Raw genomic sequence first — 57,671 nt, forward strand, 5'->3', positions numbered from 1 at the left:
AGGTCATCGAAACCTCGGATGTCCCATCCGGCGTGATCAATATCGTCACCGGCGACAGCGTGGCGCTGGCCAAGACGCTGGCTGAACATGATGGCGTCGATGGGCTGTGGTTTGCCGGCTCGGCCGAGGCCTCCACCATGGTGGAGAAGGCCTCGATCACCAATCTCAAGCAGACCTGGACCAGCCGCGGGCTGTACTACGATCTCGCCGACCGCCTGTTCGAGGGGGACTACTTCCTCGCCAAGGCCACCCAGGTCAAGAACGTCTGGATTCCATACGGGGCGTGAGGCAGTCGCAGTCTGGCAGCTGACAGCAGGCATCAGCAATCTCCGATCTCGCACTGGGCCCAGGCCCGCCGCCATTTTCACAGTTGAGGAAATCGTCCCGCGCCGGGTGTCGCCCCCGGCCCGAGGCGACTATGGTCGCGCCAGCCGAACCAAGAAGTAGATTCATGTCCGCACTCGACACCCGCATTGCCGCCCAGATTGCCACCGAAGTCGCCGCCCGGCCCGAGCAGGTGCGTGCCGCCGTGGAACTGCTGGATGGCGGCGCAACGGTGCCGTTCATCGCGCGCTACCGCAAGGAAGTAACCGGTGGGCTCGATGATACGCAATTGCGTCTGCTGGCTGAGCGGCTGACCTATCTGCGCGAGCTGGAAGCCCGCCGCGCCGCGATCCTCAAATCGATTGACGAACAGGGTAAGCTCACGAGCGAGCTCACCGCCTCCATCGTGGGCGCCACGACCAAAGCCGAGCTCGAAGACTTCTACCTGCCGTTCAAGCCCAAGCGCCGTACCAAGGCGGAAATCGCCCGTGAACGCGGCCTTGGCCCGCTGGCCGAAGCCATCCTGGCCAATCGCAGCGCTGTCCCCGAACGGCTCGCCGAAGGCTACATCAGCGAGGATGTTCCCGGGACCAAGGAAGCGCTGGAAGGCGCGCGCGACATCGTCGTCGAGAGCCTATCGGAAAATGCCGCCCTGCTCGGCCGGCTGCGCGCCTATATGCGCGACAAGGCCATGCTCAGCGCCAAGGTTCTCAAGGGCAAGGAAGAGGCCGGCGCCAAGTTCTCCGACTATTTCGCCCATTCCGAGCGTTGGGCCAAGGTCGCCGGCCACCGCGCCCTCGCCATGATGCGCGGCCGCACCGAGGACTTTCTCAGCCTCGATATCGAGGTCGATGCCGACGTCGCCGACCCGATCAAGCCTGCCGAGCGCTTTGTCGCCGGCGCGCTCAATGCGCAGGGCAATGGCGCGGGCGACACATGGCTGCGTGACGTTGCTGGCTGGGCCTGGCGCACCCGCCTTCGCGTCACGCTCTCCATCGACCTCATGGTCGAGTTGCGCGAACGTGCCGAAGTCGAGGCCATCGGCGTCTTCGCCCGCAATCTCAAGGACCTGCTGCTGGCAGCCCCGGCTGGCGCCCACACTACTATGGGGCTGGATCCAGGCATCCGCACCGGCGTCAAGATCGCGGTCATCAATGCTACCGGCAAGGTGCTCGATACGGAGACGATCTATCCCTTCCCGCCGCGCAATGACGTCATGGGCTCGCAGGCCGCCATCCAGGCGCTGATCAAAAAGCATGGCGTGCAGTTGATCGCCATTGGCAATGGCACGGGCAGTCGCGAAACCGAAAAGCTGGTCACCGAGCTCATCGAGCGCCTGCCCGCGCCGAAACCCACCAAGGTCATCGTCTCGGAAGCCGGGGCATCGGTCTATTCGGCGTCAGAACTGGCGGCGCTGGAATTCCCCAATCTCGACGTGTCGCTGCGCGGCGCAGTCTCCATCGCGCGCCGCTTGCAGGACCCATTGGCCGAACTGGTCAAGATCGAGCCCAAGGCCATTGGCGTCGGGCAATACCAGCATGACCTCGACCAATACCGCCTCGGCCGCTCGCTCGATGCCGTGGTGGAAGACGCCGTCAACGCCGTGGGCGTGGACCTCAATACCGCATCCGCCGCCTTGCTCGCCCGCATTTCGGGCCTTGGCCCGTCCGTCGCCGAAGCCATCGTCACCCACCGCGATGCCAACGGCCCGTTCCGCTCCCGCAAGGCACTGCTCGAAGTACCGCGCCTCGGCCAGCGCACCTTCGAGCAAAGCGCCGGGTTCCTGCGCATTACCGGTGGCACCGAGCCGCTCGACGCCTCCTCGGTGCACCCCGAGGCCTATGGCGTTGCCCGCAAGATCGTCGCTGCCTGTGGCCGCGACCTGCGCACCATCATGGGCGACAAGTCGGCCCTGTCGGGCCTCGATCCGCGCAGCTTCGTCGATGACCGCTTCGGCCTGCCGACGGTGCGCGACATCCTGGCCGAACTGGAAAAGCCCGGCCGCGACCCCCGCCCCGCCTTCAAGACTGCGACCTTTGCCGAAGGCGTGGATGATATCAAACATCTCAAGCCCGGCATGATGCTTGAAGGCACGGTGACCAACGTCGCGGCCTTCGGCGCCTTCGTCGATATCGGCGTGCATCAGGACGGGCTGGTCCACGTCTCCCAGTTGGCGGACAAGTTCGTCAAAGACCCACACGAGGTCGTCAAGGCTGGCGATGTGGTCAAGGTCCGCGTCGTCGAAGTCGACGTGCCCCGCAAGCGCATCGCCCTCACCATGCGCAGGGAAATCGACGCCACCGCCCCGCGCGAGCGGCCCCGCGACCAGCCCCTCCGCGCCAACCAGCGCCTACAACAGGAAGCCCCCCGCAGCACCGGCTCCCTGGGCGACATGCTCGGCGAGGCAATGCGCAAGAAGAAGTAGCGCGCACTCGTAGTATGGCGAGGCACCCAGTATTCTGCTGGATTTGTGGACTTGTGAGGCTCTCGGCATATCTCGCCCGATGCGCTTGGCGACGATAAACCTCTGCTTTCGGCTGTCCGAGATGGGGCATTGCAGACGCATTGGGGGCCGGGAGTGACTGCCTTTGGCGTGCGGCCGCAGCCAAGCGGACGTCCAAGCTTAGATACCGATGCCCAGGATGGGCCCAAACCCAGCATTCCCAGTAATCAAAGATGTTCGAAGTTTGTTTTTTGCCAGGTAGCTAGTTGGCAGCCCGTTCGCCGAACATTATACTTTCGGAATATTGGGAACGGGAGGCGGGCGTGGAGGATAATTCTTATCTCGAAGTTGCCGTGCAAATGCGTGGCCTGCAAGTTGCGCAGATGATCCACGTGGCGGCGCAACTTGGCGTTGCTGACCGGGTCGGTGAGGGGCGGCCGGTCGCTGACCTTGCCCGGGATGTAAGCGCCCATCCCGAGAAGCTTGTCCGAATGCTGAGGGCACTGGCAGCATTCGGTATCTTTGCTGTGGATGCAGAGCAACGCGTGACCCACACAACGCGATCGCGGCACCTCTGCAGCGACGCAGTTCCAACTCTTCATTACGCGGCTCGATTCTGGGGCATGCCCTCCGTGTGGAGCACCTGGAGCGGCATGGAAGGGACTATTCGGACCGGAGAGGCAGCGTTTGAAGCAACATTCGGCGTAACGAACTGGGCCTATCTCAGCGACCATCCCGACGAGGCTCTGACCTTCGATCAGTTCATGCAGCATAGTCCTGACGATCGGCACGCAGCGGTTGCGGAGGCTTATGATTTTGCCGGCGCCAAGGTCGTAGATGTGGGTGGCGGCAATGGCGCCCTCCTGGCTGCAATCCTCCGTCGGTACCCCGAGACAACTGGCGTGCTGGCCGATCAGGGCGCGGTGATCGCGGCGGCGACCGATGCATTGGGCGCTTTCATCTCGCGTTGCGAGCTCGTACCTACCGACTTCTTTGTCGAGGTTCCTTCTGGTGGCGACATCTATACGATGGCTCAAATCCTCCATGATTGGAGCGACGAGCGTTGCCTTCAGATACTCCGCAATTGTCGGCGCGCAATGCAATCGGGCGCCAAGCTGCTGATCATTGAGCGCATGCTCGATGACGACCCGGCAAAGAACAGCGCTCTCACGCTTCTGGGCGACATGCAGATGATGGCTTTGTTCCCGGGTGCGAAGGAGCGAACGCTTGGCGAATTTACCGCCCTGCTCGCCGCTGCTGGTTACGGTGCGCCCCGGGTTATTGTCACGCGCTCCGCATTTGTAGTGCTCGAAACCGCGCCTGTCTAAGGCCCCTCCATTGAGAAAAGCTCCAACTCGGTGCGAATGCCTGGTGTCAGTGCGAAGTGATTCTGTGCACTCAAATGTCCGCTTCCAGCGCATCGGCCCGCCTAACGACTGGAGTGAGGCGCGAAGCAGACATCGACGAGGCCAACGCTGAGTGCTGCGCCGACACGAATGACCCGGCACGCTGTTGGGGCTGCGAAGTGGTGCGTCCGGCCGGCAGCCATCACGAATTCAACAAAGCGTACCAACTCGACCAGCGGACTGGGTCGGCTCTGGCGAGACAACACGCTTGCGGACAATTTTGACCAACTTATTCCCAGCCAATGGCCTGAAATCAAATTGATCCGCTGCCGCACCTGATGAAGTCGGCCAGACTGCGCACATCTGGCGCAGCTGGTGCTTCAGTTTGCGAAGATTGTTTGCCGCGTGCGAACTGCACAAGGCCGTGTAGGCCGATCTAAGCTCACACTGGCACCAATGGGCAGAAAATCGGGACAGACCTGACCAATCAGCCATTTCAGATACAGCCGGAGGAACATCTGTTGCACTTATCCAATTTTCGCCGTTTGTTGCAGACTACCGCGTTTGCCTGCGTGGCGCTGACAGCCACCCTCGCTCATGCCGATGCGCTCAAGATCGGTGTGTCCAACGCCTACGTGGACACTTGGCGGTCGCAGTTGCTCGACACGCTGAACGCCGCCAATAAGAAATTCGTCGCGCAAGGCATTACCGATGATCTGCTGGTGCAAAGTGGCAATACCGACGTTCAGGGTCAGATCGGCCAGATTCGCGCCCTGATCAACTCCGGCGTCGACGTGCTGTTCGTGATCCCGTCGTCAGAAACCGCGTTGAACCCGGTGCTCAGCGAAGCCACCGATGCCGGGGTGAAGGTGTTTTCGATCACCCAGGCGGTGACTGCGCCGCAAGTCTATGGCGTGATGGTCAACCAGACATCCTGGGCCCTCGGCCACGCGCGCTGGCTGGCCGACACCCTGGGCGGCCAGGGCGATATCGTCATGCTGAACGGTCTGGCGGGCGCGCCGGCCAATGAAGAGCGCGTACGCGCCATGGGTAACTTCCTCAAGGATTACCCCAACCTCCAGGTGCTGAATACCGCCAATGGCGACTGGGATGTGGTCAAGGCGCAGCAGGTCATGTCCTCGGTCTTCGCGGCTCAGCCCAAGATCGACGGCATCTGGGTTTCCGGCGCGATGTCGGAAGGCGTATTGCGGGCACTCGTCGCCGCCAACCCGGTGACTTGGCCAGCTGTGACCGGCGACACCAATATGGGTTACCTGCGCCTATGGCAGAAGGTCATGCAGACCAATCCTGACTTCAAATCGGTTGGCGTGTTCGACCCACCGGGCATTGAAGCCACCACTGCGCTAAAGATCGCGATCAAGCTCAGCGAGGGCCGCGAATTCAAGGATGGTGTGCTCGAAGGGGAGAACCACAACTTCATCTTCGTGCAGGACCCCGCGCCGATGACGGCCGATACCCTCGACAAGTACATCACCGAGAACGAAGACAAGCCCGACAGCTACTTCATCGATTACGAAATGCCCGACGAGCTCGTCGAGGCGATGTTCAAGTAAGCACCCGTGATTTGACGGACATTCTTGGGGGCGCTTCTGCGCCCCCATCCCTGCCTGAGGTCACGATGCACGAAACCCCACTGCTTGCTTCATCGATTACCAGACGCTTTGGCTCGACCGTAGCGCTCCAGGACGTCTCGGTCCGGTTTGAGCCCGGTACGGTTCACGCGCTGATGGGGGCCAACGGCTCAGGTAAATCCACGCTGACCAAGGTGCTGATCGGCCTGGTCAAACCCGATCACGGCGAGGTTCGGCTCGGTCAGGCCATCCTGCCATCGCGCTCGATCATGCATCGTCAGGCCGCTATTGCGGCAGTGTTTCAGGAGACCAGCCTCGTCGCCGACATGACGGTGGAAGAAAACATCTGGCTCACCCGTGAACCGCGCAAGGCATTCGGCGTCGATCGCGCCACCCTGCGCCAGGACTCCGAGGCGCTGGTCAGCATCTTTGCCGATGTTGCCCCCTCGATCCATCCCGACGTCCTGGTGAGAGATCTCGGCCCCGATGCACGGCAGATCGTGGAACTGCTCAAAGCGCTGTCGCAAAATCCGCGCTTCATCATTCTTGACGAGGCCACGGCGAGCCTTGATGCGCGTCAGGCGGCACGGATGGCCGAACTGATCAGTAATTGGCGCGCCGAAGGGCGCTGCGTCATTCTCGTGACCCACCGGATGCACGAAGCAATGGCGCTAGCCGACCAGATTAGCGTCTTGCGCAACGGCGCGCTCGTGGCCTCGCAGCCACGTACGGAAGTGGATGAAGCCCGCGTTGTCGATCTGATGGTCGCCTCATCCCGCCGCGCCGCCACCACTGTCCGTAGCGCAGCTGCCGTCGGCGATGAGGCAGCCAACCTGTCGGCCTGGATCGACCTTGGCCGCCGCGGCAGGGGCTTTGAACTTTCGCTGCGCAAAGGCGAAATCCTGGGGCTTGCCGGTCTGCAGGGCCAGGGTCAGTCACAATTGCTGCGTGGGCTGTTCAGCGGCGATCCCGGCATCAGCGCGTACAGGATCAACGGCCGGCCAGTACGGATCGCCCACCCCACCCAGGCGCTCCGTCACGGCCTTGCACTCGTCCCCGGCGACCGGAATGCCGATGGGCTGTTCCGCATCCTGTCGATTGCCGACAATATCCTGATGGCGTCCTGGAAACGGCTGGCACGCATGGGCTGGCTTGACCTGCGCCGTGCCCGCAACCTGACCGCCACCCTGATCGCCGAGCTGAAGATAAAAGCAGGTTCGCCCGAGCAGCCGGTGCGGGTGCTCTCAGGTGGCAATGCGCAAAAAACCGTGCTGGCACGCTGGCTGGCCACCAACCCGGAATATCTGCTGCTGGATGACCCGACCAAGGGAATCGACGTCGGCGCCCGCGCCGATTTCTACGAGGCGCTGTTCAAGGCGCGTGAGGCCGGGATGGGCATCCTGGTCTATTCCAGCGAAGAGCATGAACTTGAAGCGCTCTGCGACCGCATTGTGGTGATGAGCGAGGGAGAACTGTCCGGGGTGCTGGCGGGACCCGGCATCGCCGCGGAACAGATCGCCCGCGCCGGGTTGAAGGGGGTGCATCTTGGCTGAAGTCATCGTCAAGAGGCGCAGCCCCCTGCCCGACTGGGCGATCTCGGTTTCGGTTCTCGCTATTGCCACCATCGTTTTGTGGTTTCTGCTGCCAGGCTTTTTTCGTCCGGCCAATATTGCTGCGCAAATCCGCACTGCTCTGCCGCTGATGTTTCTGGCGGTCGGACAGATGCTGGTGGTCTCTGCGCGGGGGATAGACCTGTCGCTGGGGGCGCTGTTGGCGCTAGCCTCCTCGGTCATGGTCGGGCTATTCGGCGCCGACCCGGCTCTGCAGTCCAGCCTTGTCGCCATTCCGGTCGCACTGGCCGTCGCGGTACTGGGTGGCACGATCAATGGACTGTTGGTAGCGCGCCTGCGGGTACAACCGGTGGTGGCGACCTTTGCCACCGCCTTCATTTGGGCGGGTTCTGCGCTGTGGGTCATGCCTCAGCCGGGTGGCACGGTGCCGGGCTGGCTGACGGCCTCGCTGCGCGTCGGCCCCTGGGCGCCGGTGCTGGTATTGCTGATCGCTGGGGTGTTCTGGGGACAATTCACCCGCACTTCGACCTTCCGCAAGCTGATCGCCTCAGGCGGCGATCCGATAGCGGCAACCAATAGCGGCATCGACACTGGCAAGGTGCAGTTCTGGACCTACGTTGTCGCCGGACTGCTGACAGGCGTCGCCGCAATCCTGCTGTCAGCCGACATTGCTTCGGGTGATCCCCTGGTCGGGGCGTCGTTGACCCTGCCAACCATCGTGGCCGTCGTGATCGGCGGCACGAGGCTGACCGGGGGCAATGCCACCTATGTTGGCACGATCGCCGGGGTGCTGCTGCTGATCGTCCTCCGCAACCTCGTTTTCGCAGTGGGCCTGCCCTACCAGTGGCAGCCGCTAATCGACGGCGTGCTGATCCTGGGAATGCTGGCAACCGGCGCAGGCCTCAATCTCTGGAGGAACCGATGAGCAATCAGGCACCCGTGGCCGATGGATTGACCCGGCTTGGTCAAAGGCTGACCCATCCGATTGCCATCATCGCCATTTTCACCCTGCTGATGCTGGTCGTCGGGCAGGCGATGACACCGGGCTTTGCTCAGCCCAGCCAGCTGGTTTCGCTGCTCCGGATCGCCGCCTTTTTGGGCTTCATCAGTGCCGGTCAGACCCTGGTGATCCTTGCCGGCAACGAGGGGATCGACCTGTCGGTTGGCTCCATTGTTACTGTGGCGGCCATCATCGTATTCGCGCTTAACGGCACCATCGGCCTGTCATTGGCGATTGTGCTCGCGCTTGGCGCCGGGGCCCTGGTGGGTTTTCTGAACGGGCTCGGCATTGCCGGGCTGGGGCTACAGCCATTGATGATGACATTGGGCATGGCGGGCGTGGTCAAGGGCGCCGTCCTTGTCGTGACTGGAGGCCGTCCAACCGGGACCGAAAATCAGGGCCTGACCGCCTTTGTCACCCAGCCATGGATCGCCGGAGTGCCGGGCACAGTTCTGTTGTGGCTGGCGCTTGGCATCGCCCTGCACATCTTCCTGACCCGCAGCCCCTATGGCAAATCCATTTATGCCTACGGCGCCAATGCCCGCGCGGCACGGCTCGCCGGAATGCGGACCAGGGCGATCAGCATCGCGACCTATACCGCCTCGGGCCTGCTTGCTGCAGTGGGTGGTGTCGTACTGCTAGGCTATACGGGCTCGGTTTTTATCAATCTGGGCGAGCCCTATACCTTGCCCTCCATCGCCGCGGTGGTGATCGGCGGAACGCTGCTGTCCGGCGGAGCTGGCTCGTATTGGGGCACCATGACTGGCGCGTTGATGCTGACCGTGCTGCAGAGTTTCCTGATCATGCTTGGCCTCCCAGAGTTTGCGCGTCAGATCACCTACGGCGCGCTCCTGGTTATGGTCCTGGCGATCTACTCCCGCGCCAATGAGTGAAATGGCCTACCGCTCAACCGCGCCACGGACCCTGCCTTTCACGTCAACCTCGACATCGTCGCCACACGAGATTGCCAGCGCCGCTATCGGCTAGCTGATGGCCGGGCATCGCTTCGCCATCGGCGATCCGGCCCATCACCCGCCGGCTAACCGGTGTGCGTCAGTTGGCGATAGGCATCTTCGACGATGGCGATATGGGCTCGCATCGCGTTCTCGGCGCCATTCCGGTCGCCCTGCAGGATCGCCTCGACGATCAGTCCATGCTCCTGGTGGGATCGCAGCAGGCGCTCCAGCATGCCAAATTGCGCCCGCCGAAATGGCTGCAAGCGCTGGCGCGTCGATCGCGTCAGCTCGCCCAGATAGGCGTTGTGCGCCCCGTCATAGATGGCGCTGTGAAACCCGTCATTGGCCTGGCTGTAACCGGCCGCATTTCCAGCGCGAACGTCGGCCGCCATCATGGTGTGCTGGCGGTCCAGCGCATCCCGCTCCGGCGCCGTCATCGCAATGGCGCTCAACCCCGCGCAGAGCGCTTCAAGATAGCCCATGACCTCGAACATGCCCGCCAGCGTCGCGGCATCGGGCTTGGCGACCAGGGCCTGGGTGTGTGGCTTTTGCTGCACCAGCCCGCTGGCCGCCAACAGGCGCAGCGCTTCGCGCACCGGTGTGCGTGAGACGGCGAAGGCATTGGCGAGGCTCGTTTCGTCCAGCGCCGTGCCCGGGGCGAGATCGCCACAGATGATGCTGTCGGCCAGTTTCTGCCTGATGTCTTCCGCCGATGTGCGAGGGGTACGCTGGTGCACGCTCAAAACCTGTCAGGCTTGGGTAGCCATCATGCTCACATGCGCCGCCGCGACACGCCAGCGCCCGTCCTGCTTGATCCAGGTCTGCATCTGCCGACCAACCTGGCCAGGAAAGTCGTCGCGGTAGAACAGCGTCGACGCCGTGGCAACGTCGGGTCCGTATGTGGTGATAACCAGCCGATCCAGCGTGCGGGTGAATGGCCGCTGCGCCGCCCGGAACGAGCGTATCTCGTCGATGCCATATTGGTTTTCGGCAACGCCGTAGCGCACGGTCGCGTCGCTGGTGACAAACATGGCATCGAGCACCGCCGCATCGTTGGCCAGCAACGCCCGCTCATAGCGCTCGAACGCGTCGGTGACTTCGGCGACAATCGCTGGATCGTTGATGATCATGCTGCCCGCCGCGCCAAAGCGCCCTGTAACGCCGCCAGCGGTGCCACCCAGCCGACAATGCCGCCCTGCGCCGCGATCATCTCGATCGTTGCCGCCTTGAACTGGGCGAAATAGCTTTCGGTAGCATCCTCGATCAGCAAGCACTCATAGCCGCGATCATTGGCCTCGCGCATTGAGGTCTGCACGCACACCTCCGTGGTCACGCCGGCAAACACCAGATGGGTGATCCCTATGGCCTGCAGCGTCTCGTGAACACCGGTGGCCCAGAACATGCCCTTCCCCGGCTTGTCGATGACGATCTCGCCTTCGATGGGCGCCAAGGCCGCCACGATCTGATTGCCCGGCTCGCCCGCCACCAGTAGCCGGCCCATGGCGCCGACCTCCCCGATATGCAGGCTCGGATTGCCGCGCGCGATCTTGGATGGCGGGCAATCGGAAAGGTCCGGCTTATGCGCCTCGCGGGTGTGAATCACCGGCCAGCCTTGCTGGCGGAACACCTCGATCAACCCCGCAACTGTCGGGACAATAGCTTCGAGCCGGGCCACGTCATTGCCCAGGCTGTCGCCGAAACCGCCGGGCTCGATGAAGTCGCGCTGCATGTCGATCACCACAAGAGCGGTGTGGGCCGGATCGAGTGGATAGGGGTAAGGGCGGGCAGGAATATCGATCATCAATGCCCCGCCATATGCTGGCCGATGACATTGCGGTCGGTGTCCTCGATGCGCGAGATATAGTTGATCGTGCCCCCACTCATCACCGCCACCCGGTCGGCCAATTCCAGGATCTCATCCAGGTCCTCGCTGACCAGCAGCACCGCCGCCCCTCTATTGCGCTGCTCCATGATCTGGCTGCGGATTTCCGAGACCGAGGCGAAATCCAGCCCGAAGCACGGATTGGCGACGATCAGCACATCCACATCGCCCGACAGTTCGCGCGCCAGCACGGCCCGCTGCACATTGCCGCCGGACAGCGTCTCGATCGGCGCGTCGGGCGAGGTGGTCTTGATGCGGTAGAGCGCGATCAGTTCCTCGGCCTTGCTGCGCATCGGGCCTGGCGACATCCACCAGCCGAGCTTGGCCACCGGCGGCTTGTCGAAAGCACGGAAGGCCAGGTTTTCCGCCACGCTCATGCGCGGCACGGTGGCGTTCTTGAGCGGCTCCTCGGGTAGGCCGAACACCTTGAACTTGTCGAAGCTGGCCCGCTTGGGCTCGAAGGCCTGGCCGTGAATGCGGATAGCGCCATCGCTCAATGCGCGCTGCCCGGCCAGCGCCTCGACCAGTGCGCTTTGACCATTGCCCGACACCCCGGCAATGCCGACGATCTCGCCCGCATTGACCTTGAGATTGACGGCATGGATGACGTCGGCGCCGTCGAGGTCCTGGGCGAAAAGCCCGGCCAGTTCGAGCACTTCGCGGTTCTCATTGTGCACGCGGCGCGCTGCGCGCTCGCGCACCTCGGTATCGCCGATCATCATCTGGCTCATTTCGGCGACGCTGGCAGACTGGGCATCGCCCGAGCCGGTGAACTTGCCCCGGCGCAACACGGTGAAGCCATCGCAAAACGACTTCACCTCGCGGAACTTGTGCGAGATCATCAATACGGTGATCTCCTTCTTGGCTGCCATGTCGCCCAACAGGCCCAACATTTCGTCGGCCTCTCCCGGGGTCAGGACCGAGGTGGGCTCATCCAGGATCATGAAGCGCTGATCGAGGTAGAGCAGCTTGAGAATTTCCAGCTTCTGCTTTTCACCGGCCGAGAGCGACGACACCTGCGCATCGAGCGGCACCTTGAACGGCATCTGCTCCATGAAGGCGGCGAGCGCCTTTTTCTCCTTGGCCCAATCGATGATCGAGGGGGCATCGGCGCGCGAAATCACCAGATTTTCCGCCGCCGTCAGACAGGGCACCAGGGTGAAATGCTGGTAGACCATGCCGATGCCATTGGCCCGCGCGTCTCGCGGCGACTTGATCGACACCTCCTTGCCATCGAGCAGCACGCGTCCCTTGTCGGGCGAATAGAACCCCATGATCGATTTCACCAGCGTCGACTTGCCGGCGCCATTTTCACCGAGCAGCGCGTGGAACGAGCCGGCCGGAACATCGATCGACACATCGTCGAGCGCCACTAGCGGCCCGAAAATCTTGGTCATCCCCACGGCTTGCAGCGAGGGCGCGCGACCGGTGGTGAGGATTGGTGCGGCAGCGTTCATGGCAGCGCCTCAAGAAAGGTTGCACTATCGGTCACCGCGCCGAACACGCCGCCCTGCATCTTGATCATGTCGATCGCCGCCAGATGGTTCTCCAGCTTGGTCGCTGCGCAGCAATCTTCCAGCAGCAGGCATTCATAGCCGCGATCATTGGCGTCGCGCATGGTGGTGTGCACACACACGTCGGTGGTCACCCCGGCGAACACCAGGTTGCGAATGCCCTTGAGACGCAGCACCAGTTCGAAATCGGTGGCGATGAAGGTGCCCTTGCCCGGCTTGTCGATGATCGCTTCACCCGGCTCCGGCTGCAGTTCCGGAATGATTTCCCAGCCCGGCTCGCCCCGCACCAGGATGCGCCCAGCAGGCCCCTGATCGCCGATGCCGGCACCAATGCGCTGGGACCGCCAGCGCTTGTTCGGCGGCAGATCACTGAGGTCCGGCTTATGGCCCTCACGCGTGTGGATGATGGGATAGCCCTTCGCTCGCATGCCGGCGAGCACCGCCTGGATCGGGACGATCGGAGCGCGGGTCAGGCTGATGTCATAACCCATGGTATCGACGTAACCGCCCGGCGCGCAGAAATCGACCTGCATGTCGATAACGATCAGCGCGGTATTATGCGCCCCCCAATTGCCGTCGAACGGCCAGGGATAGGGATCGGCCGCGATGGTAGTGCCGCCGGGGACCAGCGCGTCTTCGATACGTTCATCGAGGAGGGACATGGAGAGCCTCATTTGGTGATCGAAAGTTCGCCCGGCACCTCGCGCGCAGCCCCCTTGCTACGGGCCGAGGCGATCATGATGAAGAGCGTGAGGATGTAGGGGGCGGCATTGAAGAAGTAATAGCCCTGCGAAATGCCGATCGATTGCAGCGAGGGGCCGATGGCGCCCGCCGCGCCGAACAGCAGCGCGGCCCAGATGCAGCGGATCGGGTCCCAGCGCGCGAAGATCACCAGCGCCACCGCCATCAGGCCTTGGCCCGATGACAGGCCCTGGTTCCAGCTTCCGGGATAGTAGAGCGACAGGAAGGCCCCGCCGACGCCAGCAAGAAAGCCGCCCGCCGCCGTAGTCAGGAACCGCACCAGATCGACCGACACGCCCATGGCGCGGGCCGAGGCGGCACTATCGCCGGTCATGCGCACGATCAGGCCCCAGCGCGTATTGGCGAATGCCCAGCTCATCGCCACCGCGAGGATGATACCCACGAAAAATAGCGGATTGACCTGCAGCGCCTGCGCCAGCGCCGCGTTGCCGGTCCAGTCGCCGAGATGGATGGCGTCGAGCCGTGGCGCCGTCGGCTGGATGAACGGCTTGCCAAAGAAGAACGCGGTGCCAGTGCCAAAGCTCATGATGGCGATGCCGACGGCGATGTCGTTCACCTTGGGTAGCTTGCAGATGTAGCCATGCAGCGCGCCCAGCACGAGGCCGGAGCCACCTGCCGCAAGCACGCCGACCCACGGATTGCCCGAGAGGTAACTGACCGCGTAAGCGACCATGGCGCCGAGCACCAGGTTGCCCTCCAGCCCCAGATTGATGCGGCCGGATTTCTCGGTGAGGCACTCGCCCAGGCCGACGAACATGAACGGCGTCGAAACCCGGATGGCGCCGCCCAGCATGGCGATGAGAACGGTGACGAATGCGCTTTCCATCATGTTCGATCGGCTCCCGTGCCCGGCTGGAAGAATTTGAGGCGGCCATACATGGTCTCGCTAGTCAGCAGAACCACAAAGATGATGCCCTGCAGCACCAGCACGGTGGCGTCGGGCATGCCCATACGCCGTTGCACCAGCCCGCCCGCGGCCGCGATGGCACCGAACAGGATGGCGACGGGAACAACCGCCAGCGGATTATGCCGCGCGAGGAAGGCGACGAGGATGCCTGTGAAACCATAGCCTGCCACCAGCGAGGCGTTGGCCTGGCCATGGATGGCGGCGACTTCGAAGAAGCCCCCCAGCCCCGCGCAGGCGCCGGCAATGACGCAGCACGTGACGACGAGGAAGCCCACCGGGAGCCCCTGTGCCAAGGCAGCGCGCGGATTGCCGCCGGTCATCCGCGCGGCGAAGCCGAACGTGGTGCGCGACATCAAGATGTAAAGCACGATCGCCAGCAACACGCCTGCGCCGAGCCCCCAATGTACATCAGTGAACGGCATGGCGCCGACGCGATAGGCGTCGCCGATCGGCATGGTGGATGGCTTGTTGGCCGAAGCTGGATCGCGCAGCGCCCCTTCGACGAAGAAGTTCATAATCGCGATGGCGATATAGCTCAGCAGCAGCGACGAGATGGTCTCGTTCACGCCGCGATAGTGCCGCAGCCACCCGGCCAGCCCGATCCAGAACCCACCCGTCGCCATGGCTGCAATGGCCATCAGCGGCAAGGTGAGGAACGGCGGCACGCCATTGGTTACCAGCGGAATGGCAACGGCTGCGGCAGCGAAACCACCGAGCACCAAAGCGCCCTCCCCGCCAATGATGGTCAGCCCGATCCGCGCCGGCACGGCGAAAGCCAAGCCGGTCAGCACCAGCGGCGCCGAACGCTGCAAGGTGTTCTGGAACGAGAAGCTAGAGCCGAACCCACCGGTCCACACCAGCGCGAAGAAGTCGACCGGCGATTTGCCGATGATCAGCAGGAACACAGAGAACAGCAGCGCCGAAACCACCAGCGCCGCGATTGGAATGAAGAACGACTCGGCCAGCTTGAGGCTGCGCACATTGGGTGCGCGGGTGACATAGGCGGGTCCGGCGGTTTGTACCGTCATGTTCTCTCCATTCCCTCACGACATTCAGTCGTTACCCTTCTCCCCTTGCGGGAGAAGGTGCCCGAAGGGCGGATGCGGGGTATTTGAGATCGCAGACCCCTCATCCGTCTGCTCCGCAGTCCCTTCTCCCGCAAGGGGAGAAGGGACTCCGCGCAAGCTCTTAAGTCAGCGAGCCCTGCACGCCTTCGAGCAGGTAGTTCATGCCATCGAGGAAAGGGTCGTAGTTGTCGTAGCTCTTGTCGATCACGACCTTGCCGGTGTTGTCCTTGAGCGAGCCGGCATAGATCGGTGTGCCCTTGACCAGTTCGGCGATCGCCGCGTCGGCGGCCTTGATCGCTTCGGGCGTCGCGCCGGCGCCATAGGCGGTGTTGCGCAGCATGTCGTTATTGTAGCCACCGACCATGAAGTTCGGCAGCGGCTCACCCTTGGCGATATTGTCGGCGTAGCCCTTGTAGATGGTTTCCCACTTATACTCGGCGCCAGTGATGAAGCCCTTGGGCGCCAATGGTGCCTGCGAAGCATTATGGCCCAGCGTCTTGACGCCCCGGCCCTCGGCGGTCTCGATGACGACCTTGGGGCTATCGACATGGCAGGTGATGACGTCGCAACCGGCGTCCACCAGCGCATTGGTCGCCTCGGCCTCGCGCACCGGCAGGCTCCACTCGCCGGTGAAGATCACCTGCACCGTGGCATTGGGATTGGTCGAGCGGGCACCGAGCAGCACCGAGTTGATATTGGACAGCACCGAGGGGATCGGCTTGGCGGCGACGAAGCCGATCTTGCCGGTCGGCGAGGCCAGCCCGGCGGCGACGCCGTTCACGTAATGGGCCTGGTTCAAGTAAGGAAAGTAGCTGCCGGCATTCTTGGGATCGGTATCCTTCCACAGCGGCGCGGCATGACGGAATTCGACATCGGGGTACTTCTTTGCCAGCTCCACCACGAAGGGGCTATAATAGCCGAACGAGGTGGCCAGGATCAGATTGGCACCGTCGAGGTTGATCATCGACTCCATCGACTGCGTAACGGCGTCGGTCTCGGGAACGTTCTCTTCCTCGACCACGGTGACGCCCGGCACGCCCTTGAGGATTTCCATGGCCACCGAGTGAGCCTGGTTCCAGCCGAAATCGTCACGCGGACCGACATAGACGGCGCCGATGGTAACGGGCGATTGCGCCCGGGCGAAGCCCATGGGCAGAGCCGCCGCAGCCAGACCAGCAGCGCCGGCCTTCAGCAACGAACGGCGAGATAATGGTAGAAACGACATGACGAGCTCCCTGCACCGAGAACGCGCCCGCTGCGGGCGGCGTCACCAAGGGATAATGCAAGCCACATGCCAAGCCGGGCCGGGCTTTCCCCATGCCGGAATCGCCGATTTAACAAAGACTTAACGAAATGACCGTCGCAGCGTGGGATTCGAATACCGGTCGCGTTTGCCTATAAATTCTACACGTCGCCAATATCTGCTCAATTTATGCCCATTATTTTACGCATTGCATACAATGGCTCGATCGTCGCCCGCAACGCTCTCGATCGACGCCGAGGACGCAGTCCCAGCCGCCAGATTTGGCCAGCGAAACCGCCGATGCCGCTGGCGGCAGGCTCAACGGGCCACTGCCTAAAATTTATCCAAAGCCGGCGCTTACGCCCACTTTTTGCACATGACGCATAAGCGCAGGAACCCTAACCCATTGATTTTACTTTATTTTGATTTTGGCACGCCGCTTGCTCAGTGTAGGCCGAGTAAGGAGCTAGGGTTCCGGCGTTCGCTGAACGCGTCTGGTCCGAGAGCTACCACCATGCGGGAGACATCCGCATGGACGCACGGCGGGACAAAAGCCCGGGAGACCTCGATAGCCAAGGGATTGGCGCGATGGTTTCTGCCGATCCCTTTTTTGTGAGACACGCAAAGGGGAATTGAGATGCGCATTCTTTCCAAAATCGCCGCCACGCTGGCGCTTTCAGCGGCCCTTGCGGGCGGCATGACCAGCCTCGCTCAGGCGCAGGCCAAGACCAATTTCAAGGTGGCCTGGTCGATCTATGTCGGCTGGATGCCCTGGGGCTATGCCAGCGACACCGGCATCGTCAAAAAATGGGCCGACAAATACGGCATCACCATCGAGGTCACCCAGTTCAACGACTACGTCGAGTCGATGAACCAATACACTGCCGGCGCCTATGACGCTGTCACGCTGACCAATATGGATGGCCTCTCCATCCCCGCCGCCGGCGGCGTCGATACCACCGCCGTCATCATCGGCGACTTCTCCAACGGCAATGACGCGGTCATCCTCAAGGACAAGACCAGCCTCGCCGATATCAAGGGCCAGCCGGTCAACCTCGTCGAATTCTCGGTCAGCCATTACCTCCTCGCCCGCGCCCTCGAAAGCGCCGGCATGAGCGAACGCGACGTCAACGTCGTCAACACCTCGGACCCCGACATGGTCGGCGCCTTCCAGACGCCCGACGTCACTGCCATGGTCACCTGGAATCCGATGGTCTCAGAAATCCTGGCTCTGCCCAGCGCCACCAATGTGTTCGACAGCACCAAGATCCCTGGCGAAATCATCGACATGATGGTCGCCAATACCGACGTGCTCAAGGACAATCCAAACTTCGGCAAGGCCCTGGCCGGCATCTGGTATGACACCATGGCCGTCATGACCGCCGACACACCTGAAGGCGCCGCCGCCCGCACCGCCATGGGCGTGGCTTCGGGCACCGATCTCGCCGGCTTCGAAGCCCAGCTCGCGGCGACGAAGCTGTTCGACAAGCCCGCCGACGCGGTGGCGTTCACGTCGTCACCGGATCTCGCCACCACGATGGACAAAGTGCGCACCTTCCTGTTCGACAAGGGCCTGCTCGGCTCCGGCGCCCCCTCCGCCGATGTCATCGGCATCGAACTGCCCGATGGGAAAGTGCTGGGCGACGCCGCCAACGTGAAGCTGCGGTTTACCGATGAGTATATGTCGGCTGCAGCGGCGGGGACGCTATAGGCCCCCTCATCCGGCGCTACGCGCCACCTCCTCCCACGAGGGGAGAAGGGGTCGACTGCGATCTCTCGGTTCCATCCCCTTCTCCCCTTGTGGGAGAAGGTGCCCGAAGGGCGGATGAGGGGTCGCTTCCACTTTACCAACCATCCGAGCACCCATGCGCTGGATCAACACCAAACCAAGCCGCGCCACGCAGATCGCGCTGATGCTCGCGCCGTTCCTGCTGCTGATCGTAGCCTACGGCGTCACCTCGGCCGCCCGCCTCGCCGATAATCCCGCCGACAAGCTGCTCCCCGCGCTGCAAACCCTCATCGACGCCATCAACCGCATGGCATTCCAGCCCGACCCGCGCACCGGCGAATACCTGCTGTGGTCCGATACCGGCGCCAGCCTCGTCCGCCTGTTCTCGGCGCTGGGCATCTCCACCCTGATTGCCCTGTTCTTCGGCATGGTCATCGGCATGCTGCCCTATGTCCGCGCCCTGCTCGCCCCCTTCGTCGCCACCATTTCCATGGTGCCGCCGCTGGCGCTGTTGCCCATTCTTTTCATCGTGCTCGGCCTCGGCGAAACCTCGAAAATCACCCTGATCGTCATCGGCGTCGCCCCCGCCATGATCCGCGACCTCGCGCTCAAGGTGCTGGAGCTCCCCCGCGAACAGATCATCAAGGCCGAAACCCTGGGCGGTTCGTCCTGGCAGATCGCCCTGCGCGTCGTCCTCCCGCAAGTGCTGCCGCGCCTGATCACCTGTCTGCGCCTCCAGCTCGGCCCTGCCTGGCTGTTCCTCATCGCCGCCGAGGCCATCTCCTCGGATTCCGGCCTCGGCTACCGCATCTTCCTCGTCCGCCGCTATCTCTCGATGGACATCATCTTCCCCTACGTCCTGTGGATCACGCTGCTCGCCGTGATCACCAATTTCGCGCTCGATCGCCTGCGCATCGCCGTCTTCCCCTGGTCCAACCTGGAGGCACGCTGATGAGCGAAATCGTGCTCGACAAGGTCTGGAAGGAATATGGCGACCAGATCGTGCTGGAGAAAATCTCCCTCACCATCGCCTCCCGCGCGTTCGTGGCTTTGGTCGGTCCCTCCGGCTGCGGCAAGACCACGTTCCTCAAGATGCTGCTCGGAGAGGAAGCCCCGACCCAGGGGGGCATCACCCTCGACGGCGTGCCGCTGATCGCCGAGCCCGGCCCCGATCGCGGCGTGGTGTTCCAGCGCTATTCGGTGTTTCCGCACCTGACCGTGTTGGGCAATGTTCTGCTCGGCAAGGTGTTCAAGCGCTCGCCCATCGCCGCCCGCCTGTTCGGCGCCGAGCGCCGCGCCGCGATCGATGAGGCCATGACGCTGATCGCCGAAGTCGGCCTCAATGGCTCCGAAACCAAATATCCGGCCCAGCTCTCCGGCGGCATGCAGCAGCGCCTCGCTTTGGCCCAGGCGCTGATCATGAAGCCCAAGGTGCTGCTGCTCGACGAGCCTTTCGGCGCCCTCGATCCAGGCATCCGCGCCGAAATCCACGTGCTGATGAAGCGCCTCTGGCACGAGACCGAACTCACTGTGGTCATGGTCACTCACGACATGCGCGAAGCCTTCACGCTGGGCACTCGCGTCATCGCCTTCGAGCGCCCCCGCGACCGGCCGGAGGAACGCGAACGCTATGGCGCAGTCCTCAGTCGCGACATTGATATCTGGCCGCCGCGCATTGCCGGCGAGAACTCCATTTTTGCCCCCGACCGGGACGACCCGGTCATTCCTTTGGGCCTTCGCCAGGACGACCCGGCGCCACAAGGAGACATTTTACCATGAGCCGCACCCCAGACCAGATCGCCGCCGATCGCGCGCGCTACGAGGAACATCAGCGCAAGGGCCTGCAGAATGCCCCCAAGGCCCTGCCCGGTCCCAGCACCATTCCTGCCGCTGAAATCGCCAATCCGATCCACACCGAAACCATTCCCGGCGGCTGGTACTGGTCGACCATGCTCAAGGCCGGCGACACCATCCGCCTCAGCCAGTCCAATGGCCCCTCTGCCATTTCCATGATCGCCTGGAGCGAAGCCGACACCAGCGAGCGCCTCAACCTGCCGGACACGGTGAAAGTGCAGTGGACCACCGCCATCGCCAAGGGTCGCGTGCTGTTCTCCGATATGGGCCGCGTCATGTTCTCGGTCACCGAGGCCGCCTCGTCCGCCCATGATGGCCTGGTTGGTGGCTCGACCGCCGCCTCCAACGCCGCCAAATACCCCGGCGACATTCGCAATACGCGCGACAACTTCATCCTCGTCGCCGGCAAGCTCGGCCTCGACCGCCGCGATATTCCTTCCGCCCTGACCTTCTTCGCCCCCGTCCGCGTGCTGGATGACGGCACCTTCGTCTGGCGCGAAGACCTGCGCCAAGCCGGCGATTACGTCGAACTGCGCGCCGAGATGGACGTGATCATCGGCCTCTCCAACTGCCCCCATCCGTTCGATCCGAACCCGGCCTACGCACCCCAGCCCGTGGAGGTCATGCGCTATCGCGCCCCTACGCCAACCGCGGACGACCTCTGCCGCACCGCCACCGCCGAAGCCCTTCGCGGCTTTGAAAACAACGCCATGCAGCTGGTCTGAGGGGACACGACATGGATTATCTCATCCCCGCCGAAAAGCCCTGGTCCGGCATTGTCCGCAAGGGCCAGACCATCCGCATCATCGACAGCGAAGGCCAGCAGGCCGTCGATACCCTGTTCTACAAGGCCGACGACTTTTCCGAGCGCTATAGCGGCCAGGATACCCTTCGCGTGCAAGGCAATGCTTATGTGGGCATCGGCACCAAGATCATGTCAAACGAGGGCAATGTCATGCTGACGGTGACTGCAGACTCTTGCGGCCGTCATGACACCTCCGCCGGCGCCTGCTCGTGCGAAAGCAACACCGTCCGCTTCGGCCACGACACCAAATACCTGCATGCCTGCCGCGATAACTTTGTCTTGGAAGTCACCAAGCACGGCATGTCCAAGCGCGACATCGTCCCCAACATCAACTTCTTCATGAACGTGCCGATCCAGCCCTCCGGCCAAATGACCATCGTCGACGGCCTCTCCGCCCCCGGCGATCACGTCGAGCTCGTCGCCGAAATGGACGTCCTCTGCGTCATCTCCAACTGCCCCCAGGTCAACAACCCCTGCAACGGGTTTAACCCCACGCCGATCCGCGTCGTGATTTCGGGTGGGCCGAATGAATAATTCTGTTCTCGCGGCTCCATCCTCTCCCTCCCCCTCGTGGGGAGGGGTCAGGGGCGGGAGGACGTTTAGCCACCATCTAGCGGTCAAAGGCCCCCTCACCCGGCATGCTACGCAACCCGACCTCTCCCCCCAGGGAGAAGTGAAAAACGGCTTCCTCGTCGCGCAGCGACACCTCTCCCTTCGGGGGAGAGGTCGGCCCATAGGGCCGGGTGAGGGGGCCTTCCTCTGATGTTCAAAAAGGTCCTCATCGCCAATCGCGGCGAAATCGCCGTGCGTATTATCCGCACGCTCAAAACCATGGGCATCGCCTCCGTCGCCGTCTATTCCGACGCTGACCGCTTCACCAAGGCGGTGTCCCTCGCCGACGAAGCCGTCCGCCTCGGCCCGGCTCCAGCCACCGAGAGCTACCTGAACATCGACGCCGTCATCGCCGCCTGCCGCGCCACCGGCGCCGAGGCGGTCCATCCCGGCTACGGCTTCCTCAGCGAAAACATCGGCTTTGCCGAGCGCCTCGCCGCCGAAGGCATCGCCTTCATCGGCCCTACCCCCGCCAATATCAAAGCCTTCGGCCTCAAGCACACCGCCCGCGAGCTGGCCAAATCCAGCGGCGTGCCGCTTCTGCCCGGCACCGACCTGCTCGCCAGCGCCGAAGAGGCCTTGACCGCCGCTGAAACCGTCGGCTATCCGGTCATGCTCAAATCCACCGCCGGCGGCGGCGGCATCGGCATGCAGCTTTGCGCCGATTCATCCGCCCTCGCCGCCGCCTTCGCCAGCGTGCAGCGCACCGCCACTGCCAGCTTCGGCGACGCGCGCGTCTATATCGAGCGCTTCGTCTCCGACGCCCGCCATGTCGAAGTGCAGATCTTCGGCGACGGCAAAGGCCGCGTCATTGCCCTGGGCGAACGCGATTGTTCCCTCCAGCGCCGCAACCAGAAAGTTGTCGAGGAAACCCCCGCCCCCGGTCTCTCCGATGAGGTTCGCGCCCGTCTGCACAAAGCCGCCACCGATCTGGGCTCTGCCGTCCAATACGCCTCCGCCGGCACGGTCGAGTTCATCTACGATCCCGTCCGCGAGGACTTCTACTTCCTCGAGGTCAACACCCGCCTCCAGGTCGAGCACCCTGTCACCGAAACCGTGTTCAACATCGATCTCGTCGAATGGATGATCCGCCAAGCGGCTGGCGAGGACGTCATCGGTCAAGCCGGCCCGCTGACCCCGACCGGCGCCGCCATCGAGGTTCGCCTCTACGCCGAAATCCCGCACGCCAATTTCCAGCCCAGCGCCGGCCTTCTGACCGAGGTCAAGTTCCCCGATTACGCCCGCGTCGATACCTGGATCGAGACCGGCACCGAGGTTACCGCATTTTATGACCCAATGCTGGCTAAAGTCATTGTCGCGGGTAGCGATCGGCTAACCGCAATTGCCAATTTGCGTGCCGTGCTAGCGCAGACCTCGATCACTGGCATCGAAACCAATCTTGCCTATCTCCGCGCCATCGCCGCCTCCGATCTACTTGCCAGCGGCCAGGTCGCCACTACTGCCCTCCGCGACTTCGCTTTCATCCCCGATGTCGTCGAAGTCCTTGTTCCCGGTGCACAATCCAGCATCCAGGAACTCCCCGGCCGCCTCGGCCTCTGGCATGTCGGCGTCCCCCCAAGCGGCCCGATGGACGAGTACAGCTTCCGCCACGCCAACCGGCTCGTCGGCAATGCTGACGTCACCGCCGCCCTCGAGCTCACCATGGCCGGCCCGACCCTACGGTTCCACGCCGATGTGGTCGTGGCGTTGGCCGGCGCCAAAATGCCGATGAAACTCAATGGCTTGCCCGTCGCCCACGACGCGCCCATCGCCATCAACGCCGGCGACATCCTCGCTATCGGCACCATCGACGGCCCCGGCCAGCGTAGCTACCTCGCCGTCGCCGGTGGCTTCGCCGCGCCACTCGTGCTCGGCTCCCGCGCTACCTTCGGGCTCGGCCAATTCGGCGGCCACGCCACCGGCACGCTCAAAGCCGGTCAGGTCCTTCATCTCGCGCGCCAGCCGCAACAAGAAATCCAGCATGCTGGCTCCCCAGCCCCCCTCGCTCGCCATTGGGAGGTCGGCGTTCTCTATGGCCCGCATGGCGCTCCGGACTTCTTCCAGTCTGGCGATATCGAGACCCTGTTCTCGACCGATTACGAGGTTCATTTCAACAGCGCCCGCACCGGCGTTCGCCTGATCGGACCTGCCCCCAAGTGGGCACGCACCGATGGCGGCGAGGCTGGGCTGCATCCGTCCAACCTGCATGACAATGCCTATGCCGTTGGCGCCATTGATTTTACCGGCGACATGCCGATCATCCTCGGCCCCGATGGTCCAAGCCTTGGCGGCTTCGTCTGCCCCGCCGTCATCGCCCGCGACGAGCAATGGAAGATGGGTCAATTCAAGCCCGGCGACACCATCCGCTTCCATCCCCTCGCACGGGAAGGCGATCCCATCGCCGGCCCCGCCATTCGCCGCCCATCGGACCTGGGCTCCCCCATCGTCGGCCAAAGCGATGCCGGCCCCGTCCCGGTCGTCTATCGCCGCCAGGGCGACGATAATCTGCTGGTCGAATACGGCTCGATGTCGCTCGATATCGCGCTACGCCTGCGGGTTCACCTGCTGCTGGAGGCCGTAAAAAGCTTGCAATTACAAGGCGTTATCGACTTAACGCCAGGTATCCGCTCGCTGCAAATCCACTATGACGGCACTACCCTCACCCGCATGCGCCTGCTCGGCCTGCTCGCCGAAATCGAGGCCACGCTGCCGCCGGCGGAAGCCATCACTGTGCCCAGCCGCATCGTGCATCTGCCGCTGTCGTGGAACGATCCAGACGCCAAAGTGGCGATGTTGAAGTATCAGGAACTGGTGCGTCCTAACGCGCCATGGGCACCGGACAACATCGAATTCATCCGTCGCATCAATGGCATAGAGAGCATCGAGGCGGTCAAGAAGATCGTCTTTGATGCGAGCTATCTGGTGCTCGGCCTGGGCGATGTCTATCTCGGCGCCCCGGTGGCGACCCCGATGGACCCGCGCCATCGTCTCGTCACCACCAAGTACAATCCCGCTCGCACCTGGACCCCGGAAAACGCCGTCGGCATCGGCGGCGCCTATATGTGCATCTACGGCATGGAAGGCCCCGGCGGCTACCAGCTGGTGGGCCGCACCATCCAAGTGTGGAATACCTGGCGCTCGACACCCGAGTTCACACCGGGCAAACCTTGGCTGCTGAATTTCTTCGACCAGATTCGCTTTTTTCCCGTGGATCATCAGGAACTTACCGAAGCTCGCGCCGCCTTCCCGCATGGCGCTTACCCGATCAAAATCGAAGAGACGCAGTTCTCCTACGGCGATTATGCCCGTGATCTGGCGGCAAATGCGGAGTCGATCACTGCGTTCAAGACCGGCCAGCAGGCCGCTTTCGATGCCGAACGGCAGCGCTGGAAGGAACAGGGCCTCGACAGTTTCATCGCCGATGATATCGGCAATGATGTGCAGGTGAGCGAAGTCCCCGCTGGCTGCTTTGGCGTTGCCAGCAGCGTGCCGGGAAACATCTGGAAAATCCTGGTCGAAGACGGCGCGCCGGTTGCGGCCGGGGATGCCGTGGCCATCATCGAATCCATGAAAATGGAAATCACCGTCACCGCCCATGCGGCCGGAAAAGTGCGCGATATCCGTGCCTTACCCGGCCGCAATGTTAAAACCGGCGATGTCATCGTCGTGCTGGAGGAGCTTTAACATGCTGCCAATCATTCTCGACCTCGCCAGCCTCAAGGCCCTCTACGCCGCCGGCACCGTGACTCCACTTGACGTCATCGAAGCCGTCATTGAACGCCGCGCGCCGTGGCCCGATAAGGCAGTGTTCATCACCCCGACCAGTGACGACGACCTGCGCGCGGCCGCCAAGGCGCTAATGGAAAAATCGCCGCAGCCGAACAGCCTACCACTCTGGGGCATCCCCTTCGCGGTCAAGGATAATATTGACGTCGCCGGCCTGCCGACGACTGCCGCCTGCCCCGCATTCGAATATCGGCCCCAGGTCGACGCGACTGTCGTGGCTCGCCTGCGAGCAGCCGGCGCCTTGGTCATCGGCAAGACCAATCTCGATCAATTCGCCACCGGCCTCAACGGCACCCGCTCGCCCTATGGCGCGCCGCGCTCGGTGTTCGATCCGGCCTATGTTTCGGGCGGCTCCAGCTCCGGCTCGAGCGTGACCGTAGCGGCGGGCTTTGCTACCTTCGCACTCGGCACCGATACCGCCGGCTCTGGCCGCGTCCCGGCTGCATTCCAGAACCTGGTGGGCATCAAACCGACGCCGGGCCTGTTGTCCAATACCGGCGCGGTGCCGGCCTGCCGCAGCGTCGATTGCATCACCATCTTTGCCGGAACGGTCGGCGACGGCGTCGCCATACGTAAGGTCGCTGAGGGCTTCGACGCTGCCGATCCGTTCTCGCGCCGTCCGAACTGGGCGGAACTGCCGACAAGTGGCCTCCGCATTGGCGTGCTCGAAGGGGCCGAGCGCGAATTCTTCGGCAATGCTGAGGTCGAAAAACTTTATGACGCAGCGATCGAAAACGCCCGTTCGCTCGGCGCGACCATCGTGCCGTTCGATTATACTCCGTTCCGTGAAGCCGCCGCGCTGCTCTATGACGGCCCCTGGGTCGCCGAGCGTCTGGCCGCCGTCGAGGGCTTCATCGCCACCAATGCCGCCGATTTCGACCCAACGGTCCGCAGCATCATCGAGGGCGCCAAGGGCAAGACGGCCGTCGAGGCCTTCAACGGCAAATACAAACTGGAAGAGCTCCGTCGCAAGACCGAGGCGACATGGGCCAAGGCCGATGTGCTGCTGCTGCCGACCTCGCCCACGACCTATACGGTCGAGGAGATGCTGGCCGATCCGGTGCGCAAGAACAGCCATTTCGGGCGCTATACCAATTTCGTCAACCTGCTCGACTGCGCCGCCATCGCCATTCCCGCTGGGTTCGATCGCGAGGATCACCTGCCCGCCGGCGTGACACTGATCGCTCCCGCCTTCACCGACGACGCACTGGCACCCTTGGCCGATGCGATGCATCGCCTTGCCGCCCGTGGAATGGGTCGCGACAAGACGGCAACGCCGCCCGAGGCAAGCAAGGTCCCGGCCGCGGCCAGCACCTTGGTCCCCATCGTCGTCGTCGGTGCACATCTCAGCGGCATGCCTCTGAACAAGGAACTCACCGGTTCCGGCGGCCGCTTAATCAAAAGCTGCCGTACCGCGGGCGACTATCGACTCTATGCGCTGCCGGGCACGGTGCCATCCAAGCCCGGCATGATCCGTGAACCTGGCCTAAACGGGACCGGACTGGAGGTGGAGGTCTGGGAATTACCGCCCGCTGCCTTCGGCCAATTCGTTGCTCGAATTCCGGCGCCGTTGGGTGTCGGCAAGGTCACGCTCGACGACGGCAGCTCCGTCTCCGGCTTCCTCTGCGAGCCCTATGCTTTGGTTGGCGCCCAAGAAGTCACCCAATACGGTGGCTGGCGCGCTTACCTCGCTAGCCTGCAATGACATTTCGAGGCAACGCAATGCTGACCTGGCTCCAAACTGGCCTGAGGCTCATCGTTCAAGGCTTTGTCGCCCGCACTCGTGCGCTTAGCCACGGCCCCACACCGGCCGAGACCCGCCGCGGGCCAAGGTAGTTTTCGACACGCGATCTCTAGCGCGTCGTGTCGAGTGATCGCCGGTCGGGCGCGGCGAAGCTGAAGCGAGAGGCGCGAAGTGACTGGGCGGCGAGTTTCTTGAGGACGTCCCTGCCCTCGCCCGGCATTGCCTTGAATGCCTTAAGCGCGCCCTCGATATTGCGGCGGTCCAGTTCGTCCGGCACTCGCTCGGTCAGTTGCGCCTCGCGGCCGTTTTTGCACAGGGCCATCCATGGGCCGAAGGCGTTGGGGGCGCCAGTCGATATGGCGAGTTGGGTCGCCAGCGCGCGGTGTTCCCCAGCCTCCAGTTTCTTGACCTCGCCCGGTGTAAGGCTCGCCTTGGCGACGCGGTAGACATTGACGAAGCGGCGGGCGCGCCGGGGCGAGCCACCGAGGAACGGCGAAAGGGCCATGAGTGTATCGATTTCATTCTTGGTAAGCTCGAGCGCGCGGCTTGGCTGGGCCCCGCTCCGCTGCTGGTCGTCCTCGTGCCGTGGCTCACCGGTCGGTACTGAATCAGGGGCCGACGGCGTGATTGCGTCCGACCCAGCGGTGTCACCTGCTGCCCGATCGGGGGCAACAAGGTCGCCGACGAGCGACATGCCGGCTTTGGCGCTCATTGACGGCACCCAATAGGGAATCTGGAATATCTTCTCGAGGTAGTCCGCCGCCGTCGCGCGTTCCCGCCTGTCGTCCCAGGTCTGGGCCTCGGTGTTGGGGGGCCTGCCATTGGCGGTTTTGACGCCCGGTTTGACACCGGCCAGTGCTTTTTCGTACTTTTCTTCATCCACGGGCCCGACCGGGCCGAAGAAGTCGGGGTAGCGCTTTTCGAGCGAGCGGGAGAGCCACCGCGCATCCACGGCCACCATTACGACGAACAACTGGAAGCTCAGCAGCATGTTCACCGCCTGGAGGATTTCGACCACCTTGTCGGGCTCGCACCGGTCGAGATCGTCGATGTAAAGAACGATCCGGTTGAACCGGACGATCTCCAGGACCTTGGGATCGCGCGCGTTTTTCGCAGTGTTCTCAAGCTGCTCCACCTCGTCCGGGTGGAGAGCTTTGCCGCTCTCCATGATCAAGGCATCGACGCGGGCCTTGTAGTGCAGTCGGGCTTCCTCCAGATGCGGCGGCTCGTCCTCGTTTCGCATCAGCGATTCCAGCTGTTCGAAATCCTTGCGGATGGAAGAGACGAGCCCCAGATGCTTGCCGTAGCCATCGACGCCGGCGCGCGCCCGCACGAACCGGCGGATGCGGAGCGCGGACCCGGATTCCTCCGCGTAGTCCCTGAGCGCGGTGGCCACCTGTTCGCTGGTGGCCTGGACCAGCATTCTGGCCTCCTCGACCTGCGCCGCATTTCGGGCAAGTTCGCCGGACGCATCGGCAACCGCTTGCAGTTCCTTCTGCGTCGCATAGGCGATCTGCTCGTCGGCCTTCCGCTTCAGGTCCGTGAGCTTGTCTGCCAGCGTCTTGGCGCTGGACGAAAAGTACCCGGTGAACACCGAAAGCATTGCGACCAGGCCAGCAAGGGCCTCGATGCCGCTACCGATCCCGGCAAGCGCCGGCCAATCCAATGCCCCGGCGAGGGCAGAGTAGAGGCCTAGCAGCACTGCGGGCGCCACCAGCAGGGCGGCAAGGGCAAGAAGCACTGCCGGCCAGTTGCCGACCGTCGCACGCAAAGCTCCCAGCGCCACGTTCCCGGCCGATGCCGAGCGGTTGAGCTCATCAATCGCCGCGGCCAGCTTGTCCTTCTCGCTGAGCAGATTGGACACACCGGTTGCGGTCCCTATGGCACCGAGCTGCCGTTTGAGGTCGGGATCACTCATCACCCCTTTCCTCACCGTGTCGAAGGCGACGCGCCAGGCGAGCTCGGGAGTGCGAGCGGTTACGACTTGCGCCCGGGCTAGCTCTTCCTCCGCCTTGGCCAGCTGGCCTTCGGCCTTCTTCTGCTCCTTGCGGCGCATCGCCAGTTCCGCCGCGGCTTCGAGCGTAAGCTGGCGCGATGTGGCGAGGCGCTGCAGAATCTGGTCCGCGGCCCCGACGCCATTCTTGCGTGTCATCCAGCGGTCCAGTTCGTCGAAGATATGGCCGACAAGACTCGCCCAGAGATTGGTCTCGGCATAGTGCCAGGCGTTGAACTGGATTTGTACGATGGCGTGCTCGAAGCCATCGTTGCGGGCGTCCGATGCAACGAAGCCTGCAATCTGGTCCTGCACCATGCGCATGAAGAAGGTCTTGCCCGCCCCCCAGGCGCCGAAGATTCCAAATGCGAGCGGCAAATTGGTGCTCGAACCGGCGGCGACATTGGCGAGGGCTAGAGCGTCGTTGGTGATGCCGAGCTTGTCGTGCGCCTGCCCCTGGCCGGGCTGGTCATGGTTTAGTTTGGGCAAGGTCGCGGATTCGTATTCGAGCGCCCGCAGCCACTCCCGCATCTGCTCCGGCTTACCCGCCAGGCGATCGCGCACGACATCGCGGAAGTGCGCGGGAATATTCTCGAACACGATCTCGTGGCGTGCGAATGCGGCGTTGCGCACCTCGTAGGGCATCGTCAGCATAGCGGCGATAAGGCCCTTGGTCCCGAGCGCCGGATTGAGAAACACTTGCTGCTGCGTCGTGAAGCCGCGTTGCATCATGTCATCAAGCGCAGCTTCGAAGGTCAGCGGATCGGATGGGTCCGCCCTGTCCGCCGTTGGCGCAATTCGCCGCGTGAGCAGGACGACGAGGCCAGTTTTGGCCAGCATCGCCGAGGGCGCATCGTCGGAAAGCTGTGCGTCCAGTCGAGTTTCGAGCAGCGCAGCAAGGAGATGCGCCGGTTCGAGCGGATGACCCGCGGGCCGGTAGGCCGTGGCACGCAGCAGCACGTCACGGATCGAGTCGAGCACCGTGACATTGAGGGCGGTGAGGAGCGCATCGATCTCGTCTGCTCGCGTTTGCGCCTCGCGGGCCGGCGGCCGGACGACCTCCTCCCATTTGGCGACGCTTTCGCCTCCGGCGGGCTTCAGCTTGAGCTTGTTGATGAAAAACCCGCGCAGCTCATCGAGTTGGGTGGGCGTCACGGTCCTGCCCAGCTCGGCCGAGAGCAGGCTATCGAAGCCTCGCGTATTGAGCATGGCGGCAAAGACGTGCCGGGCCGAGAGAGGCTTGCCGGGCGTGACGAGCGACACATAGGAGTTTGCCGCCGCGATGACGCTGGCAGCCTTGTCATCGATCACAAGCGCCGCGCCCTCGCTTCCCTGCGCCAGGATCTCAGCTTCATGTTGGAGGTGGAGGTCGATTTGCGCGTCCAGATTGGCGCGCTTCATATGGCGCAGCGCCCACTCCACCAGCCACGTTGCCGAGTTTCCGTGCGCAAGGTCCGGTTTGATCCTGGCCCCATCATGGATATACGCCGCCAGCACCGCGGCAAGCCCGATGACGAGCCGCGGCTGTGCGGTGTCGACCGCGGCAAAATGAGCGCATCGGCCGGCAATGTCCGTGAGTGAGGGCGACCTCCCCGTGTCGGCGCCCAAGAGGCACGTTCGCGCGTTCTCCTCTAAGGTGGACCATTCCAGGGGCGTTTCTGGCGTATAGGGCGCCTGCTTCCCTGCGGTCTTCACGGAGGGCTGAGCAAAGTTCGTTGCCATCGTAAACCTCCCCAAGCTTGCCCCTGACATCATATCACCCCGAAGGGTCGAACACTATTCTGGATAATGCACCCAAGACGAGGTGTGCATGGATCTGAATTGAGGAGCTATTCTGGGCAAGCAATCTAGCTTTGGAATGCAGCAACCTTCCTACAACGTCATGGACGGACCTGAATTTTACCCGACAACTTTGATGCCGACTGCGGCTTTCACATCCCGTATGGCGGGTTTTGACCGTAGCGGGTACAGCAATGTTGTCCTGCGCGATCAATGCCTTATTGGCGGCAGGCAATTTATGGAATTGGTAGATGCTACCATTATCCACTCAGTAAAATCTGTTAGGTTTTTCTAACTTGAAGGAAATGGCGAGCCGGCATATAGTAAACGACGAGTTTGGCCAGAAGGCCGGTAGGTCGCCGCATAAGAGCGACTGAGGCAGTCGTAAATCAAATCAAATGCAGCTATGTAGTCATCGCCATTGCGGTGATTGCGTTGTGGTATATGTGGCGGATATTGCGCAGACTGCTTGTCAGCGTGTGCAATATTCATTTCCAACAGTCTATGAAGACGCGACATGTCTTCGTTTTCTGTCATTCATGACGCACGCGTGGAGTTGAGCCGCCAGATATTTGATGCCTGCAGGCAATGCCCGATACCGATTTCGGCGGCCTCGGTGGCAATGTTGAAAGAATACAGATCTCGGCACTGCGCGATGACTTGCCGGGCAAAAATGCCTGCCGTGCTGTTCTCTTGCCATGTCGATATCGACATGCATCAGCGCAACCAGCGACCGCTCCGGACCGAAGCGAGTACCTAACCGGTCGAGACTGAAACGACTCCGAAACAGAGCCCGCCACGGGGGGCGCTGAACTTACCTGTCGTACTCAGGAAAGGTGGATCATGACCCAGGGAAATGCTCCAATCCGCACGGGCGTCCGATGCCGTTACCGCTGATCCTAGCTGGCCCGATCCTGCGCAGGGTCGATGGCGACGTCTGCTCCGCCTGGGTGGCGCTCAGCCGTTCGGCGACGGTGGGGATGACATTGTGGGCGGGCACGCAAATGTCGACAGGACCCGGCACGGTGGCGTCGGGAGACGCGCCACTCGCCTCCGGCCAGATGCAGACGAGGCGCTTCGGGGCCAACCTACACATCGCGGTCGTCACGATCGATCTAAAGGGCCCACCGGCCGTCGCCCTCACACCGGGGTCGCTCCATTCCTACGACATCACCGTCGACGGCGCAGCGAGTTTGCGGACCGAAGGGTTGCTCAAGGACGAAACCGCCGGCGCCCGGCTCGCCAACGTCGATCCAGGGACCGACCTGGTCGCAGGCAGCGCGGGCTTCAATGCGCCGCTGCACCTTGCGCTGGGTTACGACACCGACCGCCTGCCCTCCTTCGTTATGCCCGCCGCGACGATCGAGGCGCTGCGCATGGCCCATGCCAGTTGCCGGCGGACGAATGCCGAGGGCTATGACGCGATGGCCTGGCTCGACGATTTCATCAAGGCGAATAAGCTCAACCCTGCGGAGCGCCCGCAGCAGTTGTATCTCACGGGCGACCAGATTTATGCCGACGATCTCGGCACCGCCCTGCTGCCGATGCTGACCAGCCTTGGCAACGATCTCTTGGGCGGCATTGAAAAGTTTCCGGTCAGCGAGACCGTCGGGCAGGAATTCGAGCTCAACGTCGACAAGTTTCCGCCGCAGCGCCGCGGGCTGATCGTGCGCGAAAAGGCGCGCCTTTCGACCACTGACAGCCGAAATCACCTGCTTGGCTTCGGGGAGTATGCGGCAATGTATTGCGCCGCCTGGAGTAGCCGTGTCTGGCAAGCGCTTGGCAACGAGTTTTCGACGTTCGTCCAACTTACCCCCGACAATGCCGATACCACACCTTTCCTCAGCAAGCCCGAGGACGCACTGGGCGGCACATTCCTCGGATGGAAAAACGATCCGGATCACGGGCTGGCGTCGATCGAAAAGGAAACAGCGAAGGTCCGCATCTATCGCGACGCGGTGCCAAAGGCGGCGCGCGCGCTGGCCAATTGCATCACCTACATGATCTGTGACGATCATGAGATAACCGACGATTGGAACCTGACGGGGCGCTGGCTTAGCCGGGTTTATTCCAAGCGCCCCGGGCAAGCGATCATCCGCAATGGCATGCTCGCCTATGGCCTGTTTCAGGGCTGGGGCAATGATCCAAAATTGTTCGCCGCCGATGGCAACAACAAGGATTTCCTGACCGAGGCCGAAAGCGTCTTCGCGGGCAACGGCCCCTTTCCTTCGGGCGCGACCAACCGCCTGGACGAGACCCTTGGTTTCCCTGGGGCAGCCGCAAACAAGCGGGCGCGCTGGCATTATCGCGTCGACGGCCCGCGGCACCGGACGCTGGTACTCGACACGCGCACCCGCCGCGACACCGGCAGCGCAGCATCAACCAAGCCGCCGAAGCTGCTTGGGGGCACATTGGGCGATCAGGTTCCTGACGGCCCGCTCACCGATGGTCGCGAGTTGCTGGTCGTCGTCTCGGCGGCACCGGTGCTGGGGCCAACGCTGTTCGACAAGGTGTTCCAGCCGCTGACGGCAGCGATCAAGGACAGTAGCAACGCCATCAGCAAAATGCTGGAGGACAAGCCCTATGACGCCGCCGCAGAGCTGAAGCAGACGGTCAGATATACCGATGGCGACGAGCATCGCGATGTCGAAGGCTGGTCGGCCGACGAAGGGCACCAGGAAGCGTTGCTCAAGAAGCTTGCCGGATACCCGCGCGTCGTCATTTTATCAGGAGATGTGCACTTCGCCTGCTCTTTGACGCTCGACTATTGGAAGGGCACGAACGCGACGCCGGCGCGCATCGTCCAGTTGACGTCGAGCGGCGCGCGCAACGGCTGGCCAATCAAAATCGAAAGCCAGTTCCGCAAGAATACGGTCTTTCAAGACCTGCTGGGTGGCGTGCTGGTCGAACGCTTGGCGTGGAACGGCGCGGCGAAGATTACGGTGCCAGCAGGCTCGCACATCAGCCCCGGCCGACGCGGGCGCATGAGGCGGTCGCCGGCGCTCCTGCCCGTGCTCGGCTGGCCCGCAGGCACTACGATCGATACGGCGCCCGATTGGCGATGGCGGCTCAAGCTTGTGCGCGACACCCGCACCGGTGGCCAGAACGGGGCCCCGCCCGACCCGCCACCGCTCTCTGCCGACATCAATCCGGCGGCGAGCTTTGCCGGCTATGTCGGGCTCGCGAAACGCCATGCGGTCGCGACGATGACGATGCCGCGCCTTCTGCGCACGCTGATGTTTCTCAGTAATGTCGGGCTCGTCAGCTTCCGCGACAACGCCGGCACGGTCACGCTTACCCACCGCCTACTGTCGGCGAGCGCGCCGAGTTCGCAGACATTTGCCGTTAACACCGTTCACGAGGCCAGCCTTGCTCCATCCACCGACGCCCCCCCGACGCTGCTGACCAATTGAGGCGAGCATGGCAACCGAACCCAATGTTTTCGAAAGGATCGTCAAATGGTTCAAAGAAGCATCGGACTGGGTGCAGCAGAACCTCGGTGATCCCGAAATCGCCACGGCGCTGCGCGAAGACCTGGGACTAAAGCCCGGCGCCGACCTCAGCCCCGCCGACAAGGCGAAATTTGTTGCCTTCAAGGACGGGCTGGACCCTGACAAGGTCGCGTTCGATGCGACCGTCGCAGAGATCGCGCAAGCGATCGATGGGTTCATCCAGTTGGGCGAGACGCTGAAGGACCCCGCATCGGGCGATGTCGCCTGGGACATCGCCTATCTGCTTAGCAATATCGCCATCGCCGACTCGCTGCGCGTGCGCTTCCCGGCCATCTATGCGCTCGGCAAGCTCGGGCTGCTCGTGTCCGACGACCCGGATGCGATCGAGCAGTTTGACCCCGCGATGTTGATGAAGATCCTGCGAGGCGAAACACCACAGAATGCCAGCCAGCTGCTGTTCGACCGAGTTTCACACGGGCTGTCGCTGATCCCGACCATTATCGATATCCTGCTCCAGAACTTCGATAAGCCCGGTTATGTCGACTATTTCTACGGCTGGGATCCGATCCCCGGGTCGCCAACGCCACTCGCCGATATCGCTTCCGCCCGAACGCTGACAATGCTGCTGGGTCCAGGCAAGGACCTTCCGCGCGCCGCGGTAACGCTGACCGGCGTGCCCGACACCGACGGCGGCCCGGGCATGATCGTGTCGCTCGGCGGTGACTTCAAGGATAAATTCACCAACCCCACCAACGGCTTGGAGGCCGATTTTCACATCGGGGCGGCGGGCGCGCTGAGTCTCTATATCCCTTTTGGTTCCGAAGCGGGCGACCTGCAGGCGGACGGATCGCCCGATGCCTTCTTCAAGCTCGGCGTCGTAAAGGCCGGCAAGGCCGGCAAACCGGCGTTTCTGATCGGCGAAGCGACCGAATCCAGGCTGGAATTCGGCAAGATCGGTGCCGGGGTCGAAATCGCCAACGATCGGGCGGCGGTTCTGTTCAGCATCTCTGATGGGGCGCTGGTTATCACGCCCGGAAAAGCCGACAGTTTCCTCAAGAAGATACTGAGCGACGATATTCGCGTCGGCTTTAATCTGCGCATGAAGGTCGACAGCGCCAACGGCCTGACCTTCGAGGGCGGCACCGGAATCGCCGTTACCATCCCGATCGAGAAGACGATCGCCGGGGCGCTGACCATCCATCACATAACAATGGCGCTGGGACCCAGCAGCCTGCCGCAACAGGATCTCTCACTCGAGGCCTCTGGTGCCTTCGGTGTGAAGCTCGGCCCCTTCCAGGCCTCGGTCGATCGCCTCGGCTTCACGCTCGACATGGCATTCCGCGACGGCAATCTGGGCTTCATGGACCTGTCGCTGGGCTTCAAGCCACCCAACGGCATTGGCCTGTTGCTCGACGCCGGCGTCATCAAGGGCGGCGGCTATCTCTACATCGACCCGGCGAAGGGCGAATATGCCGGCGTCCTCGAGCTGAAGATCGACTTGCCGGCCGTCAAGATCGGCGTCAAGGCGATCGGCGTCCTGACCACGAAAATGCCCGATGGCAGCGATGGTTGGGCGCTGTTGCTGCTTATCTATGGACAGTTCCCGCCGATCCAGTTGAGCTGGGGCTTCACGCTCACCGGCCTCGGCGGGATGATCGGCCTGCAACATGGCGTGAGCATCGACGCGCTGATCGCGGGCATGAGCAGCGGCGTGCTCGACGACATCCTGTTCCCCGCCAATCCGGTGGCCGATGCTCCACGCATCATCAACCGGCTGCGCACCGTTTTCCCGGTCACGCCGCGCGCACTGGTGCTGGGTCCGATGGTGGAAATCGGCTGGGGGACACCGAACATCGTTACGATCCGCATGGGCGTGCTGCTTCAACTCGACAATGCGCTGGGGCAAGGCGACCAGCCGATCTCCTTCAGCCGCGTCGCGATACTGGGGCAAGTGCTGGCGCAATTGCCCCCGGGCGTGAAGGCGGATCTAACGGTCCTCAAGCTGCTCGTCGATTTCGTCGGTGCTATCGAGATCAATCCGTTCCGTATCGGTTTCGTCGCGCGACTGCGCGACAGCTATGCCGGCAAAAAGCCGCTCAAGATCGACTTCGGCGGGATGTTGGTCTTGCAGGCGGTGTTCGGCGACCGGCCGAGCTTCGTCATCGCGGCCGGCGGATTCAATCCTGATTTCCGTGACATACCGCCTGGGCTTCCCAGCCCGATCGAACGGCTGTTCGCCGCCTTCCCGATCAACATCCTGAAAATCCGGATCGAGGCTTATTTCGCGGTTACTCCTGCCAGCATTCAGGCCGGCGCCAATGCACTTCTGAAAGCCGGACTGGGCCCGGTGGATATCGAGGCGCGGCTGGGCTTCGACGCGATATGCTATCTTGTCCCGTCCTTCCGCTTCGACGTGAAGATCTACGGATCGGCCTCGGTCAAGTTCAAGGGACACAATCTGGCTGGGATCGCTTTCGAATTCCGACTGGAAGGTCCAGGACGCTGGCGCGCCCGCGGCTTCGGCAAATTCTCAATCCTCTTCTGGGATATTGACGTCCCCTTCGACGAGAGCTGGGGCGAGAACGTCCAGGTCGAGCAGCAATCGACCAGCGCTCAGGCCCTGATTGCGGCCGAGCTTGGCAGCAGGGGAAACTGGACGGCCCAAATGCCGATCGGGATTGATCCGCTGGTCAACATCGCGCGGATCGACGGTGGCGATCGCTTGCTCGCACACCCGCTGGGCACGCTGACCTTCACGCAGAATGCGCTGCCCTTCGACCTCGACCTGCAAAGGATTGGCACCAACCGGATCGATGGCCCGACGCGGTTCGGCATTACCGAAGGCTATATCGGCAACCCGTCTGCCAGCCAGCCGGCGACGCCGCTGCAACAGCATTTCGCGTTGGGCGAGTATCGCGATCTCAGCGACGCCGAAAAATTGAGCAATCCGAGCTTCCAGTCCTTCACCGCGGGGGCACGGTTTGGCAGCACTGCCTACAGCGCGGGCGCCGCGGCGCCTGACCAGGATCTCGACTACGAAACGCTCTATCTCGAACCCGAGTCCGAATTGAAATTCCCCTTCTCGCGTATCCGCTTCCGCGAGCGCGCGGCCATGACAGTGGGGATAGATGCGATCCGCAAGCAGGCACGACAGGGCGCCGCGGCGCTTTCATCGCTGCGCACCGACGATCGTCTCAAACCCGCCGTTGCCAAAAAAGTCAGCGTCGGAGACGCGCGGGCAGCGGCGGCCAGTACCGAAACGATGCGCGACGCCGGCATCGCCTTCGACCCGGTGGCGGCCTATTCGCCCGCGCTCGCTGGCGATGCGCTGGGCCGGCTGGGCGTCGCGTCGGTGCAGATCGTTGAACAGTTCGAACTGGCGTGAGGGGGCAAGGAGAATGGCACAGGCTGCATATCGTTTCCTCCCCTGGGCCCGGCGCGGCCTCAGCGCCATGGTCGCGGCGCCCGACGCCGGACAAGATCTGCCGCAACGTCCAACGCTCGCGGCGGGTCTGACGGTCAGCGGCGCTGGATCGCACGGCGTCGACCTCGCGCTCTTTGGACCGGCCGACGTCATCGGCATCGACCCGCGCCTGATCATCCGCACCGATCCGAAGCCGCACACCGCCGATTGCGAGCCCAACTACCTTGCGGCCATCGAATTCGACCTGCCTGAGCTTCCCTGGCTGTTTTCGCCCGCCTCGGCCGGCGCACAGGAGCATCTGCGACCGTGGCTGGTGCTGGTCGTACTGGAAACAAGCGGCGATGGCCGCGTCGCCCTACCCCGCGTCCAACCGGGTCGACCACTGCCCTTCGTCGAACTGACATCGCAGCAGGTCGCAGAACAACTGCCCGACCTTTCGCAGAGCTGGGCCTGGGCGCATGGCCAGTTGCTCGGCGAAAAAGGCGCCGGCGGGGACAACGCCACGGCGCTGGCGGGCGAGCCGAACCTCAACCTTTCGCGCATTCTTTGCCCGCGTCGGCTGGAGCCGATGACCGGCTATATCGCTTGTCTTGTCCCGGCCTTTGATCTCGGCGTGCTGCGCGGGATCGGCGGCACGCCGGCCCCGACTGCGGCGCTGAAACCCGCATGGCGGGTCGATCAGCCCGCAGACATGACGCTGCCGGTCTATTTCCATTGGAGCTTCGCCACCGGCCCGCAGGGTGATTTCGAATCGTTAGCGCGTGAACTCAAGCCGTTCAAATGCCCGCCCACCGTCGGCACGACGTCGATGTTCATCTGGGACAGCTTGCCTGGGCTGATGGACAACACGCCCACTGCCACCCAGGATAAACCGGTATGGATGGACGGCGCGCTTCGTGCATCGGAGGGTGAGCCCGCCACATTGGCCGACATGGACGCCGCTTTCCAGCAGGCGATAACGACTGAGGTCAATGCGCCAGCCGACATTGCCGACCGCAGCGCCCCCGATGCGACGCGCGCGATCGCCGCGCCCATCTATGGCGGCTTCCACGCCAAGGCGGTGCGCGTGCCGAACACCAACCCTAAGTGGCTGAAAGAAATGAACGTCGATGCCCGCGCGCGCGCCGCCGCGGGACTGGCCGCCGACGTGGTGCGGGCGAACCAGGAAATCTTCATGCAGAGCTGTTGGGAGCAGGTCGGCAAAGTGTTGGAGGCCAATGCACTGCTAAACCAGAGCCGCCTCGCGACCGAGGCGCTGGCGCATCTGCACGGCCGGATCGCCTTACTGTCGGCGGCCAGCCAGCTCGCCCTGACGGCGCCGGCGCGCGGCCGCGTGAACTTCGGCGCGCTGACCGTGGCTGCCGGCGTCTCGCGCTCCAGCCTGCCCGACGCGGCGCTGTCGCCGACCTTTCGCCGGATGCTCAGCCCGCGCCGCCAGGCACTGCGGCGGGCGGCCCGCGCGCTGTCCACGTCGCCGGTTACCGGGCTGGTTGAGCGCATGGCACGCGGAAATGCCAGCGTCGATCCCAATCAATTCACCCCGGATGGTCTCAACCGCGTCAGGGCGCTTGATGCCATAGCAGTCGGCAACAACCCCGCTGCGGCAATCGACCTTTCGGTCATCGGCCTTGCCACGAGCGTACGCGCGCAGGAGGTGGTGCAGTTGAAGCGCACCGTCGACGCCATCGCGCCGACCCAAGCCCCGGTCGGCCTGCGGCCGAACCTCGTCCGCACCGGCATCCTTACCGACCTTCACATCGCCACGCTGGCCGATGGCGCGGGTGCCGGGCCGCTCAGCGAGTCCATCGACCTGATGGTTGCGACGGCCGCAAGCTCCCCGCGCGCCGAGGCCTTCCTGCTCGACCGCGATGCCGAGGGCAAGGTCACGATGGCCGCAATCGACATCAGCAGCGACGGGCAAGCGATGGCGCGCACGCCGTCGGGCGTTGCCGATCGGGTCATCGCGAGCTTTGGCGACGGTTTCGCCATCCGGGCAACCGCCGACTTTGCCTCGGCGCTAACGGCACTGCCCAAGGGCGTGCTTGGAAGCGGTGCGCCGCTGACCATCACCCGAGGCAATAGCGGCGAGGTGTTGGGCGGCGATTTTACGGGTGTCGGTCGCGGCCGCCGTTTCCAAGTCCGCCGCCCAGCGGGCGAGGCCCGGCCCGTCGCCGACCTTGTCAAGGACAGGGTGGTGCTCGACAATTATTCTACGGCATTCGCCAAAACCATCGAGCAGCTGGCGATCAACCAGATTGACCGGCCGCTGCAGATCGTCCCCTTCGATCTCGCCGCGGCGGCCAGCGCGACGGCGGTCAAGCTCGATCCGCGCCGGACCATCCCCGGCCGGCTCGCTTCAATGATCCAGCTGGGCGGGGTCGATCTTTTCACCGCAACGGGCGGAGCGGTCGCGGTCGCCGCAACGGTCGATCGCATCATGTGCGCACCCAGCCTTCCCGAACCCGCTTTCATCCGGCTCGCAAAGTTCGACAATCGGGCCTTCCTGCCGGGGATCGACGCGATCCCGCAAAATTCACTAACGCTGCTCGAGACCAATCCGCGTTTCATCGAGGCCTATATGATCGGCCTCAATCACGAGATGAACCGGGAATTGTTGTGGCGCAGCTATCCGACCGACCAGCGTGGCACGCCGTTTCGCCATTTCTGGGACTGGGATGATGGGCAACCCGATATCGAACAGATCCACGCCTTTGCCAACAAGCCGCTCGGCCTGAACACGCGCAGCGGCGCGATCGGGGGCAACCTCGTCCTCCTCGTGCGTGGCAATCTGCTGCGGCGCTATCCCAACAGCACCATCTCGGCCTGGCGCGCGGCGCCGGTCAACGGCCGTCTAGTGCTAAAGCCCGATCCCAGCGCCGATGACTATCGCCCCGCCGTGTTTTTCGGTGGCTTCGAGTCGGATGTCAGCTTTGCCGGATTCTCGCTGACGCGGCCAGAAATTATCGACGGCGACGGGTGGTTCTTCGTCATCGAACAGCAGGTGACCGAACCACGCTTCGGCTTCGATCAGGAAAAGCGCGACGCCGTTGCCGCCAATCCGGGCAATTGGCGCGACGCGCGCTGGATCGACACCGGCACTGTGCCTGGCGGCCATCTTGCCGTGAACGGTCGTCTCGCAGGCCACCAGGCGCTCGGTGTCACCTATGCCCGCGACGCCGCCCATCTCGCCGCCGCGGCCATGCAGCGACCGTTCCGTCTGGCCGTCCACGCCAACCACCTGACGCAAATCTAGGGAGACGCCGCAATGCCGCCCCCGACATTCACTTCCCAAGACCTCCGTTCACTCGACAAGCTGCGCGGCCAGGAAACGAAGGTCCAGAACAAGGTCGTCGCGACCGAAGTCAAATTGTCCGAGCAACAGGACAAGCTCGACGCGCTGGTCCGCGCCGGGGCCGCCGACACCAAGGTGAGGGAGTTGCAAGACAAGATCGAGGAACTCGCCAACGGCCGTGACACGTTGCGCGACCAGCTCGTCGACATTCGCGACCGGGTGGGCGAGCTGCACGAGCGTGTGCCCGATCCGCGCATCGAGGCGATGATCCCGAACTTCCAGGCCGACACCCCCGTGCTGCTGCTGCCCGTGCGGCTGGAGACGCGCTATTTCGACAATGGAAGGGAATTGCGCATCCGGGTTTTTCCCGACCAGATTCATATCGACAATCATGAAACGGAACTGACCAATGACGAGGTTGTCGCCGGCCAATTCTATTGGCAGGCGCGTTGGGGGGCCGCCAATTCTGAGGCCGAGATCGAAGCCGGAAAGGCCGCCTTTGCCGAACTGGCGCGCCGTTTCCGTCCGCGGCGCGCCGCGTGGATTGCCTATGCGATGACGCCGACCAATTTTGCACCGCCTCCGCGCCAGGCAGCGCTGTCCTTCCCTGATCCCGTGCGGCGCGCTAGCGTCTGGAGCCGCGCTGCCTATGCTACGCTACTGCCGACCCGCTGGGTCGCCATTGGTTATCTTGACGGCGGCAGAGGAGGTCTGACCCCCGCCTTCACAAAATCGGGTGGTATCGTCGCCGATCGCATCAACACGGGTATTGATCCGCGCGCAGAGGCCACCCCGCCCGTCGACGCCGATGGCATCGCCACCGAGTTGCCGCTCGACGAAGGGCTGAAGTGGCTTGCCGATTTCGGTGTCGCCGAAGCAGCAGGCATGGCAATGCGCGTCGCGACTGGCGACCTTGAGCCCACGCTGCGCAATGCCGGGCGCACGCTTGCCAGCATACCGCTCACGCGGCTGGTTGTTTATGGCACCAATGCGACACTGACCGGAGAAGCGGCGGCAGCGCGGCTCGAGGCAGTGCTTGCCGCCCATGTATATTCCGACGGGCTTGAACTGCTGACGCCCGGCACGCCGACCAACAACAGCGAGGCGAACGCGTCCGGGCTCGATACATCCGATCCCGTCGCGGTCGCGGCGATAGACCCGATGCGCACGGCGCCGGCCCAGACACCGGGACTCGATACGCTGCGGCGGGCTTTGGGCGTCAATACGGCCGCAGGGCAACTCGATCGCATCGTCGGTGTGGATGGCGCAGAACAGGTCACCGCCGGCCATATGATCAACGCACTGTGGAGCGCGACGCTGGGCCAGACGCTTGACCAGCTGTTCGATCCCGCCATGAGCGATGCCGACATCGGCCAGCTCCGCGACCACGCCGTCGCGCACCTCTTCCCAGGGGGGGCATTGCCGGCGCTTCGTGTTGGCAACCAGCCTTACGGCATCCTGACCGTCACCCCTTTGAGCATTTTCAAGCCGCAGGACAAGGTCGAGACAAAACTGGTGCAGGCCATCGGCGCGGTAAGCGGCATCTGGACCCGCGCCTCGGAAAACGCGCCGCATATCCAGCGCGCGGGCAAGACGCTGGCGGAGAATATGGAGGCTCTGCTTCAGCAGGGTCCCATGGCGGCCTCGAACAGTTTTCGTCGCGTCTATGGTCCTATCAATACCAAGAATGCCAACATCGACCCTGCGCTCAGTGCGACACAGGAACGGACGCGCAGCTGGATCCTCGGCGCGCTCGGGCTGTCCACCAAGCTGCGCATATCGGGCATGACTGCCGAGGCTCGCACACACCGGCTGGGGGCGCCCTTCGTGCAGGCGAGTCTGGGTGAAGCGGGCGCCCCGCTGCAGCCCAATTATCTTGCCGACATAGCTCTTGAGGCCGCGAGGACTGATGGGCGCACGGCCCTGACCGCGCGCGGCAATGCATCGACCCTACTGGAGACGCTCGCCTCCCACGCCGCAGTTTACGAGCTCGATCGCGCAGCCGCGAGCGTCGTGCACAAGGATCGTGCGGAACGCGATGGCATCGCCCTTCCCGCCCGCCTCGCGCTACGCATCGATGAAATGGTCGCAGTCGATCCCCCGAGGGTGCAGGACACGCAAGGCCGCGCGGTACGCCAGGTCCTCATCCAGTCCTCGGCCGACATGGAGCGGGTGGTCCTGCCCGAACGCACAGGCACCAAGTCGGTGGTCAACTATGTGATCGGACAGCTGTTCGACCTGCACGGACGCGATCGCGCCGATGTGGCGCGATACCAGTCGGTCATCGACAGCCTGAAATATCTGTCGGGACGTCCCGCGAGCGAACTCGATCGCGCGATGCGCGGCACGCTCGATGTCTATAGCTACCGGCTAGATGCTTGGATCGCCTCGCTCGCAAACCGGCGGCTGGCATCGTGGCGCGCAAAACCAACCAGCAAGGGCGTGCATATCGGCGGTTATGGCTGGGTCGAGAATTTGAAGCCCGACCAGCGTCCCGATAGCGAAGGCTATATCCATGCGCCCTCGCTGCAGCAGGCGCAGGCTGCGGCGGTGCTGCGCGCTGGCCATCTTGCCCACCGCGATGCGGCGGGCGCGGCGCTGGCGATCGACCTGTCGTCGCGACGAGTACGGTTTGCGCTCAACCTGCTGCGTGGAGTCGCACAGGGCCAGCCCCTGACCGCCCTGCTCGGCTATCGGATCGAACGCCGGTTGCGAGAAAAGAATATCCAGCTTGCCAAGTTCATACTCCCGCTGCGGCGCCTGTTCCCGCTCAATCCCCCCGCGGGCGACTCCGTGCTGACCGCTCAAGAGGCGATTGCGGCGCGCGATGTCGTCGATGCGGTCAAGCTGCTTGAGCGGCGGCGCGCGGGCGGCAACTGGATGCAGGGTCTTACGCCCGCCCCCTCAGCGGGGGAAAAGACTGGCATCGAAAGCGTCGTCGCAGAGATCGACGACATGTTCGACGCGGTCGCTGACCTGCTCGTGGCCGAGGGTGTATACCAGCTCGTCGGCGGCAATCTCGAACGGGCATCGGCGGCGCTCGGAAGCATGGACCGCCAGAACCGGCCCGTAGAGCCGGAGGTCGTCCGCACACCTCGGTCGGGCCGCGCCTTCGCCCAACGCGCCGGGGTGTTGTTGTCGACGCAAGACCCTGGTGCCGACTGGGCCGGTTTCCCGACCGACAGCCGCGCCGTCGCTGAGCCGTTCATCAATGCCTGGATCGCTCGCCTGCTCGGAAATCCCAAGCAATGGGGCTTTGCCGCGAACCTGGTCGTACCCGGCGATGGAGTGCGGCCGCTCGACCCGGTCCGTCTGATCGACTTCGACTGGTCCCCGATCGCCCTCGCGATCCTGTCCGAACCCGGCAGCAACGAACGCCCGAGCGGCCTGCAGCAAAAGCTCGCGGCGCTGTTCGCCGGGCAGGTCAGCGTGGCGGAGCGCAACGCCAATGCTGAACTGCACCTTTTGCCCCACCCGGCGGCCGGCGCCAAAAACGGCCTCTCCGCACTCGAGGCGCTTATGGCCCGCGTCCGCACCGTCATCAACCGCCACCGCCCGGCCAACGCGCTGGATATTGCCCCACCCGGAACCGAGGCGCCATCGGGCGCCGATCCCGCGCTGGTCGAAAGGCGGGCGGATAAGGTCGCCACGGCCCAGGCGTCAGCGCGTGCCGCCATCGAGCAGGCGCTAGGTGCCGCCCGCCCTAACGCCTCGGCGCTCGCCAAGGCGCTGGAGCGCGCCAACGCCGCCGGCGCCCGCGAAGCGATCGTGGCCACGGACAGCGTCGAAGGCCTCGCCGAACAAGCGCGTCAGGTGGCCGCCGTGCTCAGTCAGGCCGAGGCGCGCTGCACCGCACTTGCCAATGATTTCAACGCCGTGCTGGCAACCGATGACGACAAGGTCGAACATCATGTGCGCCGTCTGAAAGCGATGCTCGGCGAAGGCTTTCCGGTCCTGCCACCCTTCGCGCTGCCCACGGCGCTGCGCAACGAAGCTATGGCGAGCTTCGCCAACGCCGACGCTTTGCTCGGCAAGGGCGGCGCGCCTTTGCATGGCTGGATGTCGCGCATGGCCGAAGTGCGGCCGCGGCTCGGCGAACTCGCCGGTTGCCTGATCGCAAGCGAGATTGCCGGTGCCGGCTTGCCCGACCTGAAGGTGGCGCAATTCCCGCACCAGCCCGGCGCGCGTTGGATCGGGCTGACCCTCGACAAGACCAGCCCCGCGCATATCGACCTCAGCCTTGTCGTGCATGCGCCCGATCTCGACCCCGCTAATCCGCCCGCACTGATCGCTGGGTTGATGAGCGACGATTGGACCGAGGTTATTCCGGCTGCGAAGGAAACCACGGCCATCAGCTTTCACTACGACGCCCCCGCCGCCAGGCCGCCGCAAGCACTGCTCCTGGCGGTCCACCCCGACCCCGCAGCGGGCGGTTGGCTGCCCTCGCAGCTGCTCGCGACGGTCAACGAGGCGATGGATCTTGCGCGGATCCGCAGCGTACGCCCGCAGGACCTCGACATGATGGGCGCACTCCTGCCGCTCGTCTATCTGCCCAACAGCTACACACGCGATGTGCCGAGCGTCGATTTCAGCAAGCTGCGGCTCAAGGTGGAGGCGAGCCTGTCGCCCCATCTTGCAACCGTCATGGGAAAGGCATGAAGCCATGCCGTTGATCGTAAAGAATGCCGCTTTTGCCACCGCGCTCGTCGTCAAGCCAAGCCTGACGGTCTGGTCGCGACTCGAGGTGCAGCCGACGACCTCCGACTATGCGCCCGCGCTGGCGGCCGGCATCGCCGACCCGCTTTGGATGCTCGCGCGCCAATGGCAATTCGGCGAGTTCGGCGCCGAAGACGCCGGTTCACCGATCGCAGTCAAGCTCAAGGCCGAAGAAGCCGGGCTCGCCCGCTACTTCGCCGGGCCGCTGGGCCGAGATCCGGCTAGCGAGGCGACCGATTATGATCCGGTGGACCAACCGCTCGAAACACTGGTCGAGGCGGAATCGCCTGAACTGGCGGGTCCTTTGGCGGGTGTTTGGGCCGGCCAGCAATTCCTTCGGCTGCTGGTGGCCGCTGGGCTTTCCGACGGGATCAGCGGTGTTGCCGACTACGCTTTTGCCGAACCCGCCGCGGTCGATCGCGATGTCGACGCGCAGGGCGCTGACTGGGTGGAGCTTGCCGCGCTGGGCACCATCGACGGTCACAAGCTGGCCGCCGCGATCGCCAAGGCGGGCGGCCTGCCGCAAGGCGTCGGCAACCAGGCGGGGCTCAAGGAGCTCTGCCTCGAATGGCTCGACTGGTATCGCGGTGGCCTCCCACCCGAGCGTGGTTCGGCCTGGCTTGCCAACCGGCTCGAATATGGTTTCGCGGCATCGACCGGGAAAGGCGCGGGCAAGGAAGACCTGCTGGTGGCCGAGGAATACGCCGACGGGAAGCTCGACTGGTACAGTTTCGACCTTGCCGACGCGCCGTCGCTCGGCGGCACGCGCACCGTGCGGGAGATAAAGTTCAACCCGATGCTGCCGACCTCCGCCCATTTTGGCGGCATGCCGTCCGATCGCTTCTGGGCGTTCGAGGACGGGAAGGTCAACCTCGCGCAGGTCAGCGCCGGACCGACCGACATCGGACGTCTGCTGATGCTCGAATTCGCGCTGGCCTTTAGCAACGACTGGTTCGTGATTCCGGTCGAATTGCCCATTGGCTCGCTGTTCCGCATCAAGGAGTTCACCGTCACTGACACCTTCGGCGTGACGAGTCCGGTCGGGCGAGCCAGCGACGCTGCGGGCGTCGCATGGCGGATGTTCGAACTGAGCCGCATCGAGGGCGCGCGGAGCGACGCCTTCCTCCTCGCCCCCGTGATAGACGCCAGACTGGAAGGCGACCCTCTCGAAGACGTTGCCCTCTTCCGTGACGAGATGGCGAACATGGCGTGGGCGGTCGAGCGCAAGGTCCCCGGCGTCATGGGACTGCCGGTCGATCGATATCAGGAAGCCGCCAAACGCAGCGCCGCACAGCAGTTCGCAGACCTCAGCGATGTGACGGCAGAGCTGGTCTATCGGGTGTCGACGAGTGTCCCCGAACATTGGCTGCCACTGGTTCCGATACCAAAAGGCGACCGGCCCCTCGCAGAGTTCGGCATCGAACTGGAACGCCGCGCTATGCTGCGTCACCTCGACGACGGCAGCATCGAACCGATTTATCCGCACGGCGTCCTGCTGCGTACCGATCTCACCAAGAACCCCGCCGACGAACCTGCGCAACGACTGGAGGATGAGGAAGTGCCGCGTGAGGGCGTTGTGGTGACGCGTAAAGCACAGTTCGCGCGCTGGATTGGGGGCGAGAGGCTTCATTGGATCGGCCGGAACAAGACGCACGGCAAGGGCGAAGGGGCCAGCGGGCTGCGCCACGACATCCGAGTGCGAAAGGATCAATTGCCTTCTTGAGCTCTTGCTGCCCGCCGTAACATGGCCACGCATTTTGTACCGGAGTGGATGGTAGCCTTCAGCCAACAGCCTACTCAGCCGCTATCGCGCCCGTCGAACTCTATTCGCGAGGCCATGATGTATCCCTGTTGGGAGCGTGCCCAATCAGCCAAAGCTGTGATTGGTTCGATCAGTGAGCGCCCCTGTTGGGTTAACTCGTAATCGACCCGGGGCGGAACCGTTCTAAAAGGCGTTCGCTTGATCAGCCCATCTCGCTCAAGGCCGCGCAGCGTGACGGTGAGCATCTTATGCGACAAGCCGGGAATGGCCCGCTGCAAGGCATTAAACCGCATCGGCCCGTCGGCCAAAATTCCAACGATCAGCATCGTCCACTTATCACCCACGCGCTCCAGGACCGCGCAGAGCGCCTTGGTTTCAGCGCCTTTGGCGTTGTCGAGCACTGGGTCCGCTAAATCTGGGTCAGTCATGGATCCCCCATTGCTTCCAATACGCACTTTCACGTGCGTTCTTGCCGCCCGCCTGCGCGCCAGCATATCACACGCACCATTGGTTCGTATTGGAAGGTTTCAACAATGAGCAACGGTTTTGGCAGCACCAGTAATGCCAGGGAAAGCAGGCAGTGGATTTACATGTCCGTCCCCGAGGGCAAGCTGACCACAGACATTTTCAAGCTTCAAACGATAGAGATCCCTGCGCAGCCGGGACCCGGAGAGGTTCTGGTCCGGAACCGCTATCTCAATATCATGCCCGGCAATCGCGCCTATATGCGGATGGGTTTGATTGCGGCGGGGCAGCCGATGTGGAGCCTCGGCGTGGGCGAGGTCCTTGCGTCCAATGATCCGGGATTTGTGCCCGGCGATGTCGTCGAAGGGCTTCTGCCATGGCAGGACGTTGCCGTGGTCCCGGCGCAAACTCTCGGCAAACGCGAAGGCAGCTATCCCGTTGAGCATTATACAGGCCTGCTCGGCCAAACTGGATACACCGCCTATTTCGGTCTGCTCCATGCAGGCCAGCCACGGGCCGGTGAGACGGTGTTGGTATCGGCAGCGGCCGGGGGCGTCGGGTCTCTGGCCGTTCAGCTCGCAAAGCTTTCGGGTTGCCGCATCGTCGGCATTGCCGGCGGTGCGGACAAATGCGCGTGGCTCGAACGCGAGGTCGGAGCAGACGCCACCATCGACTACAAGGCAGGCAATTTGGCCGAGCAGCTAAGGCAGACTTGCCCCGATGGTGTTGACCTGTTCTTTGACAATGTGGGCGGACCAATTCTCGAAGCCGCTCTGGACGCAATGAAGGTCGGCGGCCGCATCATCCTTTGCGGGAACGCATCGCAATACGACAGCGACCAGGAGATGCTCGGTCCAAAGGGCGTGCCTCTTACCCTGATCCTGAAAAACCTCACCATGCGCGGGTTCCCCTACAAGGCCTATGAGCAGCAGTTCGCCGAGGCGGAGCGCAACCTTTGGGCATGGGTACAGGATGGGCGGATCAAACCCTTCTATCACGTTGTAGAAGGCCTGGAGCAGGGTCCGACCGGTCTTGTCGGGATTTTGAGCGGCGCAAATCGCGGCATGGCCATGGTACGTGTCTGACGTCCAGTTCCGAAACCTGCCGCTCAACAAATTTGAATTCGAGCGGCGCTAACGATCAACCTAGCGGCCGCTGGCCTATTACTGAACGGCCAGCGGTTCGTTATTTCGGGAACTGGGCCAGCATGGCCAGCATAACGCTGGCATCGGGCATGGGTAGGACGGCGTCGATTTCGGCGGGGAGCAGGCCCTGGATGGCGCTGTCGGCGGTGCCGGTGAAGGTGCCGAGGGGACCGCGGAAGCCGTGACGGGTCCAGGCCAGTTCCTGCAGGCGCGGGCTGACCAGCACGTCGAGCAGGCGATCGGCCGCCGGATCGATGACGATCAGCGGATGGGCCGAATAGACGGTGGGGCGCGGATAGAGCACGACGGGCTTGGCGCCGGTGCTCGACTGCACCCGGGCCCAGCGCGCCGGATCGGCCAAAATCCACTCGACCAACTGGTTCTCGTAACCCACGATCATCGGCTCGCCGCCCAGGCCGCCGGCCAGATACTGGTCGAACAGTTTGCCCGAGGATGGCGACTTGAAGCCCATATTGCGAAGAATGGCCTGCACCTGTTCACCATACTGGGCAAGATCGGAGGCGGTGGCGACATCGCCGGCCAACAGGCTCAGGACCAAGCCAGCGAACATGAAGCCGGAATTGGAGCGGTTGGGATCGGTCGAGACGATGCGGGCGCGGCCGTAAAGGGCGTCGACGCCCAGAGCCGACCAATCGGTATCGGCCAGGATCGCATCAAGCAGGGCCTTGAGGTCGAGCTGGTGTTGACCCTCCGGCGTCACGGTGACCAGGCCCGCCTTGGTCAATCCGTCGACGACGGGCTGCCAGGAATAGACCACGATGGGCGAATTGAGCACCACCTGGTCATTGCGCACCTTGACGCCGCTCTGCTTGGCGATATCGACCATGATGGAGGACGAAGGCCACAGAAATGCCGGGGTCTGCGACAGCAAAGCCGGTTCGCGCACCATTTCGACCGAGCCGGCCACACGGGCATCCAGTTCTAGCCCGAACCCGCCCAGCGCCTTGATCACGTCGGGATCGGCGAGGAAAGCCTGCTTTTCGCCGCCGATGAAGCCGAACAGGTTGGTGCGGTTGCCCAACAGACCCTGAAGTGCGGGCTGGTCCTTGACGGCGAAATAGCCACCGGTGCCGACGACGCCCAGCCCAAGCAGACCCAAACCGAAGGCGCGGCGTGAAAGTGCCATTAGTGTCCGAGGTCCTCTTTGAGCGATGCCTGGATCAGGCGCAGATCGGTGTCGAGCGAACCCAGTTCGTCGTCGGCCAGGCTATCGGCGTAATGCACGAACGCGTCCTCGAGCTTGACCAGGACCGAGCGCACTTCGCCCAGTTGCTTGGCGTCGGGCAAGCGCTTGGCCTCGATCACCGCAAAACCTTCGGCGACTTCGGCGGCGCGGGGCACATAATAGCTGAGGAAGCGCTTGACCGCGCCCGCGCTGTCCGGACTGGCCTCCACTTTAGTGAAAACGTCGGCGGTGATTTCCGCCAGATGCTTGACGCGGCCGGCGGTGTCCTTGTCGGCGATCCTGCCGGCCACGATCCGCAGCCGTTCGGCGGAGGGGGCAGCCTCGTTGAGCAGGTCGCGGGCAAATTCAACGCGGCCGCGGCCGACGGCATCGACGTCCAGCCCCTCGAACAGCTTGCGTGGCGCCAGCAGCATGACTAGTCCGGCAAACACCGGCACGGCAATGATCGCCGAAACCAGGAACGGCACGCCGAGGCCGAAGCTAAGCGCCGGCACGAGGATGGCCGCCACCAACCCTGCTACGATCCAGTTGCCGTCATTGCCCAGCCAGGAGGTCATGGCTCAGTTATAACCACGCGCGGCGCGGAACGCACCGGCCAGATCCGCGGCGCCATCGAAAACCCGGGCCGAAGTCTGTGTCGCCAGCGTATCGAGCTGGCTTTTTTCCGCATCGCCAAAGGTAATGCCGAACACCGGTACGCGCGGGGAGACGGCATTCCACTGCGCCATGAAACCGGCGCTGTCGCCGTCGCTGCGCCCATCGGTCATGATGACGATGGCGGGCAGATAGGTCGCCAGGTTCGGCGTCTTTTCGATTTCCTTGAGCGCGGCATTGGCACAGGCATACATGTCCGTGCCGCCATCGGCGCTCTGGTTCGACACTTCAGACAGGAGCGTGCCCTGGTCCGTCGCAGCACCGGTTCCCCTGTAGGCGTCACGCGTGGTGCCATCGAAGGGAATGACCACAATACGGTCGGCGGGCGACCACTGCACCAGCACTTCGCTGGTGCGTTCAGGGCTGAACAGGAATTGCATGGCCTGCTGCAATTGCTGCTCTCCATCGCCCTGCATCGAGCCGGAAAAATCCAAGCACAGCGCGGTCAGCGACGGCTTTCGCAAAGCGGCCTGATAGAGATCGAGCGCCTGGCGGATCACGGCGGGTTCGGGCAGGCGGATGGCTGTCAGCAGCCTCGTGGGATCGAAATTCCAGTTCGGCTCGGGCTTGGCGGTGGCGCCGCCGAGCGGGATGCGGCGGCCGGTATCGGCGATGCGCTGCTGGATCGGGGCCGATTGCAGGAAGGCGACGAGCTCGTTGAAGAAGCTTTCGACATCGGCGCCACGACCATGATCGACGAAGCCGAGCGGAGAATCGGCCACGGCGACGCCATCGGCGGGATAGATCGCGTAGAGCGGTTCCTGGTTGAGCGGCACCAGGCGGTCATTGGTCTCCTTGAGCACGGCCTCGTAGTTCCACATGGCGTCGTAGACGGTGCCCTTGCTAGCCGCATCGACATAAAGGTCGGCCAGCCAGCCGGAGGAACCCGAGGACCGCTCGACGCCGGCCAGCAAGGCCTTGACGGTGTCCTGCACCTTGGGATCGTCGAGGTCGCCCGGCTTGATCACCGCATCCTCGCCGATGGCGCTGGAGAGCATGGCCAGATAGGCGCTGGCGCCCGAATTGGACTGGGTGGCCGAGGTCATCAGGAATTTCAGCGAGCCGTTGTTCACCGCCGCCAAAATGTCGTCCATCTTAACGTCCTTGCCGACCCAGCCGAGCTGTTCGGCTTTGGACTTGCGCACGCCAAGGATCACCGGGGTCTGGGCAATCGAGGTCAGCGTCTTGACGCGCCGGCTGGTGTCGAACATGTCGACCCAGACGCTGGCGGCCGGCCAGACCGCATCCTGCTCGACGCCTGCACTGCTTTGCAGCGCCAGCCCGATATCGAGCGAACCCTCATACTTGAAACTGCAGGTGGCGCCTTTCTGCGCGCAGAATTCCTGCACGATCGGCTCGATCACGGTGTTTTCCGAGCCGGAGACGATGGAGAATTCGGGCCCGCGCGACCCACAGCCGGCAAGGGCCAGCGCCATGGTCAGCAGCAGGACGGCGGAAAGCGCTCGCAACATGGGAGTGCGCATCAGGCCTGGGTCAGCGCTTTCTTGAGGTCCACTGTCATCTGCTCCATCTGCTGCTCGGCCAGCGCCCGCTTCTTGCGGCCATCTTCCTGCACCCTGAGGACACCAGAAATGGTGTCGATCAGGTCGCGATTGGCCTGGGCGAGCGTATCGATATCGACGATGCCGCGCTGGGCCTGCTGCTCGATGGCGATGGCCTGGTCCTTCATCATTTCCGAGGCCTGCTTGATCATCGTATTGGTGGCATCGGTGACGGTCTTTTGCAGCTCCAGCGCCGATTTCTGACGGGAGAGGCCAAGCAGGATGACCATCTTCTGCTTCCAGGCCGGCACGGTCAGGGCTGAAGTCGCCTGCAGGTTTTCGATCAGCGTTTCGTCGCCGGCCTGCACGATGCGAATCTGCGGCAATTGCTGGATGCCGAGCTGGCGAGCCTGCTGCAGGTAAAAGACGCGCTTTTCCAGCCGGTCGAGCGCCTGCAGACTATCCTGGTAGGACTGCGCCTCCAGCATGCCGCCACCTTCCTGGCCGGTCGCCACCTCCGCGGTAGCCTTGAGCTTGGGCAGCTCGTTCCTGCGGAAATTCTCGGCGAAGCTCTTACCGGCCTGCACATAGGCATCCAGCCGCAGGATGGACTGCTTGGTTTGCTCATGCAGGTCATCGAGCACGGCGATGTCGCGGCGCAGCGTATCCTTGTGGCGATCGAGTTCGAGCCCGATGCGGTCGATCTGGCTGGCCACGTCCTCGAATTCGGATTTGAATTTTTCGAGCTGGGCCTGGGCCGAGGAGAAAATCTTGGAAAAGAAATTCTGGTTCTTGAGCGAAGCCGGATCAAGGCTCTTGGCCTTGAGGATCACTTCGGTCAACAGCTTACCGGTATCGCCGAGGTCGCGATTGCGCACTTCGCCAAGGATCTTGTCGGCGTAATTGCTGACGGCCTGCTGGGCATTATCGCCATAAACCGAGATGCCGGCGCGATCGTCGATACGAATCTGGTCGCTGATGCGGGCAACCTCAGCGGGATCGGCGGTGATGACCGGCAGGGTGCTGGCCGGGGCAATGGTGGTGGCGATCTCAGTTTCGGCCATCGGATGAACTCCTTGGTGCCAGACGCATCGGGGCTGCGCTCCCTGTCGAGCGCCGGCGGGAGGACATTGGCTGTCGAGTATGACAGTTGTGTAACAGTCATCATTCCCGTCTTGGGACGGCTCAGCATTTTAGACTTACGCATCACGCTGGGCTTTGCTCAGCGACGACTGAACCGAGACTGAATAGGACGCCGGCGTCCCGTTCAACCGCCAAGCAATATGGGTCATTCACGACGCGTGATCGACGCGTGACGCCCCTTTCGCTCAGGATTGACCATGCACCGGCCGCTACATTCGCAAATGCTATCGCTGGCTCTCGGCGTGTTCCTGTGCGGTCCGACGTTTGCCGGTCCAGTGCCCGCGGGTGTCACCCCATGTCATATCTTCGGGTGGTCGGCGAGCGACGACCCTGCTGGGCTCGATATTCATGCTGTGCCCGAGATCGGTGCCGAGGTGATTGGGAAGGTCCAATCGCCATTTTTGAATCCCGAAAGCGAGGTATCGCCGCTTGACGGCTGGCGCGCCGAATTCACCGTCGTCGGGTACAAGGACCACTGGTTCCTGATCGATGACATCCAGCAACCCGGCGCACCCTATGACGAGGCCGAACCTGGCGCCTCGGCGGCATTCCCTGGCCGCGGCTGGGTTCCGGCTGATCAGGTCATGGGCGCCTATGCTAACACGCAGATGCCTGTGGGCTGGCTATTGCAGGCGCCCGATGTGGATGCGCCCATTGCGGGTGACATCGAGCGACCGGCGGGCGAGAGTCTCTCCATCGACGGCACGCTCAGGGCCATCCTGGCCTGTTCGGGCAATTGGGCCCTCACCGACAGTATGGACGGCACGCGCGGCTGGTGGCGTGGCATCTGCTCCAATCAGGCGACCAATTGCAGCTGATCCTGGCGAGCGAGGAATTTCCAATGACCAAACGATCCTTTGCCGCCATGGCCTGGCTCTTGCTTTGCGGCGTGTCCATCGCTGCCGAGTGCCCGCTCGAACATGGCATCTACACCGAAGCCAGCTCCGGAGCGATCTTGGCATTCCATCCCAAGACTGCCGAGCATGGCATCATGACATCGGGCGTGTTCGACCTGACGCTGCCCAATCTCAAGCAGAGTTTTGCCGGCGAGATCACCTGGACGGCCGGGCGCAATTCACGGCCCTATGGGTTCATTGACAAGACATGCGCGGAACCGGCGGGCACCGAGGAACCCGAGGCCTGCTGGCTGTGGCACGGCAACGTCTACTCGGTCGGCAACGGTACGGTCGGCCTGATCGACGATGACGAGATGATGGCGCCGCAAGTCATCCTGCTGGCCGACTTCGGCCACGCGCTGCTTTGGGATCAGACGTTTCTTGCCGCCAATCCACGGGCGCAAGCCATGGACCTCTTCAAACGCAGCGGCTGCGCATTTTAGCCGGCCCGACCTTTCATATTTCGATCTGGACCCGTCATGAAACATATATCGACTTGCCTGATCCTGGCTGCCTTGTCGGGCTTGGCTATCTCCCCCGCGGTCGCGCGAAGTGCGGAGCCCTCCCGGCCTGCCACCGAGGGTTGCTCGTGGGAGCGTTTGTCGGATGCCAAAGTTGGCCTATCCGCGTGGGTGCAACGGTGCGATTTCGGCAATTACAAAACTGAGTTCCGTTTCGATCAGGCCAATGTGGTGCAATACAGTTCGAACGGACCTGATCCTTCGATCGCCATTGAAGTGCTGGATTTGAATGAGGGCGAAACAGCGCAGCAGGCGATGCGACGCATCTTTGATGCCCATACCGATGCCGAAACCGCCATCAGGTGTGTGATTGCGCCCTACACCTCGATGGAGTCACCTGTCGGTATCGAACGATATGACTTCGTAGCGGACGCTGAATACGCTGCCGAACCGATCGTCGATGAAGACCCGAACGAAGCGGGCAGTCCGCTTTGTGGCGATTGGGGCGCCATGCCCTTGGGCACCCAGTATTTCGAGATCCAGCCGCAAAGCTCGACGCGGAAAATCCTCTTCGTGAGGATCGGCGAATATCAACCGCCGTTCGACGAACAGACCCTGCAGTTGCTGCCGACTGACTAGGGCCAAATCCGCTGTGCAACCTATTGCCGGCGCGGGTCGTCGCGGCCGATACCGCCAACATCTAACGTCTTCGCACTGTCCTCAAACAGAACCGGGAACCGTCATGCCGAAATCAATGCTTTGGAAATGTGCCCTGCTTTGCACATTGCTATTCTCGTCCGCGGCGCATGCCGCCGATGGCGACATTGATGCCCTGGAGCTGTCGCAGAACTGGCAGGGCCTCGTCGGCAAGACAATCACCATCAGCGGATGCATGATCACCAGCGCGACAGTTGACCTGATGGTGTGCCTGGCCACGTCCAAGCACGGACGTCCACCTTCGTTCTGGTTCGATCCCTCCGGCATGGCGCCCGACGATGTCGCCAGGGCCGTGCGCGAGTGCGACTTTTATGTCGGCTATCCAGTATGCGGTATCCGGCTGCACGGCGAAGTCGCCAACGAGAACGGCGAACTCAAGATCATGCATGGCTCGGTGACCTGGACCCAGCCTCCTCTGACGCCCTGACGTAACTCAACGCCATCTGTCGGTCCGATGCCGTGTCCGTCAGATTTCATTCATGCCAATAAACGGCGCGATCGTGCCCGGCTACACCCAATTCGAAACTCGAAGGATACCCATGTTGTTGCGCCTCACATTTGCTGCTGCCGCTTGTTGCACGCTGTCATCCGCGGTCCTGGCCGACGAATTCGCGTTCAGCGATTTCGCCGAGACCGTGGTTATCGGCAGCGTTAGTCTCGACAATGCCAGGGCGCTGCCCGCCCAGCCCGTCTCGACAATCACGGCTGGCAAGCTGACGGTGACGCTCGAAAAGACACGCCTTGAGGATGTGCAGGTCGCGTTTGGCGGCACCATCCAGAATGATGGCGAGGCGGGAAACGGCATCACCTGGCTATGTTATGCCGCGGCGGATGCGACCCTGTGGTTTTCCGCGTTCACCGGTGATGGCACCGTTTCCCAGGTCACCAGCGAGGCCGATACGACGCATGCGGCGACATCCGGCTGCAGCCAGGCGCCGGCGGCGCTGACAGTGATCGACTACGGCATCCCAGGGCTTGGCGCACCGTTGGCCGACTTCACCGCCAAGTTCGGCAAGGTGGAAGACGATGTCGGGCTCTACAGCTATTCCAGTGAGGTCACAGCGCCTGAAAGCGCCGATTTCCGGATCTTCCAATATGTCATCGTCATCGCACCGGCGGGGACGATCTCGGGTATCACCGTGGGCCAGGCGACCAGCAACTGAGCGACGGTCACCCTCGTTCTTGCCACGGGCTTCAGAGAAATGGGAGAAAATATATGATACGACAATGCCTGAATGTTCTGCTTCTCGCCGCGCTTGCCACCCCGGTGGCCGCCCAGGACAATTGCGTCCAGGCCTTTACGGATGAGGGAGCCCCAATCTACTTCGCGCCATCGTCGGGCCATATTGTCACGGTGGATTCGAACTTCGAATGGGTGCGGATCACTTTGGGCGACATCGATCAGACCTGTAAGATGGCATTTCAGGATCGATCGAACGCTGGGCTGGGCGACACCTGGTTCCCCTCCAATGCCGTCAAATGCAAGACATTCGACACCCAGCTTGTCTATGCGTCGCCGCGGGACGGCGGCGAGCAACTGCTGATCTTGGACGGCATGGTGCTATACCCCAAATGCGAAGAGTGAGAGGCTTCTGAAGCGCTGCCGTCCCAAGGCGAGAGGTGCGATTTGCAAGGAGATATCGTCGGCGACTGTAAGCGATCACTCCATACCGCGTATGCGAATTCCTCGAAGACCGCTTTGCACGCCATTCGAGACCTTGAGATCTTAACGGCCGCATCCTGAAAGCCGACATCGTTGAGGCGCCTGCACGCCCAAAGCCGACGCCTGGCTTCAGTTAGCCCGTCAGAATGGCCGCCGCGCCCTTTTCAGCAACCATCATGGTCGGCGCATTGATATTGCCGGCCGTGATGTTGGGGAATATCGAGGCATCCACCACCCGCAAGGCGTCTACACCGTGAACCTTG

At 63.3% G+C, this 57,671-nt stretch carries 41 protein-coding genes and 1 riboswitch (1 of these 42 running past the window's edge); of the genes, 26 read left to right on the plus strand and 15 right to left on the minus strand.

Annotation, left to right across the window (positions count from 1 at the left end; genetic code table 11):
* The 7 genes from JWR51_RS22240 to JWR51_RS22270 all read left to right on the plus strand — a co-directional run.
* On the plus strand, positions 1–287 hold a 287-nt coding region (locus JWR51_RS22240; protein ID WP_299753013.1), incomplete at its 5' end, for an aldehyde dehydrogenase family protein.
* Between the two features lie 164 nt (positions 288–451).
* Positions 452–2,749 (plus strand): Tex family protein, encoded by a 2,298-nt coding sequence (locus tag JWR51_RS22245; protein WP_299753015.1) that lies wholly within the window; start codon positions 452–454, stop codon positions 2,747–2,749.
* Positions 2,750–3,090: 341 nt separating this feature from the next.
* Positions 3,091–4,095: a methyltransferase gene (locus JWR51_RS22250; protein ID WP_299753017.1), complete on the plus strand. Its 1,005-nt coding sequence runs from the start codon at positions 3,091–3,093 to the stop codon at positions 4,093–4,095.
* A 539-nt stretch (positions 4,096–4,634) separates the two neighbouring features.
* On the plus strand, positions 4,635–5,687 hold the full coding sequence (locus JWR51_RS22255; RefSeq protein WP_299753019.1) for a substrate-binding domain-containing protein: 1,053 nt from the start codon (positions 4,635–4,637) through the stop codon (positions 5,685–5,687).
* Between the two features lie 65 nt (positions 5,688–5,752).
* Positions 5,753–7,258, plus strand: coding sequence for a sugar ABC transporter ATP-binding protein (locus JWR51_RS22260; protein WP_299753022.1), 1,506 nt, complete (start codon positions 5,753–5,755; stop codon positions 7,256–7,258).
* Positions 7,251–8,201, plus strand: a complete 951-nt coding sequence (locus JWR51_RS22265) for an ABC transporter permease (protein ID WP_299753024.1) — start codon at positions 7,251–7,253, stop codon at positions 8,199–8,201. The genes JWR51_RS22260 and JWR51_RS22265 overlap by 8 nt, the downstream gene beginning before the upstream one ends.
* Positions 8,198–9,169, plus strand: a complete 972-nt coding sequence (locus JWR51_RS22270; RefSeq protein WP_299753026.1) for an ABC transporter permease — start codon at positions 8,198–8,200, stop codon at positions 9,167–9,169. The genes JWR51_RS22265 and JWR51_RS22270 overlap by 4 nt, the downstream gene beginning before the upstream one ends.
* Before the next feature lie 146 nt (positions 9,170–9,315).
* Here the strand turns inward: JWR51_RS22270 and JWR51_RS22275 are convergent, their stop codons facing one another.
* The 8 genes from JWR51_RS22275 to JWR51_RS22310 all read right to left on the minus strand — a co-directional run bounded on the left by JWR51_RS22275 (position 9,316) and on the right by JWR51_RS22310 (position 16,589).
* A complete protein-coding gene (locus tag JWR51_RS22275) occupies positions 9,316–9,969 on the minus strand; it encodes a GntR family transcriptional regulator (RefSeq protein WP_299753028.1) in 654 nt (217 codons plus the stop codon).
* 12 nt (positions 9,970–9,981) lie between these two features.
* The gene (gene hpxZ / locus JWR51_RS22280) at positions 9,982–10,362 is read right to left on the minus strand and encodes an oxalurate catabolism protein HpxZ (protein WP_299753030.1); all 381 of its coding nucleotides are present in this window, start codon (positions 10,360–10,362) and stop codon (positions 9,982–9,984) included.
* A complete protein-coding gene (locus JWR51_RS22285; protein WP_299753032.1) occupies positions 10,359–11,033 on the minus strand; it encodes an isochorismatase family cysteine hydrolase in 675 nt (224 codons plus the stop codon). The genes hpxZ and JWR51_RS22285 overlap by 4 nt, the downstream gene beginning before the upstream one ends.
* A complete protein-coding gene (locus tag JWR51_RS22290) occupies positions 11,033–12,571 on the minus strand; it encodes an ABC transporter ATP-binding protein (protein WP_299753034.1) in 1,539 nt (512 codons plus the stop codon). Before JWR51_RS22290 ends, JWR51_RS22285 begins: the two co-directional genes overlap by 1 nt.
* Positions 12,568–13,290 (minus strand): isochorismatase family cysteine hydrolase, encoded by a 723-nt coding sequence (locus JWR51_RS22295; protein ID WP_299753036.1) that lies wholly within the window; start codon positions 13,288–13,290, stop codon positions 12,568–12,570. The genes JWR51_RS22290 and JWR51_RS22295 overlap by 4 nt, the downstream gene beginning before the upstream one ends.
* An 8-nt stretch (positions 13,291–13,298) precedes the next feature.
* Positions 13,299–14,216, minus strand: a complete 918-nt coding sequence (locus tag JWR51_RS22300) for an ABC transporter permease (protein ID WP_299753129.1) — start codon at positions 14,214–14,216, stop codon at positions 13,299–13,301.
* Positions 14,216–15,325, minus strand: coding sequence for an ABC transporter permease (locus tag JWR51_RS22305; protein ID WP_299753038.1), 1,110 nt, complete (start codon positions 15,323–15,325; stop codon positions 14,216–14,218). Before JWR51_RS22305 ends, JWR51_RS22300 begins: the two co-directional genes overlap by 1 nt.
* Positions 15,326–15,485: 160 nt before the next feature.
* Positions 15,486–16,589 (minus strand): BMP family ABC transporter substrate-binding protein, encoded by a 1,104-nt coding sequence (locus JWR51_RS22310; protein ID WP_299753040.1) that lies wholly within the window; start codon positions 16,587–16,589, stop codon positions 15,486–15,488.
* Positions 16,590–17,062: 473 nt separating this feature from the next.
* Positions 17,063–17,171, plus strand: a riboswitch (guanidine-I (ykkC/yxkD leader).
* A 73-nt stretch (positions 17,172–17,244) separates the two neighbouring features.
* On the opposite strand from JWR51_RS22310, the gene JWR51_RS22315 reads away from it, so the two are divergent.
* From JWR51_RS22315 to atzF, 7 genes are all read left to right on the plus strand, one after another.
* Entirely contained in the window at positions 17,245–18,318 is a 1,074-nt protein-coding gene (locus JWR51_RS22315; protein WP_299753042.1) for a putative urea ABC transporter substrate-binding protein, read from the plus strand.
* 154 nt (positions 18,319–18,472) lie between these two features.
* A complete protein-coding gene (locus tag JWR51_RS22320; RefSeq protein WP_299753044.1) occupies positions 18,473–19,288 on the plus strand; it encodes an ABC transporter permease subunit in 816 nt (271 codons plus the stop codon).
* Complete coding sequence (locus JWR51_RS22325; protein WP_299753046.1) at positions 19,288–20,115, plus strand: ABC transporter ATP-binding protein; 828 nt, start codon at positions 19,288–19,290, stop codon at positions 20,113–20,115. Before JWR51_RS22320 ends, JWR51_RS22325 begins: the two co-directional genes overlap by 1 nt.
* A complete protein-coding gene (locus tag JWR51_RS22330; RefSeq protein ID WP_299753047.1) occupies positions 20,112–20,915 on the plus strand; it encodes an urea amidolyase associated protein UAAP1 in 804 nt (267 codons plus the stop codon). The genes JWR51_RS22325 and JWR51_RS22330 overlap by 4 nt, the downstream gene beginning before the upstream one ends.
* An 11-nt stretch (positions 20,916–20,926) precedes the next feature.
* Positions 20,927–21,529, plus strand: a complete 603-nt coding sequence (locus JWR51_RS22335) for an urea amidolyase associated protein UAAP2 (RefSeq protein ID WP_299753049.1) — start codon at positions 20,927–20,929, stop codon at positions 21,527–21,529.
* Between the two features lie 228 nt (positions 21,530–21,757).
* On the plus strand, positions 21,758–25,291 hold the full coding sequence (uca, locus tag JWR51_RS22340) for an urea carboxylase (RefSeq protein WP_299753051.1): 3,534 nt from the start codon (positions 21,758–21,760) through the stop codon (positions 25,289–25,291).
* A gap of 1 nt (position 25,292) precedes the next feature.
* Positions 25,293–27,098 (plus strand): allophanate hydrolase, encoded by a 1,806-nt coding sequence (atzF, locus tag JWR51_RS22345; protein WP_299753053.1) that lies wholly within the window; start codon positions 25,293–25,295, stop codon positions 27,096–27,098.
* Positions 27,099–27,246: 148 nt separating this feature from the next.
* Here the strand turns inward: atzF and JWR51_RS22350 are convergent, their stop codons facing one another.
* Positions 27,247–30,852, minus strand: a complete 3,606-nt coding sequence (locus JWR51_RS22350) for a P-loop NTPase fold protein (protein ID WP_299753055.1) — start codon at positions 30,850–30,852, stop codon at positions 27,247–27,249.
* Positions 30,853–31,790: 938 nt separating this feature from the next.
* Here JWR51_RS22350 and JWR51_RS22355 point away from each other — a divergent pair.
* From JWR51_RS22355 to JWR51_RS22375, 5 genes are read left to right on the plus strand one after another with little or no spacing between them, the layout of a single operon-like run.
* Complete coding sequence (locus tag JWR51_RS22355; RefSeq protein ID WP_299753057.1) at positions 31,791–34,322, plus strand: hypothetical protein; 2,532 nt, start codon at positions 31,791–31,793, stop codon at positions 34,320–34,322.
* Positions 34,323–34,329: 7 nt separating this feature from the next.
* Positions 34,330–37,746 (plus strand): DUF6603 domain-containing protein, encoded by a 3,417-nt coding sequence (locus tag JWR51_RS22360; protein WP_299753059.1) that lies wholly within the window; start codon positions 34,330–34,332, stop codon positions 37,744–37,746.
* Between the two features lie 13 nt (positions 37,747–37,759).
* Positions 37,760–41,038 carry a hypothetical protein gene (locus JWR51_RS22365; protein WP_299753061.1) on the plus strand — a complete coding sequence of 1,093 codons (3,279 nt, stop codon included), beginning with the start codon at positions 37,760–37,762 and terminating at the stop codon, positions 41,036–41,038.
* Positions 41,039–41,050: 12 nt separating this feature from the next.
* Positions 41,051–45,736, plus strand: a complete 4,686-nt coding sequence (locus JWR51_RS22370; protein ID WP_299753063.1) for a hypothetical protein — start codon at positions 41,051–41,053, stop codon at positions 45,734–45,736.
* 4 nt (positions 45,737–45,740) lie between these two features.
* Positions 45,741–47,516 (plus strand): hypothetical protein, encoded by a 1,776-nt coding sequence (locus JWR51_RS22375; protein WP_299753065.1) that lies wholly within the window; start codon positions 45,741–45,743, stop codon positions 47,514–47,516.
* Between the two features lie 74 nt (positions 47,517–47,590).
* Here JWR51_RS22375 and JWR51_RS22380 read toward each other — a convergent pair whose 3' ends face one another.
* On the minus strand, positions 47,591–47,983 hold the full coding sequence (locus JWR51_RS22380) for a helix-turn-helix domain-containing protein (protein WP_299753067.1): 393 nt from the start codon (positions 47,981–47,983) through the stop codon (positions 47,591–47,593).
* 105 nt (positions 47,984–48,088) lie between these two features.
* Here JWR51_RS22380 and JWR51_RS22385 point away from each other — a divergent pair, with 105 nt between their 5' ends.
* On the plus strand, positions 48,089–49,105 hold the full coding sequence (locus JWR51_RS22385) for an NADP-dependent oxidoreductase (protein ID WP_299753069.1): 1,017 nt from the start codon (positions 48,089–48,091) through the stop codon (positions 49,103–49,105).
* Positions 49,106–49,205: 100 nt separating this feature from the next.
* Here JWR51_RS22385 and JWR51_RS22390 read toward each other — a convergent pair whose 3' ends face one another.
* The 4 genes from JWR51_RS22390 to JWR51_RS22405 are packed head-to-tail and all read right to left on the minus strand — an operon-like array spanning position 49,206 to position 53,592.
* Positions 49,206–50,312: a substrate-binding domain-containing protein gene (locus tag JWR51_RS22390; RefSeq protein WP_299753071.1), complete on the minus strand. Its 1,107-nt coding sequence runs from the start codon at positions 50,310–50,312 to the stop codon at positions 49,206–49,208.
* A complete protein-coding gene (locus JWR51_RS22395; protein WP_299753073.1) occupies positions 50,312–50,929 on the minus strand; it encodes a 5-bromo-4-chloroindolyl phosphate hydrolysis family protein in 618 nt (205 codons plus the stop codon). The genes JWR51_RS22390 and JWR51_RS22395 overlap by 1 nt, the downstream gene beginning before the upstream one ends.
* A 3-nt stretch (positions 50,930–50,932) precedes the next feature.
* Positions 50,933–52,462: a substrate-binding domain-containing protein gene (locus JWR51_RS22400; protein ID WP_299753131.1), complete on the minus strand. Its 1,530-nt coding sequence runs from the start codon at positions 52,460–52,462 to the stop codon at positions 50,933–50,935.
* A gap of 47 nt (positions 52,463–52,509) precedes the next feature.
* Complete coding sequence (locus JWR51_RS22405) at positions 52,510–53,592, minus strand: toxic anion resistance protein (protein WP_299753075.1); 1,083 nt, start codon at positions 53,590–53,592, stop codon at positions 52,510–52,512.
* 276 nt (positions 53,593–53,868) lie between these two features.
* On the opposite strand from JWR51_RS22405, the gene JWR51_RS22410 reads away from it, so the two are divergent.
* The 6 genes from JWR51_RS22410 (at position 53,869) to JWR51_RS22435 (ending at position 57,330) form a co-directional block, all read left to right on the plus strand.
* On the plus strand, positions 53,869–54,489 hold the full coding sequence (locus JWR51_RS22410; RefSeq protein ID WP_299753077.1) for a hypothetical protein: 621 nt from the start codon (positions 53,869–53,871) through the stop codon (positions 54,487–54,489).
* A gap of 23 nt (positions 54,490–54,512) precedes the next feature.
* The gene (locus JWR51_RS22415) at positions 54,513–55,010 is read left to right on the plus strand and encodes a hypothetical protein (protein ID WP_299753079.1); all 498 of its coding nucleotides are present in this window, start codon (positions 54,513–54,515) and stop codon (positions 55,008–55,010) included.
* A gap of 36 nt (positions 55,011–55,046) precedes the next feature.
* Entirely contained in the window at positions 55,047–55,667 is a 621-nt protein-coding gene (locus JWR51_RS22420) for a hypothetical protein (RefSeq protein ID WP_299753081.1), read from the plus strand.
* A 103-nt stretch (positions 55,668–55,770) separates the two neighbouring features.
* Positions 55,771–56,172, plus strand: coding sequence for a hypothetical protein (locus JWR51_RS22425; RefSeq protein WP_299753083.1), 402 nt, complete (start codon positions 55,771–55,773; stop codon positions 56,170–56,172).
* A 112-nt stretch (positions 56,173–56,284) separates the two neighbouring features.
* A complete protein-coding gene (locus JWR51_RS22430; RefSeq protein WP_299753085.1) occupies positions 56,285–56,908 on the plus strand; it encodes a hypothetical protein in 624 nt (207 codons plus the stop codon).
* Positions 56,909–56,961: 53 nt separating this feature from the next.
* Positions 56,962–57,330 (plus strand): hypothetical protein, encoded by a 369-nt coding sequence (locus JWR51_RS22435; RefSeq protein WP_299753087.1) that lies wholly within the window; start codon positions 56,962–56,964, stop codon positions 57,328–57,330.
* Between the two features lie 211 nt (positions 57,331–57,541).
* Here JWR51_RS22435 and JWR51_RS22440 read toward each other — a convergent pair whose 3' ends face one another.
* Positions 57,542–57,671: the 3' portion of a GMC family oxidoreductase N-terminal domain-containing protein gene (locus JWR51_RS22440; RefSeq protein ID WP_299753090.1), read on the minus strand. 1,481 nt of this gene lie beyond the right edge of the window; only the last 130 of its 1,611 coding nucleotides appear in the window; its start codon lies beyond the right edge, outside the window — the gene reads right to left on this strand; its stop codon occupies positions 57,542–57,544.

The organism is Devosia sp., from assembly GCF_028290625.1.
Taxonomy (GTDB): Bacteria; Pseudomonadota; Alphaproteobacteria; order Rhizobiales; family Devosiaceae; genus Devosia.

Bases quoted from the DNA above. Each gene is read 5' to 3' on its own strand.
- JWR51_RS22245 (WP_299753015.1), top strand. From the start codon at position 452: ATGTCCGCACTCGACACCCGCATTGCCGCCCAGATTGCCACCGAAGTC.
- JWR51_RS22260 (WP_299753022.1), top strand. From the start codon at position 5,753: ATGCACGAAACCCCACTGCTTGCTTCATCGATTACCAGACGCTTTGGC.
- JWR51_RS22270 (WP_299753026.1), top strand. From the start codon at position 8,198: ATGAGCAATCAGGCACCCGTGGCCGATGGATTGACCCGGCTTGGTCAA.
- hpxZ (WP_299753030.1), bottom strand. From the start codon at position 10,362: ATGATCATCAACGATCCAGCGATTGTCGCCGAAGTCACCGACGCGTTC.
- JWR51_RS22285 (WP_299753032.1), bottom strand. From the start codon at position 11,033: ATGATCGATATTCCTGCCCGCCCTTACCCCTATCCACTCGATCCGGCC.
- JWR51_RS22290 (WP_299753034.1), bottom strand. From the start codon at position 12,571: ATGAACGCTGCCGCACCAATCCTCACCACCGGTCGCGCGCCCTCGCTG.
- JWR51_RS22295 (WP_299753036.1), bottom strand. From the start codon at position 13,290: ATGTCCCTCCTCGATGAACGTATCGAAGACGCGCTGGTCCCCGGCGGC.
- JWR51_RS22300 (WP_299753129.1), bottom strand. From the start codon at position 14,216: ATGGAAAGCGCATTCGTCACCGTTCTCATCGCCATGCTGGGCGGCGCC.
- JWR51_RS22305 (WP_299753038.1), bottom strand. From the start codon at position 15,325: ATGACGGTACAAACCGCCGGACCCGCCTATGTCACCCGCGCACCCAAT.
- JWR51_RS22310 (WP_299753040.1), bottom strand. From the start codon at position 16,589: ATGTCGTTTCTACCATTATCTCGCCGTTCGTTGCTGAAGGCCGGCGCT.
- JWR51_RS22315 (WP_299753042.1), top strand. From the start codon at position 17,245: ATGCGCATTCTTTCCAAAATCGCCGCCACGCTGGCGCTTTCAGCGGCC.
- JWR51_RS22320 (WP_299753044.1), top strand. From the start codon at position 18,473: ATGCGCTGGATCAACACCAAACCAAGCCGCGCCACGCAGATCGCGCTG.
- JWR51_RS22325 (WP_299753046.1), top strand. From the start codon at position 19,288: ATGAGCGAAATCGTGCTCGACAAGGTCTGGAAGGAATATGGCGACCAG.
- JWR51_RS22330 (WP_299753047.1), top strand. From the start codon at position 20,112: ATGAGCCGCACCCCAGACCAGATCGCCGCCGATCGCGCGCGCTACGAG.
- JWR51_RS22335 (WP_299753049.1), top strand. From the start codon at position 20,927: ATGGATTATCTCATCCCCGCCGAAAAGCCCTGGTCCGGCATTGTCCGC.
- uca (WP_299753051.1), top strand. From the start codon at position 21,758: ATGTTCAAAAAGGTCCTCATCGCCAATCGCGGCGAAATCGCCGTGCGT.
- atzF (WP_299753053.1), top strand. From the start codon at position 25,293: ATGCTGCCAATCATTCTCGACCTCGCCAGCCTCAAGGCCCTCTACGCC.
- JWR51_RS22350 (WP_299753055.1), bottom strand. From the start codon at position 30,852: ATGGCAACGAACTTTGCTCAGCCCTCCGTGAAGACCGCAGGGAAGCAG.
- JWR51_RS22355 (WP_299753057.1), top strand. From the start codon at position 31,791: ATGCCGTTACCGCTGATCCTAGCTGGCCCGATCCTGCGCAGGGTCGAT.
- JWR51_RS22360 (WP_299753059.1), top strand. From the start codon at position 34,330: ATGGCAACCGAACCCAATGTTTTCGAAAGGATCGTCAAATGGTTCAAA.
- JWR51_RS22365 (WP_299753061.1), top strand. From the start codon at position 37,760: ATGGCACAGGCTGCATATCGTTTCCTCCCCTGGGCCCGGCGCGGCCTC.
- JWR51_RS22370 (WP_299753063.1), top strand. From the start codon at position 41,051: ATGCCGCCCCCGACATTCACTTCCCAAGACCTCCGTTCACTCGACAAG.
- JWR51_RS22375 (WP_299753065.1), top strand. From the start codon at position 45,741: ATGCCGTTGATCGTAAAGAATGCCGCTTTTGCCACCGCGCTCGTCGTC.
- JWR51_RS22380 (WP_299753067.1), bottom strand. From the start codon at position 47,983: ATGACTGACCCAGATTTAGCGGACCCAGTGCTCGACAACGCCAAAGGC.
- JWR51_RS22385 (WP_299753069.1), top strand. From the start codon at position 48,089: ATGAGCAACGGTTTTGGCAGCACCAGTAATGCCAGGGAAAGCAGGCAG.
- JWR51_RS22390 (WP_299753071.1), bottom strand. From the start codon at position 50,312: ATGGCACTTTCACGCCGCGCCTTCGGTTTGGGTCTGCTTGGGCTGGGC.
- JWR51_RS22395 (WP_299753073.1), bottom strand. From the start codon at position 50,929: ATGACCTCCTGGCTGGGCAATGACGGCAACTGGATCGTAGCAGGGTTG.
- JWR51_RS22400 (WP_299753131.1), bottom strand. From the start codon at position 52,462: ATGGCGCTGGCCCTTGCCGGCTGTGGGTCGCGCGGGCCCGAATTCTCC.
- JWR51_RS22405 (WP_299753075.1), bottom strand. From the start codon at position 53,592: ATGGCCGAAACTGAGATCGCCACCACCATTGCCCCGGCCAGCACCCTG.
- JWR51_RS22410 (WP_299753077.1), top strand. From the start codon at position 53,869: ATGCACCGGCCGCTACATTCGCAAATGCTATCGCTGGCTCTCGGCGTG.
- JWR51_RS22415 (WP_299753079.1), top strand. From the start codon at position 54,513: ATGACCAAACGATCCTTTGCCGCCATGGCCTGGCTCTTGCTTTGCGGC.
- JWR51_RS22420 (WP_299753081.1), top strand. From the start codon at position 55,047: ATGAAACATATATCGACTTGCCTGATCCTGGCTGCCTTGTCGGGCTTG.
- JWR51_RS22425 (WP_299753083.1), top strand. From the start codon at position 55,771: ATGCCGAAATCAATGCTTTGGAAATGTGCCCTGCTTTGCACATTGCTA.
- JWR51_RS22430 (WP_299753085.1), top strand. From the start codon at position 56,285: ATGTTGTTGCGCCTCACATTTGCTGCTGCCGCTTGTTGCACGCTGTCA.
- JWR51_RS22435 (WP_299753087.1), top strand. From the start codon at position 56,962: ATGATACGACAATGCCTGAATGTTCTGCTTCTCGCCGCGCTTGCCACC.